The 57,671-nt window shown below is 46.8% G+C and carries 50 protein-coding genes and 1 tRNA gene (2 of these 51 only partly in view); 6 read left to right on the forward strand and 45 right to left on the reverse strand.

The genetic code is table 11. The annotated features are described in order from the left end of the window. The 22 genes from SAR116_RS01960 to ssb all read right to left on the reverse strand — a co-directional run. On the reverse strand, positions 1 to 1,421 hold the 5' portion of the coding sequence (locus SAR116_RS01960; RefSeq protein WP_013045255.1) for a hypothetical protein. It extends 202 nt beyond the left edge of the window; 1,421 of the gene's 1,623 nt are visible here — the first part of the coding sequence; its start codon is at positions 1,419 to 1,421; its stop codon lies off the left edge, out of view. A gap of 199 nt (positions 1,422 to 1,620) precedes the next feature. Further along, entirely contained in the window at positions 1,621 to 2,574 is a 954-nt protein-coding gene (locus SAR116_RS13115) for a phage tail protein (RefSeq protein ID WP_049757466.1), read from the reverse strand. A gap of 794 nt (positions 2,575 to 3,368) precedes the next feature. Continuing rightward, complete coding sequence (locus SAR116_RS01975) at positions 3,369 to 5,498, reverse strand: hypothetical protein (protein WP_013045258.1); 2,130 nt, start codon at positions 5,496 to 5,498, stop codon at positions 3,369 to 3,371. A gap of 119 nt (positions 5,499 to 5,617) precedes the next feature. Further along, positions 5,618 to 6,247 carry an FAD-dependent thymidylate synthase gene (gene thyX, locus SAR116_RS01980; RefSeq protein ID WP_013045259.1) on the reverse strand — a complete coding sequence of 210 codons (630 nt, stop codon included), beginning with the start codon at positions 6,245 to 6,247 and terminating at the stop codon, positions 5,618 to 5,620. 195 nt (positions 6,248 to 6,442) lie between these two features. Beyond that, on the reverse strand, positions 6,443 to 8,164 hold the full coding sequence (locus SAR116_RS01985) for an adenosylcobalamin-dependent ribonucleoside-diphosphate reductase (protein WP_013045260.1): 1,722 nt from the start codon (positions 8,162 to 8,164) through the stop codon (positions 6,443 to 6,445). Continuing rightward, positions 8,157 to 9,380, reverse strand: coding sequence for a DNA cytosine methyltransferase (locus tag SAR116_RS13120; protein WP_013045261.1), 1,224 nt, complete (start codon positions 9,378 to 9,380; stop codon positions 8,157 to 8,159). The genes SAR116_RS01985 and SAR116_RS13120 overlap by 8 nt, the downstream gene beginning before the upstream one ends. Before the next feature lie 316 nt (positions 9,381 to 9,696). Beyond that, entirely contained in the window at positions 9,697 to 10,425 is a 729-nt protein-coding gene (locus SAR116_RS02000; RefSeq protein WP_013045263.1) for a phage exonuclease, read from the reverse strand. After that, a complete protein-coding gene (locus SAR116_RS13850; RefSeq protein ID WP_274378518.1) occupies positions 10,409 to 10,537 on the reverse strand; it encodes a hypothetical protein in 129 nt (42 codons plus the stop codon). The genes SAR116_RS02000 and SAR116_RS13850 overlap by 17 nt, the downstream gene beginning before the upstream one ends. A gap of 106 nt (positions 10,538 to 10,643) precedes the next feature. Beyond that, positions 10,644 to 12,407, reverse strand: a complete 1,764-nt coding sequence (locus SAR116_RS02005; protein ID WP_013045264.1) for a DNA polymerase — start codon at positions 12,405 to 12,407, stop codon at positions 10,644 to 10,646. Beyond that, the gene (locus SAR116_RS02010) at positions 12,407 to 12,823 is read right to left on the reverse strand and encodes a nucleoside triphosphate pyrophosphohydrolase family protein (protein WP_013045265.1); all 417 of its coding nucleotides are present in this window, start codon (positions 12,821 to 12,823) and stop codon (positions 12,407 to 12,409) included. Before SAR116_RS02010 ends, SAR116_RS02005 begins: the two co-directional genes overlap by 1 nt. Beyond that, on the reverse strand, positions 12,820 to 14,520 hold the full coding sequence (locus SAR116_RS02015; protein ID WP_013045266.1) for a DnaB-like helicase C-terminal domain-containing protein: 1,701 nt from the start codon (positions 14,518 to 14,520) through the stop codon (positions 12,820 to 12,822). The genes SAR116_RS02010 and SAR116_RS02015 overlap by 4 nt, the downstream gene beginning before the upstream one ends. Before the next feature lie 22 nt (positions 14,521 to 14,542). Further along, positions 14,543 to 14,755, reverse strand: coding sequence for a helix-turn-helix domain-containing protein (locus SAR116_RS13930; RefSeq protein ID WP_083775244.1), 213 nt, complete (start codon positions 14,753 to 14,755; stop codon positions 14,543 to 14,545). Next, the gene (locus SAR116_RS02025) at positions 14,727 to 15,200 is read right to left on the reverse strand and encodes an endonuclease I (RefSeq protein WP_320410294.1); all 474 of its coding nucleotides are present in this window, start codon (positions 15,198 to 15,200) and stop codon (positions 14,727 to 14,729) included. Before SAR116_RS02025 ends, SAR116_RS13930 begins: the two co-directional genes overlap by 29 nt. Beyond that, a complete protein-coding gene (locus SAR116_RS02030) occupies positions 15,148 to 15,714 on the reverse strand; it encodes an ssDNA-binding protein (protein ID WP_013045267.1) in 567 nt (188 codons plus the stop codon). Before SAR116_RS02030 ends, SAR116_RS02025 begins: the two co-directional genes overlap by 53 nt. A 275-nt stretch (positions 15,715 to 15,989) precedes the next feature. Then, positions 15,990 to 18,587, reverse strand: a complete 2,598-nt coding sequence (locus SAR116_RS02040) for a DNA-directed RNA polymerase (protein ID WP_190275460.1) — start codon at positions 18,585 to 18,587, stop codon at positions 15,990 to 15,992. A 208-nt stretch (positions 18,588 to 18,795) separates the two neighbouring features. Then, entirely contained in the window at positions 18,796 to 19,116 is a 321-nt protein-coding gene (locus tag SAR116_RS02045) for a hypothetical protein (protein ID WP_013045269.1), read from the reverse strand. A gap of 15 nt (positions 19,117 to 19,131) precedes the next feature. Continuing rightward, on the reverse strand, positions 19,132 to 19,341 hold the full coding sequence (locus SAR116_RS02050) for a hypothetical protein (protein WP_041860715.1): 210 nt from the start codon (positions 19,339 to 19,341) through the stop codon (positions 19,132 to 19,134). 428 nt (positions 19,342 to 19,769) lie between these two features. Then, positions 19,770 to 20,732, reverse strand: a complete 963-nt coding sequence (locus SAR116_RS02055; RefSeq protein WP_013045270.1) for a tyrosine-type recombinase/integrase — start codon at positions 20,730 to 20,732, stop codon at positions 19,770 to 19,772. Further along, positions 20,685 to 20,854, reverse strand: a tRNA-Lys gene (locus SAR116_RS13570). Before SAR116_RS13570 ends, SAR116_RS02055 begins: the two co-directional genes overlap by 48 nt. 179 nt (positions 20,855 to 21,033) lie before the next feature. After that, positions 21,034 to 21,543, reverse strand: a complete 510-nt coding sequence (gene coaD, locus SAR116_RS02060) for a pantetheine-phosphate adenylyltransferase (RefSeq protein ID WP_013045271.1) — start codon at positions 21,541 to 21,543, stop codon at positions 21,034 to 21,036. Further along, a complete protein-coding gene (gyrA, locus tag SAR116_RS02065) occupies positions 21,544 to 24,171 on the reverse strand; it encodes a DNA gyrase subunit A (protein ID WP_148212334.1) in 2,628 nt (875 codons plus the stop codon). A gap of 210 nt (positions 24,172 to 24,381) precedes the next feature. Continuing rightward, a complete protein-coding gene (ssb, locus tag SAR116_RS02070; RefSeq protein ID WP_013045273.1) occupies positions 24,382 to 24,888 on the reverse strand; it encodes a single-stranded DNA-binding protein in 507 nt (168 codons plus the stop codon). Positions 24,889 to 25,123: 235 nt separating this feature from the next. On the opposite strand from ssb, the gene uvrA reads away from it, so the two are divergent. Then, complete coding sequence (uvrA, locus tag SAR116_RS02075; protein WP_041861050.1) at positions 25,124 to 28,009, forward strand: excinuclease ABC subunit UvrA; 2,886 nt, start codon at positions 25,124 to 25,126, stop codon at positions 28,007 to 28,009. Positions 28,010 to 28,027: 18 nt separating this feature from the next. Then, positions 28,028 to 29,389: a methylenetetrahydrofolate--tRNA-(uracil(54)-C(5))-methyltransferase (FADH(2)-oxidizing) TrmFO gene (trmFO, locus tag SAR116_RS02080; RefSeq protein WP_013045275.1), complete on the forward strand. Its 1,362-nt coding sequence runs from the start codon at positions 28,028 to 28,030 to the stop codon at positions 29,387 to 29,389. Here trmFO and SAR116_RS02085 read toward each other — a convergent pair. The 5 genes from SAR116_RS02085 to yajC all read right to left on the reverse strand — a co-directional run bounded on the left by SAR116_RS02085 (position 29,386) and on the right by yajC (position 33,431). Continuing rightward, positions 29,386 to 30,078: a hypothetical protein gene (locus SAR116_RS02085; protein WP_041860716.1), complete on the reverse strand. Its 693-nt coding sequence runs from the start codon at positions 30,076 to 30,078 to the stop codon at positions 29,386 to 29,388. The genes trmFO and SAR116_RS02085 overlap by 4 nt on opposite strands. Then, complete coding sequence (locus SAR116_RS02090; RefSeq protein ID WP_013045277.1) at positions 30,071 to 30,454, reverse strand: Mth938-like domain-containing protein; 384 nt, start codon at positions 30,452 to 30,454, stop codon at positions 30,071 to 30,073. The genes SAR116_RS02085 and SAR116_RS02090 overlap by 8 nt, the downstream gene beginning before the upstream one ends. A 2-nt stretch (positions 30,455 to 30,456) precedes the next feature. Next, on the reverse strand, positions 30,457 to 31,392 hold the full coding sequence (gene secF / locus SAR116_RS02095; protein ID WP_013045278.1) for a protein translocase subunit SecF: 936 nt from the start codon (positions 31,390 to 31,392) through the stop codon (positions 30,457 to 30,459). A gap of 51 nt (positions 31,393 to 31,443) precedes the next feature. Beyond that, positions 31,444 to 33,027: a protein translocase subunit SecD gene (gene secD, locus SAR116_RS02100; protein ID WP_013045279.1), complete on the reverse strand. Its 1,584-nt coding sequence runs from the start codon at positions 33,025 to 33,027 to the stop codon at positions 31,444 to 31,446. 74 nt (positions 33,028 to 33,101) lie between these two features. Further along, positions 33,102 to 33,431, reverse strand: coding sequence for a preprotein translocase subunit YajC (gene yajC / locus SAR116_RS02105; protein WP_013045280.1), 330 nt, complete (start codon positions 33,429 to 33,431; stop codon positions 33,102 to 33,104). A 138-nt stretch (positions 33,432 to 33,569) separates the two neighbouring features. Here yajC and SAR116_RS02110 point away from each other — a divergent pair, with 138 nt between their 5' ends. Further along, the gene (locus SAR116_RS02110; protein ID WP_013045281.1) at positions 33,570 to 34,436 is read left to right on the forward strand and encodes an ATP-binding protein; all 867 of its coding nucleotides are present in this window, start codon (positions 33,570 to 33,572) and stop codon (positions 34,434 to 34,436) included. A 27-nt stretch (positions 34,437 to 34,463) separates the two neighbouring features. Here SAR116_RS02110 and SAR116_RS02115 read toward each other — a convergent pair whose 3' ends face one another. The 13 genes from SAR116_RS02115 to SAR116_RS02175 form a co-directional block, all read right to left on the reverse strand. Beyond that, a complete protein-coding gene (locus tag SAR116_RS02115; protein WP_013045282.1) occupies positions 34,464 to 35,450 on the reverse strand; it encodes a LysM peptidoglycan-binding domain-containing M23 family metallopeptidase in 987 nt (328 codons plus the stop codon). Further along, the gene (locus SAR116_RS02120; protein WP_013045283.1) at positions 35,443 to 36,081 is read right to left on the reverse strand and encodes a protein-L-isoaspartate(D-aspartate) O-methyltransferase; all 639 of its coding nucleotides are present in this window, start codon (positions 36,079 to 36,081) and stop codon (positions 35,443 to 35,445) included. The genes SAR116_RS02115 and SAR116_RS02120 overlap by 8 nt, the downstream gene beginning before the upstream one ends. A 15-nt stretch (positions 36,082 to 36,096) precedes the next feature. Beyond that, on the reverse strand, positions 36,097 to 36,885 hold the full coding sequence (surE, locus tag SAR116_RS02125; protein ID WP_013045284.1) for a 5'/3'-nucleotidase SurE: 789 nt from the start codon (positions 36,883 to 36,885) through the stop codon (positions 36,097 to 36,099). Beyond that, a complete protein-coding gene (gene serS / locus SAR116_RS02130) occupies positions 36,882 to 38,168 on the reverse strand; it encodes a serine--tRNA ligase (RefSeq protein ID WP_013045285.1) in 1,287 nt (428 codons plus the stop codon). Before serS ends, surE begins: the two co-directional genes overlap by 4 nt. Positions 38,169 to 38,268: 100 nt before the next feature. Beyond that, complete coding sequence (tatC, locus tag SAR116_RS02135) at positions 38,269 to 39,219, reverse strand: twin-arginine translocase subunit TatC (RefSeq protein WP_013045286.1); 951 nt, start codon at positions 39,217 to 39,219, stop codon at positions 38,269 to 38,271. A 3-nt stretch (positions 39,220 to 39,222) separates the two neighbouring features. Next, the gene (gene tatB / locus SAR116_RS02140) at positions 39,223 to 39,717 is read right to left on the reverse strand and encodes a Sec-independent protein translocase protein TatB (RefSeq protein ID WP_013045287.1); all 495 of its coding nucleotides are present in this window, start codon (positions 39,715 to 39,717) and stop codon (positions 39,223 to 39,225) included. 16 nt (positions 39,718 to 39,733) lie between these two features. Further along, complete coding sequence (gene tatA / locus SAR116_RS13435; protein ID WP_013045288.1) at positions 39,734 to 40,099, reverse strand: twin-arginine translocase TatA/TatE family subunit; 366 nt, start codon at positions 40,097 to 40,099, stop codon at positions 39,734 to 39,736. Positions 40,100 to 40,239: 140 nt separating this feature from the next. After that, on the reverse strand, positions 40,240 to 41,331 hold the full coding sequence (locus tag SAR116_RS02150; RefSeq protein WP_013045290.1) for an ABC transporter ATP-binding protein: 1,092 nt from the start codon (positions 41,329 to 41,331) through the stop codon (positions 40,240 to 40,242). Beyond that, complete coding sequence (gene scpB, locus SAR116_RS02155) at positions 41,324 to 42,040, reverse strand: SMC-Scp complex subunit ScpB (RefSeq protein WP_013045291.1); 717 nt, start codon at positions 42,038 to 42,040, stop codon at positions 41,324 to 41,326. Before scpB ends, SAR116_RS02150 begins: the two co-directional genes overlap by 8 nt. Continuing rightward, a complete protein-coding gene (locus tag SAR116_RS02160; RefSeq protein ID WP_013045292.1) occupies positions 42,037 to 42,840 on the reverse strand; it encodes a segregation and condensation protein A in 804 nt (267 codons plus the stop codon). Before SAR116_RS02160 ends, scpB begins: the two co-directional genes overlap by 4 nt. Continuing rightward, entirely contained in the window at positions 42,841 to 43,683 is an 843-nt protein-coding gene (locus tag SAR116_RS02165; RefSeq protein WP_013045293.1) for an SPOR domain-containing protein, read from the reverse strand. A 10-nt stretch (positions 43,684 to 43,693) separates the two neighbouring features. Then, positions 43,694 to 45,412: an arginine--tRNA ligase gene (gene argS, locus SAR116_RS02170; RefSeq protein ID WP_013045294.1), complete on the reverse strand. Its 1,719-nt coding sequence runs from the start codon at positions 45,410 to 45,412 to the stop codon at positions 43,694 to 43,696. Between the two features lie 44 nt (positions 45,413 to 45,456). Beyond that, on the reverse strand, positions 45,457 to 46,668 hold the full coding sequence (locus SAR116_RS02175) for a deoxyguanosinetriphosphate triphosphohydrolase (protein WP_013045295.1): 1,212 nt from the start codon (positions 46,666 to 46,668) through the stop codon (positions 45,457 to 45,459). A gap of 152 nt (positions 46,669 to 46,820) precedes the next feature. Between SAR116_RS02175 and SAR116_RS02180 the strand changes: the two genes are divergently transcribed. From SAR116_RS02180 to SAR116_RS13130, 3 genes are all read left to right on the forward strand, one after another. Continuing rightward, positions 46,821 to 47,204, forward strand: a complete 384-nt coding sequence (locus SAR116_RS02180) for a HesB/IscA family protein (protein WP_238531165.1) — start codon at positions 46,821 to 46,823, stop codon at positions 47,202 to 47,204. Between the two features lie 2 nt (positions 47,205 to 47,206). Then, the gene (gene xth / locus SAR116_RS02185) at positions 47,207 to 47,977 is read left to right on the forward strand and encodes an exodeoxyribonuclease III (RefSeq protein WP_013045297.1); all 771 of its coding nucleotides are present in this window, start codon (positions 47,207 to 47,209) and stop codon (positions 47,975 to 47,977) included. 92 nt (positions 47,978 to 48,069) lie between these two features. Continuing rightward, on the forward strand, positions 48,070 to 48,513 hold the full coding sequence (locus tag SAR116_RS13130) for a GNAT family N-acetyltransferase (RefSeq protein WP_013045298.1): 444 nt from the start codon (positions 48,070 to 48,072) through the stop codon (positions 48,511 to 48,513). Between the two features lie 59 nt (positions 48,514 to 48,572). Here the strand turns inward: SAR116_RS13130 and ilvD are convergent, their stop codons facing one another. From ilvD to SAR116_RS02215, 5 genes are all read right to left on the reverse strand, one after another. After that, on the reverse strand, positions 48,573 to 50,303 hold the full coding sequence (gene ilvD / locus SAR116_RS02195) for a dihydroxy-acid dehydratase (RefSeq protein WP_013045299.1): 1,731 nt from the start codon (positions 50,301 to 50,303) through the stop codon (positions 48,573 to 48,575). Between the two features lie 34 nt (positions 50,304 to 50,337). Next, the gene (locus SAR116_RS02200) at positions 50,338 to 53,016 is read right to left on the reverse strand and encodes a valine--tRNA ligase (protein WP_013045300.1); all 2,679 of its coding nucleotides are present in this window, start codon (positions 53,014 to 53,016) and stop codon (positions 50,338 to 50,340) included. A gap of 139 nt (positions 53,017 to 53,155) precedes the next feature. Further along, the gene (locus SAR116_RS02205) at positions 53,156 to 54,517 is read right to left on the reverse strand and encodes a TolC family protein (protein WP_013045301.1); all 1,362 of its coding nucleotides are present in this window, start codon (positions 54,515 to 54,517) and stop codon (positions 53,156 to 53,158) included. A 42-nt stretch (positions 54,518 to 54,559) separates the two neighbouring features. After that, positions 54,560 to 55,225 (reverse strand): protein-L-isoaspartate O-methyltransferase family protein, encoded by a 666-nt coding sequence (locus tag SAR116_RS02210; RefSeq protein WP_041860718.1) that lies wholly within the window; start codon positions 55,223 to 55,225, stop codon positions 54,560 to 54,562. A 102-nt stretch (positions 55,226 to 55,327) separates the two neighbouring features. Beyond that, positions 55,328 to 57,671, reverse strand: the 3' portion of a protein-coding gene (locus tag SAR116_RS02215; RefSeq protein ID WP_013045303.1) for a LamG-like jellyroll fold domain-containing protein. Its footprint extends 71 nt past the window's final position; 2,344 of the gene's 2,415 nt are visible here — the last part of the coding sequence; its start codon lies beyond the right edge, outside the window — the gene reads right to left on this strand; it ends in the stop codon at positions 55,328 to 55,330.

The following is a 57,671-nucleotide window of genomic DNA, read 5'->3' on the forward strand; positions in this document are numbered from 1 at the left end:
AATGTCAGTGTGGTGTCTGATGTATTCGTCGTGTCAGCCTGTGGGAAGAGCCTTGTCACAACGACATAATTTGATGCGGCTGATCCAGCCTCGTCCAGATCAATGCCAGTGCGTTCTAGCAATGGAGCTTTGGTGGCTTCGGTATCTAGTTGGAAAGTAAGACGCCCAGCATCAGATAGATCGACACCATATAGCTTGTCGCTAGTGATACCGTCTGTTGTGTCGTCCTCGCCTACCATTAAGGTGTGGCGATCAAAGTTATCTTCCTGATCGTAGTATGAGCCGCCGACAAGGGCATAAGTCAGCCCAGTGGCGTTAGCATACGTCGTTACAGAATTGACATTCGCTGTCGTGCCACCCGATACATTAGGCAAGTCCATGAATGACCATGTGCTGTTCTTATAATTAAAGACAGCCGCACGATTACATCTGTCGGCATTTGGAAAAGCGACATATTGATCACCACTTTGATAGCAGAAGTAGATTTCGTTCAGCGTTTCGTTGTGCTGGACAAAGAACCTATTAGCGTTCTGATGGTTCAAACCTTGGTAAATGAAGTTTTTCACCCGCTCATCGCATATGGATTGCTTGGATGTTCCATCGTGGACATAGATGTCCCGATTGCCGAAACAGAAATGCTTCCCTTCGACTTCGACAACACAGTTTTGATTAATTAGTCCGGCGTCGGAAAACAAAGGTCTGAAGTTGAATATGAATGTGCCGCCAACGAACTCCATAAGGAATACTTCAGACTGGCTGTAGATTATGAAGTTGGAGCCTAATGGTTGTCCGTCAACGATTTCAGTTTGCATCTGCACCAGATCGTTGAAACCAGCAGATTTCGTTGTATCGGTAGCATCCCAGCTATCCGGGATCGTGTTGGCTGTGACTATGTTCGACCACCTCACCCGATTTGGGTAATTGGTTGAACCTTCAGTCATGTTCAGACCAAGTAGGAAATCACCAAAGCTTCTTAGGCTAGCTGTACGCCAGTTGGCATCCCAGTTCGTAAGGTCAGCAAAGTTTGTACCGCCGCTGTCTCTATATACAGGAACGCGATCTAGTCGATTGAGATAGACGACATCAGCAAGAGAGGTGCCAGTGAATGGGCGTGGGTCGCTCGATGCTGATATGGAACCAGATCGATTGTTGGTTGAACCGTTTGCATATTCGTGGATCGCAAATGCGTCAGATATAAGTAAGACGGTATCGTAGCCAGTGGCTGACGTGACTCCGTATGTGAAACGTGGGTCAAAACCTAGACTGGCTTTGACTGTTCTGAATACAGGTGCCCGACTGGCTTTAGCTTCATCGAACCTGACATTGATGCCAGTTGAATAAGCGTTAATCGGCAAATTATATGGGGCAAGGTCAGTGATGACGCCAGATGAACCTAGATCACGGATGGGGATAATGCTCATATTTCAAAGCCCCCGATGACTGTACATCTGTAATCGATGCTGTCCCAGTCTCCGTCCTTGGGCATTGAGTCATAGAACATCTGCATTTTCACACATTCTTTTTCTGTGCGGAAAAATTCGACTTCCTGATTTACGCAAACATCTGCGGAACAGACAGTCAGGAGTAGAGTCCAGACAATTGTCATAGGATACTCCTTTGTTATGTCTTGATGATGTAGTTTAGAATAATGGTTGGCTGTACGTTGTTATGGGCTGTGCCTGAACCGACAGAGCCTGAAGTTCCTGAGACTGTATATGTTGCTGGGTTTCCTGATGAAGTAACAGAAACAAGTCCAGATACATTGTTTGGCTGTGTGTTGTTCTCTCCAACAGGAATACTGATAGTACCACCACCGCCATGCGTGTGTGCTGGTAGTTCAGCTTCAGATAGCGTGTGGCTCTCTGAGCCGCCTGTCGCACCTAAAGTATCGCCGTTGATTGGTGATGTAAGTCGGTTGGCTGAACCACCTCCGCCCATGTCATCTTGACCAGCGATTGTTCTTCCGCGTAGGTCGGGGACGTTGAACGAATTGGTTCCATCACCAGCACCGTATGTTGTGCCAATTGCTTGGAATAGGTCAGCGTAGGTTGTTCTTGATATGGCTTGACCATACATCATCAGCCACCCAGTTGGGGCGGTGTTGCCGCCATATGGCATAACCATACCAGCGAAGAAACCAGTGCCGCCTACAGCCCCTGAAGCCAGCTTTGCGGCTGTTATGGAACCATCCGCGATAGCGGCAGTATCTACCGCATTGTCTGCTAGTTCACTGGCGGTGACAGCATTGGTAGCAATGTTGGAAGCAGTGATATTCAGATTGCTTTCCATGTAGGTTTTTACGTCAGACATCGCGGTCTGAACCATTGTTCCGTTGTCGTTTACTACAACCCTGTCAGCATCAACCAGAGTGGTTGAAGTGGCTGAAGTTGATCCGTCACAAGCCGTATTAATTTCCGTGTGCGTCGCATTGACTGCGCCAGCTACTGATGGGAATGAGGATTTGACGGTAGATTTGATTAAGCGCAAATGGTCATCTGCTTGACTGATGCCATCAGTTGCCACTGGGTTATTGGCGTTGAGGCTATCTATATAGACTCCGGTTTCTAGTGCCATGAGGATAGGTTCCTTTGGGTTTCGTGGGCGGGACTCTGCGTTGAAAGGTCAGACAACAACAACAACAAGACCAACCCTTTAACCACTTTTTGAAATTGGATTAGATTTTGACCCACTGGGGGTCGTTTTTGGCCGTATGGAACCAAAATTCTTGGGTCAAATAACGTAAGTGACTGATATGTATGGATATCGATGCTGGCAAAAGGGCAAGTGATATGAGATCACGATGCCAAACATGGGCAGCATTAGATGACATTAGCCAGTCGTCAGAAATTTATTGGAATGAGGTCGGATTTCTTCGTTACAAATCGGGACATGCTTGAAAAGACTTTTGCGGCACATGTCCAAGATACTTCGTTACAAATCTGGACGTGTATGTAAGCATCGAACCTTGAGTTAACCTTTCCTCGTCAACAAAGGCATAAGACATGAATGATCAATCTTTCGACCCAAGTAGACTAGCGATCACTAACGGCCTGTCGTCCGGCTATCGGAAAAAGACACGCAATGTACAAGTGAAAATCTTGGTGTCACTTATGTCTTTAGTGACTTTGGTCTACCTTATTTCAAGTCATATATTATAGTCATCGAAATCGGTATTCAGGGTGTCCATAGTTCCCTTAGGTAGGCAGTCGTGGAAATCGTATGTTTACCGACTATTGATTAATATGAATAAAAAACATATGTTCAGGATGTAAGTCCACCGATGTGCACGTTGAGTGGAAAACGCTTAAATGAGGGCGAAAGCCCTTAGAGGGTGAGAGTAACAGTCTATAGTGACTGTTTTCTCGCCCTCACTTATTTCCAGCTAGATTTTCCCTATCTTCCTGTCTGACCAATTCCATTGCACGTTTGTGTAAATCTAGGAAATAACTTATCGGATACTTCTTACTGTTTCTTTGCTCACTTTTATAACCAAGTTTCTTTAGTTTTGATAACAGTCTGCTGTCACCGATGTCCCATGCAGTCGGAATAAAGATTTCACCATTATAAGTTTCGTAATCACTCAAGCCTAACGCGACAGTCATTTCAAAACCATGTTCATCCTTTGCATTGCGGTACACTGTGGCCTCAACCATGTTTCTGAGTGGCTTACCGTTTTTATAATGCTGGTCGTGGACGGCCATAATAAGCTTTGAACTTTTACTCATGTTGATGCCGCAACGTACAGCTAGTGTCGCATCTGTGTGGGTTGGGATGTGCTTATATCTACTTTCAATCACAGCCATGCCAACAACCAGATATGAACGTTTTCCAGCGTTGATTAATTCATCAATTCTGTCTGAAACCATTTCCGCCCATTCTTCTTGTTGTAAGCGTTTGTCTTCTGGTATTCCGGCATTGTATCTTTCGGTCTCTTCATACTTCTCCTCAAGATCAGCTAACTCTTGGTTCTTGCCCATAGCAAATCTTCTGATCTTGTTGTCTAAAATAGACTTTGGTTCTGTATCTTCATAATTGACTAATGGATTAAGCTCACCAGCTTCAAGAGAACCGTCGTTCAAAGTAACTTCAACGAATTCGCCATCATCATTTGCAAACATATAGATAGGCAAATTCCCAAACGTCATCAGCTTGCGGTTCATACTTCTATTTAAGACATCTTTTGCTTTTACGCCCGACACTGTTGGCCTAGAAGCATTGGCGTTGTACTTCCAACGTCGGACGTCCCCTTTAGGATAGAAGACAACAAGGTCATCATCTTCTTCGTTCCAATCAAGTTCAAAACCAGCGGGTAATTCTATCCAATTGTAGTTTTCAACATCTTTGATTGGATGCTCTGTAAGAAACAAGGTCTCATTATTACCATTAGCGGCTTCGCGTCTTACCTTATAATGATCATACATTCTTTTGAATTCTGGGTCTGCCTTACGTCCTTCTATGTAGGCATCCCTCCCTTCAGGTCTCCAAGGTCTGATTTCGTTGTTGAAAAATAGAACAAGTTCATCATCAGTCGGTGTCAGTAACTGAATTTCCATTGCTTGTTCGCTTACCACACCATCAAGGAGAGTCAGCCTTTCAGCTCTGGCACTTAATTTTGCCGCTAGTTCTGGTTGTGTCTCTATTTCGATCAGACTTTTGTATGAAATCAAAAAGTCCAAGTCTTCTTGGTCGTGAATTGTGATGTCGATGAAACGGATATCTTTTGTATGATCTTCGTCGTTGATTAATGCCCAAACAGGCTGTCTCAGCATCAAGTCCAACTTGTCAGCTATGAGCTTGCGGTAATAGATATGCTTTGGAAATGCAAAGTAGATGGTGGCTTCAGAAGTGACAACCTTGATTGTTCCGTTGTCATCTTCAACAAATGACTGAAGTGTACCCAAGACACGCCATTCGAACCCTTGTTCAATCAGTGGCGGGAGGCTTTCAAAATCCTTTTTGTCCTGTGGGTACGTTTCACGCTCTTGAGGCGTTCTGCCACGTTCGTTTTTCCACAAGACATAACGTCTATATGAGTCAGTGAAATCTTTGTCCGTGTTCAGCATCTTACGAAATTGCGTGTATCCCATGTCTTCAATACGCTTTTCGAAATTCAACTGCGTCTTCATAACTTCCAGTTCAGCGGCGTCGGCTTCGGCTTTTTGCTTTGCTCTTCTTAGAGCAAGCCTAGCGTCCATCAATGACTCAACTGCTTGATCATCGCCTTCTTTAGGCCATCCGGCTGATAAGCCATCATCAAGGAATACGTCTGTGAACCAATCTTTTCGTGAATATACGCCATCGCTGAAATTACCAACGCTGGAACGGTAGACAACATCGTGACCAACCAGCTCCTGAAGTTTTGTTAGAAACTCTGGGCTTCGCATGTATTTGACGTGATTGATCGATACGGAGTCGCCGTCTTCATTGATGATGTTGTAGTAGTTGCCGACAACTTGAACTTCGACAAGCTTACCAAAGGGCGTATATGTGAACTGCATGAAAAGCCTTCTTTGATTGAACTGGCATCATCATAATAGTTAGCAACCAAATGCGTAAGAGCAAAACTACAGAAAAAAAAGCCCTACCAGATACTATCGATCCAGTAGGGCTTGAGTATTCAAACAGACATCAATGCTCTCCAAGACACTGGGAACAATCGTTCACAATGCTCGTTGATACCGTTTGCTATGATTTGGGTTTCTTCTTGTGTATGCGGGTCAAGGCGTTGCTTGCATATTCTGCCGAAGGCATGAAGCGAACCTGACCAGAACCATTCAGTCATCATGGTTTGTGGCAGAATTACACGAGCCATCTCTGGGGCTACACCCGCATCGATAAGCGATTTGTAATTCTTGAAGGCCAGTAGGTTGGTTTGTTCCAAGATCATCTTGGCTGTATTCTGGTCATCTATTTCACCAGAAGAGCCTTGCTTGCTGTCTTGGGGTCTTCCTCGCCAGACAGTCGGATTGTAGAATTCAGGATCACTATCGACATATCGACGTGATACTTCGTTCCAAGACAATCCAACCTGATGTTTGACGAGCTGTCGCGCAACAAAGATTGGGGCTTTGATGCGGAACTGAAGAAAAGCATGGGCGAATGGTGACCAGTGGTTGTGCTTGGCCAGATATCCGATCAGCTTTTCGTCTTTGTCATCGAGGTCTTCGCTTTCCTTTGCGAAAGACACACGAGCGGCATTCACAACGGTGAGGTCGGAACCCATGTGTTCGATCAGATTAACGTCCATATCTCAACAGCTCCTCCCTGTCATCACCCTCTTCATCGGGGTCAAAATACGTATGGTGAGGTGTATTAGCACCGCAACAAGTGCACTCCGTCCAATCGGTCTGTTTGATCAATGTGCTGTTTTTGACCGCTGTAAATATTTGTTCTCGGCACATAAGTGATTTCTGATCGCCGCAATCGGGGCAAGGATACGTCATCAGCCGCACTCCTTCTGCCCACTTTCTGGGTCGATGAAGCAAGCTTCAGCCTTTGGTTGATTGTCGTTGTCGGCTGGTTTCACCTCATTCAGAATGCCGTATCTTAATCCGGCAGCCCTAAAGGTTGTGATGCCTTTGCACCCTGACAGCCACGCTTTCATGTATAGGTTTTTGAAATCGTCGTAGGAAACATCATCGCCAACATTGCATGTCTTTGAACATGCGCTGTCCACATATTGCTGTGCCATAGCCAAGACAGACAGATGCTCTTCAGCCGATATTTCGTTGGCTGTCCGGCCTGATACACCTTGTGTGAAGGCATAGTCTTCCACACGTTCAATCTGGTGACCGTCGAACTGTTGGATTGTCCGGTCATAGTAAAGACTGAATGGTGGCTCAATCCCAGAGCTGACGTTGTCAGCCGTAAGCGAGATCGTTCCAGTTGGAGCTATCGAAGTCAGGTGTGAGTTTCTAATGCCATAGGCACCAATCTTTTCCTGAATGTCTTTTGGTAGCTGTTGGATGAATTCGCCTTGAGGATACTTCACTGGGTCGAAAAGCGGGAAAGCCCCCTTCTCATGTGCCAGATCAGCCGATGTATCATAAGCATAATCGCGCAGAGCCTTCAGTGTGGTTTCGGTAAAATCCATGAACTCTGGTGATCCATATGGAAGACCAAGCATCTCGCCAGCATTGGCTAGTGCAGTCACACCAAGACCCATGCGTCTTTTGGCTTTTGCTTCTGCTTCCTGTTCTGGAAGCGGGTATATGGTGCGGTCAATGACGTTGTCCATTGCACGAACCACTGTGCGGATGTCAGCCTCAAACTGGTCAAGGTTGAACATCTTTTCTTCCATGTTGACGTATTTGACTAGGTTGAAAGACCCAAGCAAACATGCGCCATAGGCTGGCAATGGTTGTTCACCGCATGGATTGGTAGCTTCAATTGTCTCGCAATACCAAAGATTGTTCAGTCGGTTGATTTGATCGATGAACAGAACCCCTGGTTCAGCCCAATCCCATGTAGAACGCATGACCATGTCCCATAATGCTTCTGGATCGACTTCCTTGTAGGTTCGACCATCGTACTTGAGTGGGAATGGTTTGCCTTGCTGTAGGTGCATCATGAATTCATCAGTCACACCTATGCTGATGTTGAAACCAGTCAGCTTGTCAGAGTTGTGCTTTGCAGTCAGGAACTGCTCGATGTCTGGATGGTCAATTCTGAGGACACCCATCTGTGCCCCACGTCTGTGACCGGAGCTGGCTATGGTCTGACATACGCTGTCAAAGATACCCATGAAGCTGACTGGTCCTGATGACTTGCTTTCAAGGCTTTTGATCCTGTCGCCTCGTGGCCGTAAACGTGAGAAATCGTATCCTATGCCGCCGCCGCGCCGCATGGTTTCTGCGGCTTCCGTTGCTCGTTGCATGATACTTTCCATTGAGTCACCAATGACACCGCTGACAAAGCAGTTAAAAGCTGTTGTCTGTCTTGCGGCTCCCATTGCATTCTGTACTCGTCCGGCTGGTAAAAAGCGCATATTCCGAAGGACATCCTTGAAGTCTTCGAAATGCTCTGAACTATCCTTCAGGCTGTCCGCTATACGCACGATTTTTGAATAGAAGTCTTCGCCAGTCTGACGATATTTGATGGTGTCTATCTCTTCCGATAATGGAAGCGAAGGACCGTAGTGTTGATTGTGCTTTTTGCTACTCATTGATTTCCTTCTCTATGGTCAGTTTGATTGCTATGCCAATGCGCTGTGCAATCTGGGGCAATATCGAATTGCCCAGACCCTTCAGTCGATTGGTTCTGTCTTTAACGCCCACAGCTATGCGGGGAATGTCTAAAGGCTCGTCCATCCACGCGGATACCCCATCAGATAGTGTTCCACCCAGTCTGGGTTCAGTTGACCCTGACCCTTCATAGGGTTGTCCGTGTGCTGTACAGCTACGTCCAGCGTGTCCATTGAGACCTTGCCATTCCGTATCCGTCCGCCCCTGTAGCCGCCTTTGTGGTCTCTGGTTGTCGGTGTTGGCCACGTCTGTGACTTGGCTACCTGAACCCTCAAGCTGTCTCTCGTAGGCTGATGATCCGTTGTCATTTCCCATTCGGTCACTGTCGCGTGTTTCGCTTCCTGTGCCAGTGGGGTTGGCCACATTCGTGCCTGATCCGCTAGGTTGGCTCCATAGGTCTGTGTGGGATCGGTCTTGCTGATCCGACGTCCATCCGCCCCCAGTTGTCTGGGACCGCCTGTTCCGTCCGTAGTCCGTGGCGTTGCCCAAAGCTCCGGTTCCTTTGCTTTCTGCCAATTCTGGACTGTCTGTTCGTCCACTTGCTCCCGAAGGTTCGATGGTCGTGTTCGACCCTTCCGTGTTGTCGTTGCTTGGCGTTTCAGGGCTTCTTCTGATCTCTGTGGAAGATGATCCATTGTGTTTGGCGTCGCCCACATATCTTGCGACAATCCAGACTCGTCGTCTTTGGTGGGGGGCACCGACGCCTTCAGCTCCAATAACAAACGGTTTTGTGGCGTAGCCTTGAGACTCCAGATCAAGTAAGACCTCGTCGAGACCCAGTGCAATGTGGCCATAAACGTTTTCGCAAACCACCCAAGAGGGTCTTTTGAGTGCAATAATTTGGCTGATGTACGGCCAGATGTGGCGGTCATCTTCTTTGCCTTTTTGGCGTCCAGCAACTGAGAATGGCTGGCAGGGATATCCGGCTGACAGGATGTCGTGGTCGGGGATTTGGCTTGGCTCATTAGCTAGCTCCTTTACGTCGTTGACAATTGGCACATCAGGCCAATGCTTGTTCAAAACCTTTCGACACCATTCGTCAGTGTCGCAAAACATAATGGGCTGAGATAACCCAGCCCATTCGAAGCCTAAACTGAAGCCACCTATCCCGCTTGCGAGGTCGAGGTGTTTCAGCATGATCGCTCCTTCTCTATCTGTTTCTGAAGGTTCGCCAATGCTCGCCAAGCAACTTGACCCCAATCTTCATCAATGACGTGGCGCATCATTGCGTCCAGCTCGTCACCAGATTTGGATCGATCCCAGTGAAGTGTGTCAGGCGTCTGTCCGTGTTGGATGCCGCCTGTCAGTGATACTTTCGCTACAGCCGCTATTGCGTCTGGGAAATATCGAATAAACCCTGTGTATATTGGTATGGATTTTCGTTCTTTTGCGTCTGATGGTAGACGACTGCCTACCTCTGCCTTTGCCTTTCGTTTCATGAATTCTTCATGTCTCATGGTGTCCAAAGTTTGACTTCTCCTTTTTGTTCATCCCAGTCCGACCATCGCAGTATGCGAGCCAGTCTGGCTTGTTGAATTGCATCATCTTTTGTCATCCCAGCTTTCAGGAATGCCTGTTCGACAGCACCCCAACTTGGGTGACTGCCAAGAATAGCTTCAGCTTTTTTGGGACCTATGCCGTGGATGCCTTTGTATCCATCGACTGTGTCGCCAACCATTGTCTGGGTAAGGAAAAACCTATCGGCATCCTGTTCAGTGATTGTCATCCGTTCATCTTTGGTTGGACGATAGAGCTGCCCCGGAATTGTCATCAGGTCTTTGTCATCGCTTACGACGATACACTTGCCGACGTTGTCCGGCATCGTTGATAGAATGCCAAGACAGTCATCTGCCTCAAGCGTACTTTTCTTGAAGGTGCGATATGATTGTTCGACCCATTCGACCAGTGCTTTGTAGCCGACTGGCTTTCGGGTCTTCTTCCTGTTGCTCTTGTATGATGGATCAACGTCTTTGCGGAAGTTTGCGTCTGGGTCTGATAGACAGAAGACGCAATCTTTGACGCCAGTTTGTTCCATGATGCTATCGAGCTGGTGCTTGAAGTTTGCTTTTGCATCGTTCAGGTCAGTCCATAGGCTCCATAAGTCAGAACCCCAGTCCACTTCTACTTCTGCGGACGTGGCTGATTTGAATAGAACGATGTCGGTATCAATCGCCAAAAACATCTTCTATCTCCCTCATCCATGCAAGACCATCTTCAGTGACCAGCCACGCATTGATATGCCGCTGATCATCAAGTCTGGTGGTGAGCAAGCCTTCGCTAGCGGCTATTGCCACGAAGTTGGCTTGTTCCCTTGCTATTGTACTTTTGGTTGTGAAAGGTGATGTCCGTGCGCTTAAAAGCACGTTATAGACAGCCCCGATCTCAACCAGTTGTTCGTCATCAGTGGGTTTCTGCCCAGTTTCGTCCGATGTTGAATTCTGACTCAATTGGGATTTTGAACTTGAAGAACTTTCCCGCTTCTTCCGCCATTCTTCCAGTGATGTGACCGACATTTTCCTCGTCTCCTTTCCTAACTTTGATTTGCACTTCATCGTGCACCCACGCGATAATTTCAGCGTCGATACCTTGAGTTGCTATTTCTGTGTCTATGAGTTCGACCCACTTTTTCGAAAGTAGGGCAGCTGCGGACTGCAAAAGTACATTGAGTTGTGCATGTCCTCTGACAGCCAGTTTTCTACCGTCCAAGCCAACTAGGTGACCACGTTTGGTCACGACTTGCTTGAGCTGGCGAACCAAATCAGCGAATGCTGGGTTAGCTTTCATGAAGTTGTTTCGCAGTGTCCGGCCTTCAGCCGCACCTTTGCCAACCACCTCACCCAAGCGAGCGTCACCACCGCCATAGATCATGCAGTAGATTGCCGTCTTTGCTTGGTCTCTACTGGTCAAACCCATGCTGTGCATGTTCGCCAGATGGATATCAGCATTCAGGATGATGTTGGCATATTTGCCTTGATCCTGAAGCACGTTGGCTAGACACCTCAATTCAACGCCAGACAAGTCTGATCCAACTAGCGAATAGCCTTCTGGGACGCCAAATAGCTCACGGCATTCTTTACCGTAAGGCGCACGAACTGATGGCACTTGGGCGGTATTGAAGTTGAAGTGCGTTGCACGACCAGTCACGGCACCATTTGGATTGATGACGTGACAGAGCGTATTGCCTTCAACTAGACGCAACCATGCGTTATTGCCTTCGGCTAACATGCCTATGCGTTTCTGTAGTAGAAATGACCTAGCCAGCTTCTTGGCTTCTGGATATGGCAATCGGCTTAGAACGCCTTCATCAATTTTGGCGTCGCCTGAATATGTGAATTGCCTTGGTTTCCAATCATACTTGTCCATGAGACAGCGTTGGATATGCTTGCGTGAATTTGGATTGAATGTGATTTCCTTGCACTTGATAAAAGGTTCATCAGCAACATATCCCAGCGTCTTATTGTTACGCTTTGGAATGAAGATTTCCTCTTTTGTCCAAGGTGGAAACAATTCCTTCAGTTCAGACTCTAGCTGTGCTTTTTCACCAGCTAGCTGTCCATATAGTATTCCGGCCTTTTCGACATTGAAATGCCATCCGGCTTTACCTATTCGATGGCAGATTTCAGCCATCTTGTGTTCAAAGTCGATTGCTCTTTGGGAATAGCTATCTGGGTCTAGATGTTTCCAGACAGCATAATTCACGACCACGTCCTGTTCGCAGTAATCCTGCATCCCTTGAGTCCATTCTGACCAATCGGTTTGTTCACCGAAGTCACCTTTGTACTCACCCAGACGATAGCCCCACGCTTTCAGGCTGTGGGAGCCGTAATATTTGCGGGGGAAATCGTCGATGGATAGGATGCGTTCATAATCGTCATTCCGAAGATCAGCCGTGATAAGGCGTGACAGGACTAGAGTGTCTGTCAGTTTGACCCCATCAAGGCTGAAATTTGGATAGACTTTCATGAGTGCTGGAACGTCATGACCAAGAATGTTGTGCCCAATGATTTCAGTAGCTTCAGCCAGCTTCTTCATGCCAGCTTTGATATCATTAGGACCGAAGACCCATGTCTCTTTCGGGTCGTCAGCATTCATCATGGCGATACAGTGGATTTTGGTAAGGTCTTCAAGAAAGCCATTGCTTTCCAAATCCCATACATAACGCACTAGCGGTGGTCGCCGCTGCCCTGAAGTGTTCCACGTTCACTTCGGCTTTTCAGTTTCTGAATATTCATTTCAGCCACTTCAGACAGGCTGTATCCGATTTCGTCTATAAATTGAGACAAGAACCAAAGGATGTCACCGCATTCATACGCAAGGTCAGCCCTTTCTTCTTCAGTCAGATACTGATCGTACATTGAAAAATCGTGATTTCCGGGCATCTGCTTGTCACGCATAAGCTTCTGGAGCTTATTCGCGCACTCACCCGCTTCCCCAAGCATACCCAACAATGGATATATGGAACCGTCGTATCTTGCGGTCTCATTGGCTTCTTCTTGGTATTCATCCATGCTTTTGTCAGGAAAGCCGTCGAAAAACTCGTCAGCGTCAAAGTCGTCGTCTATGTCTAGTAGTGTTCTCATGCACTATCTCCTGTTTGTTGTGCTTCTTCAGTTTCTTCGTCGTCTTCTTCCTGTTCGAACAAATGTGCCAGCTCTTCTTCAACAAGACGTGAAGTGTCCCTGTCATATCTGAGTGTGCCGCTATAGCCAGTAGCACCACAGAAACGGTTCTTGAGGATGTGAAGGTGACGGATGTCAGAGTCTGGTTCATCTGAGTCAACATTCAGGGCAATTACGCCATCTGATAGCTGACCAAGACTTGATGAACCCCTGAGGTGGTTCAGACGTACTGGCTGTCCACCACTTTCGTGCCCAGAGTTTCCATCTGGACGTTTGACATGGCTGACCAAGATCAAGCCAATGTCTAATTCTTGCACCATAGTGCGAAGCTTGGTCATGGCATAATCGATGATCAGGCGTTCTGATCCAAAGCCACTGCTTCCGCCCATTTGGGTGCAAAGCATACTGATGTGATCAAGGAATACCCATTTGATACCCAAGACCTTCGCCATATAGGTGATGCGCTGGCATATCAAATCGACATCAGAACTGCCCCAGTGGTCATAAAGATACACTGGGTTCCGTCCTTCACCGAATAAATCATCGAATGCTTCTATGATTTCGTCGTCGGTAACCTCGCTCCGGTCAACCAGCACATTCTTATTCATGTGCGTTCCGACCAAAGATAAGAGGCTACGCTTGTTTGACTCTTCAAGCATGATAAGACCAACACGCTCACCTTGTTGATGAAGGTGATATGCTATCTCCTTGACGAAGGTGGTTTTTCCAGTCCCGCTTCCGGCAGCAACTAGAAGAATTTCCTTCAGTCTCAAACCACGAAATATTTCGTTCAGATTTGAATATGGATAGGTCACTGATGACGCTTGGTCATCCTCACTGATGACGTCACGATAATCTGTTGCCACCACAATCCCATCAGGACGGTATTCTCGCGCCTGATAGATAGCTTGGATGATTTCGGCTGACTTGCCTTGCAGTAGACATTCATTTGCATCTTTGCACGGTAGATAGGCGATTTTCGCCTTACCTACTGGAAGAGTTGCCGCCGCTTCTTGGGCGGCTTTCTGCCCAACTGAGTCCATATCAAACATGAGGATAACTTCCTCAAACTTGGTTATGAATTCCCAGTTGTTTTTCATGGTCTTAACAGCCGAACTGCATCCTTGAGTTAAGGATACAGTCGCCCACTTATGGCCTTGAACCTGTGATACGGTCATTGCGTCGATTTCGCCTTCGCATATGACCAGCTTCTTGCCAGTCTTATATAAGTGGCTTCCATACAGGGTTGCGGCTTTCGCATCTCCTAGCATGGTGAACTTCTTGGATTTCGTCCGTACTTTCTGTGCTACAGGACGTCCGTTTTCATCTAGATAGGTCGCAACTTGGACAGGCTCACCATTGTGGATAGCTGTCGTATAGTTGAACTTTCGGCATGTCTCTTCCGTCAGTCCACGCGATTTGATCTCGTTGTATTCGCCATCTAGTAGATTTGCGCTAGATGAATTCCGCTTTGGCGTATTCGTATATGATCCGTCCACGTTGTCTCCTTTCTGAAAAGTCTGACAAGAGAAGCACCATCCATGATGTACTTCTTGAGTGGCACTATCGCCATAGACTGCAAGCGCATCCGACGACCCACATTTGGGGCAACTTTCATGTCGGATGAATTCCGTTTGTTCGTCATTTGTGATCTGCATGAATGCTCCTCTTGTTCTGACACTAATTCGCTAACGAGTAGCGAGTGTATTTCTGACCCAGACGGTCACGACGCCATTCACTGATGATGTCGTGTCCTTGTTGTCTGAGGTCAGCAATGCGCCGTGACAGCGACCTGACTCGATACAGATCGTTTGCTTCGACCCATGTCAGCGATCCCACGGACTTGAGGTGGGCTAGTATTTGGCTATTCTGACTCATCTTCGTCTCCTTCATGTTCTTTCAGCCATTCATCTGGAATGACCCGATTGGCATATTGGAAACCGTGCTTTTCGCAGAATTGTGCGTAAGTCGTCGGTGACCCTTTGTACAAACGAGCATTCTGGTTCGAAAATACGAACCTGATATCTATGTCTGGATGTTGTTCCCGGATCAGGATGTGCTTGTGCCTACTGGCTACATCCCACAGTCCTTTTCCTTCGATAAAGAAAAAGCCCCCCGATTTGGGGAGCTTGAAGTCTGGCGTATAGGTGGCTTCTCGCGCTGGTACAACGTAGCGTATTTTGTCCTCTTCATAGCTGACGACGAGGCCAGCTTCTTCGATTTGACGTGACAATGACACTTCGAGACCAGAGCGATAACCATGCTTGATGCCTCTTCGATAGGCTCTAGAAATTGTATGCCTCTCCTTCTGTAGCCTCGCCGCTACCATCGTTGTCATTGGAAGCTGGCATATTGTCATTTGCTTCAGAGACGTATCCGCCATCTTCAGCTTCGAATTCGAATGACGATCCAACAGGATCAGCCAGCGATACAATCTGGACGCCAGCTAGCTGAAGGGACACGCCCTTGTTTCCACCAGCGGTGTAAGGAAAGATGGTTCCGGCTAGCTTGAGTGTTGAGCCAGCATAGATAGTCGGCGCGGATGGTTCTGCAATCATCGCACCTGTTGAGTCGATCAGCTTTGGCTTGAACTTGGATTTTGCCAAGACCAGCAAATCGCCTGTTTCGTCGTCAACGGTATATGGCATTCTTGCTGATGTCGCAGATTTGCCGAATTCGTCGGATGCTATTTTCTTCACGGTCTCAACCAAACCACTTGCGGCTTCGGCTGGCATTCGTAGCTTCACGCTAAAGATACCGTCCGTGTTGAATGCGAAGTCAGGTTTGTTCAAATGTGGATACATTGCCACGCCCTTAGAGGTCGTGAATGTCGTCTTCTGTGCTTTTGCCATGTATGGTTTCTCCTTCATGGTTGTTTTGATGTGGCTCTCCTAAGTCAGTTAGAAGTAAGCCTATGTCGTCAGCTTGCGCCAACGTGTCTAATGGGACTGGTTCGCCGTGTTCAAGACACAGCTCTGCTGCCCCAAGAATTTGATTTCTTGAGTGCATATTGCCTCTAATGTGATTGGAATTTTGAACCCAGTTGCTGCGAATTCGTGATGGGTTCTATTATGAAATCTGGCTGATTTGCTACCAGTTCCATAGGTTGGCAGTCGTGGATTGAATGCTAGGCGAAAGCGTAATCGCAGTCCAATATCGCCCTAACATCAAGGGCGTTGTCGCCCTCACCCTTCTCTGGGACTTCAGGCCATTCTATATAGTCTGGATCGTCGGGGTTGTCGGAATACTCGACAAGGCTTTTGCAGTCTTCAAGAAGATTGCTGTAGTGACAAACTTCTTCGTAAAGCTCAATAAGTGTGACTTTGATGCAATCCAGCATCACGCTTGCGCTTTCTATGTCTGTAGAAAAGCTGTCATGGACGCACATAAGATTGCTCGCGCCATATTCATTCGATTTGTTGACAGACATCATCAAGTGGGTGCTGTCCATGTGGTGGACGAAGTTTGGCGCAATGCCATTCTTTGAGCCTTTTGTTTCACAAGTCGGTTGTTTTGCCCTCAACGTACCTCTGTAGCGAACCTTCCGTGTGGTTTTGCGATCTATATATTCTGTATTGATCGTGACCTTTTTCATATCGCGATAATCTTGACCAACAGGGAACCCTAGAATGCTTGTCCATTCTGCATGTACGTTTCTTGAAGCTAATATCCCAGCTAAGTCACGAAGAAATTCCATGCCTCTAGCCCCACTTGCAACGACTGCTTTGATAGAGTCTGAATTGAGTTTGGCCAATGTCATACTGGCAGAAGACCCTCTATCTTCGCCAAAGGGATGTGGTGCATCTTCTTCTTCAGCTTTGTCGGTAATGATTTCCATATCATCACGGTTTTGGTCAGCCATACCAATCAGCGTGACTGAATATGGCCATGTCATGATGTTCTTTTTGGTCTGCTTTCGTGTGATGCCGTGTTTTAGCCAGTTATGACAATCGTCCATAATGGCATTGGTGATTTCATTTTCGTTCAATTCATCGCATTCACCATCAACTATGCGCTGTGCAAGGTTCATGTCTGCTTCGGCAATAAACGAATAGCAATCTTGTGGTGGGTGATTGGGCACTAAGTTCACTTTGAAAGCGTCTTCTTTCCATTTCATCAACATAGAGTAGTGTTGGAGACCAGAATTCGATCCATCGAATCCAATCGGTAAACCACACAGATACCCTTCACCATGCTGATCAGCCAGATACAGCTCGCGACAAGCGGCTAGATGTTGGATAGGCGCATCAGCCTTTGACCAATGCTCAAAGCCAGCCACATAGTCTTTGCCAGCTAGAAGTATAGCCTCATAGTTGTCTTCAACCCATTTGTAACGTTCATCAAGTGTGATCTTATCCGTCTTGCGTTCATCAGTTTCGCTGACTTGGTTGCCCCAAGTGGTGGCAATTTGGAAATATAGATGCTTCAGGTTGTCTTTCGTGATTGGTTTCTTGTCGGCAAACATGAACAAACCACGGATATGGTCTTGTCTATGATGCCCGAATGCTGGGATATGATACACACGCCCCCGGAAATCAAAGTTGTGTGGTAGCCAAAACCGTCGATCATCTTTGTCGCAAAGGCTTTCAGCTTCGTTCAGGTCAGTTTGGAACTGAACTAGGTTTGCATTCGCAATGCTTTTCTTCCTCTGTGCGCGGTAGTATCTCTTCACCTGACTTGGTGTTCCGTCTTTGTCATTTTCATCTATAATAGGTGGCGTCACTGGAACAAATTCTTCAATTTCCACGTCCAGTTTTGACTCAACAACCCACTTGATGGCGGCTAGAGTATATCGGTTGATGGTGTAAGGCACTTGTTGAAGCGTATTGACAGCATCGAGGCATTCTTTCATCGACCCAGTCTTCAAAGCTTTGACTATCTTTTTCCTTTGGTTTGGGTTCACGTTTTTGACTAACGGCGCACGTATTGCGGTTTCAGTGTCGTAATAAGGTCCCACATGATTTGCTGTGCCCCAGTTAATTGGTGGGACAACCATAGGTCTGAATGCTGGTGAACTGAGGTCAAATTCTAAGTCAGCCTCGTCAATTCTATTCTGTATTTCTGCTGTGTAACGAAATCGGTGGCTCATGTCCTTGATCTTATTTGTATCCCAGTAATCGTAGACTTCGACCACTTCGGTGCTTTGAGTCACACATTTGATCAAATGGAAGCCAACTTCCATACATTGCTTTTCAGTCCAATCAAGGAAATCCATCGTGATTTCTTCTTTAGCAACCTGATTTTTGACGTAATGCAAACGCCTTTCGAAGTCGTCGCTTCTTTTTACAGCGCGGTTGTAAATGGACTTGTATTCTTTTTTGCCTCGTGGGTGAAAATCCTTGAACGCTTGTCTTATAACTTCGCCCATTACATTGGCTTCAACCATCCGACCAATTAGTTTGCCAACGGCTGGTCGTGAATGACGAGAACCCACAGCTTTCACGCATTGACGGATGGCAATGTTTGCCAGCATTTCTGTATCTAGTTCATAGATGAATGGATACCAGTTCGTCGGGTTCTTGGGTTTGTGATTGTCTATGGTCGCTTGGATTTCTTCAGCTATCAAAGGAACAGCGTCAGAAATAATCGATTGAGCTGACTGGCGTGTCGAAAAGTCTTGCCTCTTACGCTGTTTGACACTTCTTTCGACGCCATAGCTTCTTCCAGCTTCAGCACGTTCTTGCTCAAGTTTGTAGTCATCTGCGGTTGGAATGTATTTCTTCAAGTCGATCCTCGCTCTCATCTGTATCAAAATATCTGACGACACCCCAAAAGCACAATAGGTAAACGTGCTGATGGGGGCATTTCAGTTCATATGAGTCACTGTCAGACTAATAGTGACAGCCGTTCAAAGCAGTGTCGTCCCTACTCATCGAAAAAGTTAGATGATGAATAGGGGAATGATTGGGGAAGCATCAGTGAACGGTAGGAATTCATTCGGCAGCCTCCAGTTTCATGGTGAACATGCCGTGGTCTTCAGGCACTGGATATGGCTCACTGGGTCGCGCTACTTCTTCAAGACCGAACCTATCCTCAAGGATGCTTCGAACTTGCTCACGGTCAAAGCTGTCGCCTTCAAATGACTGTTCTCTGTCCGGAGACGAAATATACATCATCGTCGCCGTGCATAGATGCGTATGGGTAGCACCCATGTCATAAATGCCCCCTGCACCATAGAATTCATGCAGATAATCCAAGAACGCTGGCATCATCTTCATGATTTCGTCAAATTCCGTCATTGATGTCTTTTCCATATCTATATCTCCTATCTATCGTGTCAAAGGTGTGTCAGGAAACAGCTCAAGCTGAACTGGTTCAGGCGTAGGCGTATTGTCATTTGAACGTGTTTTCATGATGTCACTCATGTTCGTGCGAGGCGTTTGCCATTGCCATGCGTCAACGCCGTACATGACTTGGTGCATCATTTCAGCAACGTCGTCGCAGTATTGGTCGGCACTTTGGTTGTTCGTAGATTTCATGTGGCTATCTCCTGTGTTGTTGACGGAAAACGTAGTCGGAACCTCAAGTTCCTTAGGTTGGCAGTCGTGGATTTTGGTATCAGTAGGATAGGTTGGCAGTCGTGGAATTTGGTCACGACAGGCCACAGTACCCAACTGGTCTGTAACTACATGGAGATGTCATTTGTCTGCGTTTGTAAGCCGTGGCTTTAGCAGTGAACGTACCGAAGTGCGTTAAAGCGACCTTGATGTCGCTGGTGCTGAACGTACCGTGTTGAAACACCGTGCGTCAGTTTGTTCTACTTTTGTTCTCATATGCAGTCAAGTGGGTTTTTCTATCAGTAGGATAGGTTGGCAGTCGTGGAATATGGTTCGTATGGCTATAGGTGAAGGTTAGAAAAAAAAGGGGCTACCGAAATCAATCGATAGCCCCTTGTGGGTATACTTGTCTAAACGTACTTAGCCATGTCGGCTTGTGCTTCAGCTAACGCTTCGACTTTACTGTGGACATATTTCATCGTCGTTGTCGGACTAATATGACCCAGTTGCTTAGATATTAGGATCGTTGGCAACTTGACGTCATTAGCTAGCACAGAAGCCGCTGTGTGGCGTGTGACGTGGAAGACAAAGTGTGGGTCGTTAGGAGCGAAATGCTCTTTGGCGAGTCCCCAGCGACGATAGAATGTACGGTGTGTGTACTTCTCTGGGATACTGATGCACAAGCGTCTGACTGCATCTTTGCAATGCTTAAGAGGCACTGTCCGCTCATGGCCATTCTTGGCATGGGTACATGGGATGATGACCCAATTCACGTCTTCATCGATGATAAGATTGCCCATTGCCATTTTGACAATTTCGGTCTTTCTCATGCCTGTCATACACGCAACTGTGACCATATCAGCCATATACTGATCGCCATTATCGACGAAGAATTCCCTGATGGCGTCTATCTCGTCTTTTGAGTATGTGCGAGGGCGTCCACCAGTTTCTTTACCGAATGTGAAACTAGGTGCCATTTTGATGATCCGCTTCTTCTGAGCAGTCCTCATTACCTTCGAAACAGTAGCCACATATCGGTTGCAAGTTGCCACCGAATTACCCTCTTCTGAGAGGTAAATAACGAAGTCATCGACGTCCATAGGAAGTATCGAACTGATACTTAGGTTACGGTTGTCAGAGAAGTCTAAGAAGCGTTTCAGTTGGTTCATGCTACGATAGCGGTGTGTCTCCGCTGGCCACATTTCGTGTCCATATCGTTGAGCAAAGTCCCATAGACCACCCTCGTCCCACTGTTCCGGTGTGCGCCTTAATATAGGCTGTGCAACGGTTACAGAGGGTTCTTGGACAGTCGGTGTGACTGGCTCTGGTGTAGACGGTGTGAAGTCGAAAAGATCGTGTTGTTCAAAAGTCATATCAGTCTCCAACGTTAAGTTAAAGACTTTGGGACATCCAAGTATCACATGACAACTATCGTATCGTGACTAAATCTGCATCCGCAGTGATTAAAAGTCACTTGCTCTACCAACTGAGCTACGCGCCCGATAAATCGGATAATTTGAAACAGACTTAGGCGCTTTGATAAATAAAACAAAGCAATATCTAATGGATCAAATATGGTGTCACATCGTATAAAGAATGACCGAATTACTGTAAAGCCCAAAATGGAACGATTGCTGGGTTTTCGTACAAATAAGAGCTGGTGTTTATAAGTCTTTATTTACCACGCAATTTTGCTTTCAGCGCAACCGCAATATCATTAGGCACAAAGCTGGAAATGTCGCCACCATAACGCGCAACTTCTTTGACAAAACGAGACGCGACAAAATGTTGTTGTTCGGCCGCCATCATAAATATGGTTTCAAGCTCGCCATGTAGCCTTTTATTGATGCTGGCCATCTGAAATTCATATTCAAAATCGGAAACGGCGCGTAATCCGCGAACAACTGCGGTTACGCCTTCACTAGCGGCAAAATCGGTTAAAAGGGTTGAAAACCGTTTTACCGAAACGGTATTTGGAAGTTTATCAGTATCCATCAGCAGTTTTAGATGTGATGCCACCAGTTCGCATCTTTCATCACCTGATAAAACAGGATTTTTTCCGGCATTTTCCGCCACCGCCACGATCAGATGATCGCCAAGGCGCGCCGCACGTTGGATGATGTCGATATGGCCAAAGGTAAGTGGATCAAAAGTGCCAGGATACATGACAATGCGCTGACCCATTTAAGCCTCTTCGTCTGGCGCGTCACTATTGTCGGGTTTGACGGCCTCAGTCTCGGTTTGGGTTTCAGAATTGGGTGACGTTAAGGCGTCATCTCTGCCCTCTCCGTCAGCAACAACATCATGATCATCGTCATCATCATCACTTTCATGAATGAGGCCTGCTGAGACAACCTTTTCGTCATTATCATCAGCAACATCGAATAACCGCACGCCAAGCGTCTTACGGCTGGCAATGCGGATTGAGTCCCCTTCGCCACCATGAACCCTTATACGGATGATTTGGCCCTGATTGGTGACCAACATGAGCTGATCCTCCTCAACAACGGTAAAGGAAGCCATCACCTGACCATTGCGCGGTGAAATTTCTATATTGGCAACGCCCTGCCCGCCGCGGCCAGATTGTCGATAATCTTTTATAGGGGTGCGTTTGCCATAGCCATTTTCAGTCACTGACAGAATATATTCATTTTCAGGGTCAGCAATAATAGACATCGACACAACGCGATCTTTACCAAGTAGCTTGATACCGCGTACACCTGTCGAGTCACGGCCACGGAAAACACGTACCGCATTGGCCGCAAAGCGGATGGCCTTACCATTGCGGGTGGCCATCAACACGTCATCGTCATCATTGCAGGGGATCACCCCAACCAGCTCGTCACCATCCTGCATTTTCATGGCGATTTTACCATTGCGCTTGATATTGGTGAAATCACTCAGGTTATTACGCCGTACATTGCCTGATGCGGTTGCGAACATGACATTCAGGTCACCCCATGAACTTTCATCATCAGGCATAGGCATCACGGTGTTAATAGTCTCTTCTGGCTCAATAGGTAGTAAATTCACCATAGCTTTACCAAGCGATTGCGGTGCCGATTCGGGTAATTTGTAGCATTTAAGCTGGTAAACCATACCTTTTGAGGTAAAGAACAGAATTGGCGTATGCGTATTGGTGACAAATAGACGCGTTACAAAGTCCTCATCACGCGTTTTCATGCCTGCACGGCCTTTACCACCACGACGCTGGGCACGATAGATTGATAATGGCACGCGCTTGATATAGCCACGATGAGACACCGTCACCACCATATCTTCTTGCTGGATCAGGTCTTCATCATCCTGATCGGCCAATTGATCGGTGATTTCGGTGCGCCGATCATCCGACAGGCGTTCACGCGTGGCTGCAAGCTCATCAAGTATCACCTGACTAACGCGCGTATCCGAACCAAGTATATCCAGATAATCGGCAATTTTATCAGCAAGTTCCTGAGTTTCAGCAGCCAGTTTATCGCGTTCCATACCGGTCAAGCGCTGTAATCGCAATTCGAGGATAGCGCGGGCTTGCACCTCAGACAGAGTATAGTGATCATCGACAACCGCATGACCAGGATCATCAATCAGCGCTATAAACGCACCAACCTCATGCGCTGGCCAGGCTGTGGCACAAAGCTCATTACGCGCAGTTTCGGTATCTGGCGCTTTTTTGATAAGCTCTATGATCTCATCAATAGACGCAAGCGCAACCATCAGACCAGCCAGAATATGCGCCCTGTCACGCGATTTGTTGAGCAAAAATGTTGTCCGTTTAATAACAACATCTTTACGAAACTCACAAAAAGCCTCGATAACGTCTTTTAGCCCCATCTGGATTGGCCGACCGGCATTCATGGCCAGCATATTAACGGGAAAGCTCGTTTGCAGTCGTGTATGGCGGTACAGCTTGTTCAGCACCACATCACCCGCAGCATCACGCTTGACCTCAATGACAATGCGCATACCGGTACGATCGGATTCATCGCGAATGTCAGAAATTCCTTCCAGAACCTTATCGCGCACCATTTCACCGATACGTTCTAGTAGCTGTGCTTTGTTAACCTGATAGGGAATTTCATGAACAATGATTGACTCGCGGTCTTTGGCGTTGGTTTGCACCTCGGCACGGGCGCGCATGATGATAGACCCGCGCCCTGTTCGATAAGCCTCGCGGATGCCATGGCGACCCATAATAAGCGCACCAGTCGGGAAATCTGGCCCCGGTACGATCTCGGTCAGTTCTTCGGTGGTTATTTCGGGATTATTTACATAGGCCTCACAAGCGGCAATCACCTCCCCTGGATTGTGGGGGGGGATGTTGGTTGCCATACCAACAGCGATGCCATTAGCGCCATTGACCAGCAGGTTCGGATATTCAGCAGGCAGAACAGTAGGTTCCAGCTGGGTTTCGTCATAATTCTGCGCGAATTCAACGGTATTCTTGTCAATGTCGCGCAACAAGCTCTCAGCCGCGCGGGCAAGCCTTGACTCAGTATAGCGCATAGCTGCCGCAGGGTCGCCATCAACCGAACCAAAATTTCCCTGACCATCGACAAGCGGAAGACGCATTGAAAAGTCCTGCGCCATTCGCACCATTGCTTCATAAATAGAGCTATCACCATGTGGATGGTAATTACCCATGACATCACCGACAATACGGGCTGATTTGCGAGGGGGCTTTGTCCAGTCATAATTGCCTTCCATCATCGCGTATAGAATACGTCTATGGACTGGCTTCAACCCATCACGAACGTCAGGCAATGCACGTGAAACGATAACGCTCATCGCATAATCAAGATAGGATTTCCGCATTTCATCAGAGATGGAAATGGTTGGACTTTTTGGGCTAGTGGTCTCGGTCACATGTGTCTCGCTTATGGCGCACAAAAAGCGTGCTTATATAACTATATATATAGCATGAAACAAAACTGTAACACCATATATTGTTGCGCAAAGCAAAAAAAAGCGATGCTGATGTAAAGCCAAAAGCATCGCATTATAAATGTAATTTAACTTACTGATTTAAAATGGAATATCGTCATCAAGATCATTGCTGTCACGCATTGGAGGGGGGCTTGTAGACGTGCCCGTGCCGCCGCCATAACTGTCATCAGTTCCTGAACTTGATCCCGCACCGCTATCACCGCCGCCATAGCTACCGCCACCGCCGCCATCACCACGCCCACCAAGCAAGGTCAGCTCGCCACGATAACGTTGTAAAACGACTTCAGTTGTATATTTCTCGACACCTTGATTGTCTGTCCATTTGCGCGTTTGTAATTGCCCTTCAATATAGCATGTAGAGCCTTTGCGCAGATACTGTTCGGCAATTCGGCCCAAATTTTCATTAAAGATGACCACGCGATGCCATTCGGTACGTTCACGTTGTTCACCAGTGTTGCGGTCTTTCCAGCGTTCAGACGTTGCCAATGATAATTGTACGATCTTGGCACCATCCTGTGTAGAGCGCACTTCCGGGTCACGTCCCAAATTGCCGACCAAAGTCACTTTGTTTACACTGCCAGCCATGATCGATTTTCTCCTTAATTTGTTTTACGTTCGCAGATTACGCATCCCACCCCCCTGCTGACAAGATAATTCGGGTTATTTATTTTTTACATAAAAGACTTTTCCACATCAAAAGCACTAGCAAAATCTATCAGGAAATGGCTATATTCGCGCCATGCCAAATGATACAAAAAATACGTCGCTATCGCAGCGGGTCAAAGATATTTCTTCTCTTGATAAAACCTATGAACCACGGATGATTTCTGTTCGTGGTGCACGGGAGCATAACCTAGCAAATGTAGATATTGATTTGCCCAGAGACAGACTGGTTGTGCTAACAGGATTATCAGGATCCGGTAAATCTTCGTTAGCATTTGATACAATATACGCCGAGGGACAGCGTCGTTATGTCGAATCGCTGTCCGCTTATGCGCGCCAGTTTCTTGAGATGATGCAGAAGCCTGATGTTGATTTGATTGAGGGTCTGTCACCTGCCATTTCCATTGAACAGAAAACCACGTCGCGCAATCCGCGTTCGACCGTTGGTACAGTCACGGAAATATATGATTATATGCGGTTGTTATGGGCACGTGTCGGTATTCCCTATTCACCGGCTACCGGTTTGCCTATTCGAAGCCAGACTGTCAGCCAGATGGTTGATATCCTGCTGGCGATGGAGCAAGGCACCAGATTATACTTGCTGGCTCCGATCGTTCGTGGCCGCAAGGGTGAATATCGTAAAGAACTTGGGGAACTTAATCGTAAAGGCTTTAGCCGTGTCCGCATTGATGGGGCGCTGTATGATATCGATGACACGCCTGAGTTGGATAAAAAACGCAAGCATGACATTGAAGTTGTTGTTGACCGGGTCATCATCAAGGGTGATTTGGATGAACTGGCCACGCGTCTGGCTGACTCGTTAGAAACAGCACTGGCGCTTGCTGACGGTCTTGCCTATGCCGATACGGCCGAAAGCCTTGATAATACATCAGATGAACAGGATGACGATATAGCTGGTCGTCATGCGGGGCGGACAGTATTTTCAGCACGCTTTGCCTGCCCTGAGTCAGGCTTCAGCATTGATGAAATCGAACCGCGGCTATTTTCGTTTAACAATCCCTTTGGAGCATGCCCTGCCTGTGACGGATTGGGTGTCAGCAGTCATTTTGATGAACAACTTGTTGTTCCAGACCAGCAAACAACGCTTCGTGGTGGCGCGTTGGCGCCTTGGGCATCCAGCACCGCAAGATATTATATGCAGACGCTAGAATCGCTTGCCAAACAGTTTAATTTTTCTCTTGATGTGCCGTTCTATGATTTGGATGACGATACCAAATCAATCATCCTGCATGGTTCAGGCAAGATGCCTGTGACGATGGAATTTGATGACGGTATGCGGTCTTATCGGACAACCAAGCCATTTGAAGGTATTATGCCGAATTTGGCTCGTCGATATCGCGAAACTGACTCGTCATGGGTGCGTGAAGAACTGGAGAAATTCAGAGCCAATCATGCTTGTGATTCATGTGCTGGTAAACGATTGAAAGCCGAATCGCTGGCTGTGAAAATCGATAAATATGATATTTCAGATATTGCCCGTCTGTCGATTGGAGATGCGCGGGACTGGTTCTCTGATTTGGGCTCAAGGCTTGAAGGTCAGCAATCTGAAATTGCAGCGCGCATTCTAAAGGAAATCAACGAACGCCTCGGCTTTCTGGTCAATGTCGGCTTGAACTATCTGTCAATGGCGCGTAATTCAGGCACATTGTCTGGCGGCGAATCACAGCGTATTCGGTTGGCATCACAAATTGGATCTGGCCTGACGGGTGTTCTCTATGTTCTGGATGAGCCTTCGATTGGTCTGCATCAGCGTGATAATGACCGGCTACTGTCAACCTTGATACGCTTGCGCGACCTTGGCAATACGGTGCTGGTCGTTGAACATGATGAAGATGCGATCCGGTTGGCAGATTATGTCGTCGATATGGGGCCTGGTGCGGGTGTGCATGGTGGTTTTGTCGTTGCCGAAGGAACCCCCGAAGATGTAATGACAAATGAGGCGTCATTAACTGGTCAGTATCTCTCGGGTGTGCGTGAGATAGCGATACCCGAAAAACGGCGAAAAGGTACAAAAGGCCGTGTCATTCGTGTCGAAGGCGCAAATGGTAATAACCTGCAGGATGTGAGTGTTGGGTTTCCGCTTGGGGTGTTGACCTGTGTAACGGGTGTATCTGGTGGTGGCAAATCAACATTGGTTCTGGAAACGCTATGGAAATCACTTGCACGGCGCTTGCACAAAGCCCGTGAAATGCCTGCCCCACATAAAACAATCATAGGTGCCGACTATCTGGATAAGGTTGTTGATATTGATCAGTCCCCTATTGGCCGAACTCCACGTTCGAATCCGGCAACATATACTGGTGCCTTTACACCAATCCGTGAATGGTTCGCAGGATTGCCAGAAGCTAAAGCGCGTGGTTATGCGCCTGGGCGCTTTTCTTTTAACGTTAAAGGTGGCCGTTGTGAGGCTTGTCAGGGCGATGGACTTATCAAGATTGAAATGCATTTTCTGCCTGATGTTTATGTCACTTGTGATAGCTGCAAAGGCCGAAGATATAATCGTGAAACATTAGAAATTACATGGCGTAGCAAGTCGATAGCTGATGTTCTTGATATGACAGTTGAAGAAGGTGTTGAGTATTTTAAAGCTGTGCCGGCCATCCGGGAAAAGCTTGAAACGATGCTACGTGTGGGGTTGGGCTACGTCCGGATCGGACAGCAAGCTACCACCTTGTCCGGCGGCGAAGCCCAGCGTGTAAAGCTTTCAAAAGAATTGTCGCGGCGTGCCACAGGACGCACGATCTATATTCTTGATGAACCTACAACGGGACTTCATTTCCATGACATTGCCAAATTACTGGACGTCTTGCAGGAACTTGTTGATCAGGGCAATACCGTGATTGTTATCGAACATAATATGGATGTTATCAAGACTGCCGACTGGGTGATCGATCTTGGTCCTGAAGGCGGAGATGGCGGCGGTCTTGTTGTTGCCGAAGGTACACCAGAAGATGTTGCAAAAGTTGCTGGATCGCATACCGGGCATTATCTAAGCCGTATTTTTGACCCGTCAAAGACTTAAATTTCAAGGATGTGATCTATGCAAGATAATGATGGAGTCATTCACGTAATTGGGGGTGGGCTTGCTGGAAGCGAGGCAGCCTTTCAAATTGCTAGGCAGAATATTCCGGTAGTTTTGCATGAAATGCGCCCAAAACGCATGACTGATGCACATCATACACACGGTTTAGCCGAGTTGGTTTGCTCTAACTCTTTTCGCTCGGATGACGCAACGGCAAACGCTGTTGGGGTTCTGCATGAAGAAATGCGGATCTTGAATTCGGTTATATTGCGTGAGGCTGACAAGCATAAAGTACCGGCTGGTGGTGCCTTGGCAGTTGATCGTGATGGTTTTTCTCAAGCTGTTGAAGCGGCATTAACCGCTGACCCCCTAATCACAATTGAACGTGAAGAAGTGAATGACATACCTGATAGCTGGAAACAGGTTATTATTGCTACAGGTCCCCTCACCTCACCAGCTCTGGCCGAGATGATTCGCAAGTGGGGCGGCGAAGAAGACCTTGCCTTTTTTGATGCGATTGCGCCAATAGCGCATTTTGATAGTGTCAATATGGATGTGGCTTGGTTCCAGTCGCGATATGACAAATCTACCGATGGCGGTGATGGCAAAGATTATATCAACTGCCCGATGACAAAATCGCAGTATGAAGATTTTATCGATGCGCTGATTGATGGCGAAAAAATGTCATTTAAGGAATGGGAAGAAAATACCCCGTATTTTGAGGGATGTATGCCCATTGAAGTGATGGCATCACGTGGTCGTGAAACGCTTCGTTTTGGCCCTATGAAGCCCGTTGGGCTGACCAATGCACATGATGGATCACGACCCTATGCGGTGATACAGCTTCGTCAGGATAATGCTCTTGGTACGCTGTATAATATGGTTGGCTTTCAAACGAAATTGAAACATGCAGAACAGGTGCGCATTTTCCAAACCATTCCGGGTCTTGAAGATGCGCAATTTGCCCGTCTAGGTGGCTTGCACCGGAACACCTTCATCAATTCACCGCGCTTGCTTGATCCACAACTTCGGATGAAATCGATGCCGCGTATCCGTTTTGCGGGTCAGATCACAGGCGTTGAGGGTTATGTTGAGTCAGCCGCTATTGGCTTGATGGCTGGGCAGATGGCCGCGCTAGAATTGAAAGGTCAGGATTGGACAGCGCCACCGCTGGATACGGCACATGGCGCATTGCTGTCGCATATCACTGGCGGTGCGATGGCAGATAGTTTTCAACCGATGAATGTCAATTTTGGTCTGTTTCCGGAAATTGAAACGCCAGCTGGAACAAAAAGGCTAAAAGGGCGTGATCGCAAGGCCGCCTATGCTGGGCGTGCGCTTGATTCTATTCGCGCATGGAAAGATGTGACGGCCAGCTAGTCGGCAATCTTGAAGCCAAATAACCGCCACCGAAGCAGTCGCCAGACCAGCAAATGATCATGATCCATAGCATCATGCCCATACATATGCTTATGATACCCTATGATGGCGGCAAAATAGAGCCACCATTGACGACTTTCCTGCACCTGTTTTCGCAAGTTACCAAAAAACGCATTGTCCAGTGATGGTATTGTCGCTGGATCTGTTGTTGGCGTAGCGTGCAAGACAGGGGCAATTTTTTGCGCACTATCGCCAGTATCATGGCCACCCAGATAATGACCAACCAATTGCCAGCATATACTCCAGGCCTGTGTTGTCGAGGCCGTCTCGTCCATTGTACAAGCCTGCCATGCTTCAATTAATTTCAGAATATCATCACGTTCAATATCATCATTCTGTATATGTTTTTGCAAACGAACTACCAGAGGCGCAATATTGCCTTTATAGCTACTGGGAGCTACGGCCAATGTGTCGTACCACCATTGAACACGAATGGCAGCCAGCATTGGCTCCTTGGGAATGCGAAGGGCATTTTGTAGCTCACCAGATAAGCAAATTAAATTAGCGGCAAGAGAGCGACGCTGGGTGTTCTCAAATCCGAACACCAACGCCATTGCTGGATCCTGTATTTTAAGCGCCATTATCGCGTCTTTATGGAACTTATTGTCTATAAATGGCGTATCATTCATCAACAGCGATCAAACCTGCGGCGGCATCCCGCCCTTCACTCATCAACACATTCCATGTCCGGCAGGCAGCCGCAGTTGACATGACTTCAAGGTTGATATTGTTCGGTTTTAACTGGGCGGCAAGTTCAGGGTAAAGCTGCATGGGTGCTGGCCCAACCCCCAAAATGAATAAAGGTGGTGGTATATCGCCAAGCAAGGGGCCTAAATCGTCAAATGTCAAATTTTCCAAATTGGAAAGTGACCATGCCATTGTCATGCGTGGCAGAACTATTACATTTCCGGCGTATCTTGAACCGCTTATGCGAAATCCGTTATCACCATAGCCATGAATAAGCTGTAAGTCGCCTTTTTCAGAAAAGGTGCTTATATCGACCATGCCTAACGCTCATACTCCGGCACCTCAATGCCATTTTCATCATCATCAACACGCTTCAGATCAAAGCGTGACAGCATACCAACGGCAATAAACACTGACGAATAGGTGCCAATGATAACACCCCATATCATAGCCAGCGCAAAGTCTCGTAAAACAGCGCCACCAAAAATCACAATCGCGGTCAATGCAAGCAATGTTGTGACCGACGTCATAACAGTCCGTGACAAGGTCTCATTTAGTGACCGGTTCAAGATATCACGCTGTTCATAGGATTTGTAGCGCCGTAGATTTTCGCGGACGCGGTCAAATACAACAACCGTGTCATTGATCGAATATCCGGCAATTGTCAAAATCGCCGCCACTGTTGCTAGATTAAATTCAAAAGATGTTAATGAAAACAGGCCAATCGTTGACAATACGTCATGTGCCAGTGCCACAATCGCCGCGATGGAAAACTGCCATTCAAAGCGGAACCAGATATAAACAAGAATGGCCATCAGCGCGCACATGACAGCCAGAATACCTTTTTCTGCCAACTCGGCACCAACCGTCGGGCCAACAAATTCTGTGCGGCGGATATCGTAATCGCTACCAAGCATGTCAGTTACTGCTTTAATGGCAGCAATTTGGGCTTTTTCGTCACCTTCTTGACGCTGAATACGGATCAGAACATCCGTCTCAGTGCCAAAACCTTGCAAGCTGACATCGCCCAAATTCAAAGTGCCAAGGTCATTACGGACTTTGGATATGTCCGCAGGGCCGGTCATATTGCGTGCTTCCAGCAAGATACCACCTTTGAAATCAATGCCCAGATTAAGACCAACCGTTGCAAACATCCCAATTGATGCCAGAACTAGAAATGTTGACAAAACCATGGTGATTTTTTGCAATTTCAGAAAATCAAAATTGGTATCGCTTGGTACTAGTTTTAAACGCATTTTATATTTCCCTGATAGTCTTTATGGGGGGCATAACAACTGGATATAACGTTAAAGCACCAGTTCGTTTGGTTTCTTACGCTCAAGCCACAGCACAATGAACAGGCGCGTGACCATTACGGCGGTGAACATGGATGTGGCAATGCCAATACCAAGCGTTACAGCAAACCCCTTAATGGGCCCTGAACCAAAAATATACAGGAACGAGGCAGCAAATAATGTGGTCAGATTCGAATCAACAATCGTCGAGATGGCACGCTGATAGCCCCCATCAATGGCGGCCATTACTGACCGACCACGTTTTAATTCTTCCCGTATTCGTTCAAATATCAACACATTGGCGTCCACTGCCATACCCATGGTCAGAACAATACCAGCAATGCCGGGCAAGGTCAGCGTAGCCTGCAAGGCAGACAAAGCGGCAACAATCAAAATGACATTCACCAGTAACGCCATGTCAGCAAGGATGCCAAATGTGCCGTAGCTAAGGAACATATAGACTATAACAAGGCATAGCCCAACGATAGCGGCTATTTTACCAGCCTCAATAGAGTCCGCACCAAGGCCTGGGCCGATTGAGCGTTCTTCCATCACAATCAAAGGCGCTGGCAAGGCACCTGCCCGCAGAACAAGCGATAATTCGTTGGTTTCTGCAACTGTGAAATTACCAGTAATCTGGCCACTGCCAAAAATCTGGCTTTGTATCGTTGGCGCGGATACGACCTTACCATCCAAAACAATGGCAAAAGGCCGACCGATATTGGCACCTGTTACACGGCCAAAACGTTTGGCGCCCGCGGAATCAAGCTGAAAACTGACAGCTGGCTGATTATTCTGATCAAAGCTGGCTGTTGCATTTTCCAGCATTTCACCACTGACCATCACACGTTTTTCGATCACAAAATTGCGACCATCTTCGCTATCACTTGGCAATAAAATACTGCCAGGTGGTACACGACCGCGCTCAACCGCTTCTTGTGGTGTAATCCGCATATCGACAAGCTGGAAGGTCAGCTTGGCAGTACGGCCTAGCAAGCGTTTTACCGCTTCAGGGTCGTCAACGCCAGGCAGTTGAACAAGAACCCGATCCAAACCCTGTCTTTGAATGACAGGCTCTTTTGTACCTTCGGGATCCAGCCGTCGGCGGATGATTTCGATAGATTGCGCAATTGTGTTTGATTGTAATTCCGTCAGTCCGGTTTCGGAAAATGAAATGACATAGACTAACGCGTTGCTGGCAACATTTAAGCCCGTTGCAAGTTCATTAAGTATCGCCTCGGCTTTGTCAGCATCATCAGCATCCCGAATGGTGACGTGTACAGCTTTGCCATCAACCTTCAGGTCAGCAAAGCGGATCTTATCATTGCGGAACTCCTGACGTATGGTCTCACCAATACTGTCCAAGCGTTCTTGTTCAACAATATCCATATCAACACGTAACAACAGATGGGATCCGCCTTGAAGGTCAAGACCCAGATTGATGTGCTTGCCAGGAAGAAAACCAAAGACAGACTCAACTGTACTGTCTGACTGATTGTCATTTTGCGTAGGCGCCAGATTAGGCAACGCAAAAAAGACGCCTAACAAAATGACAAAAAGAACGAGTAATTTTTTCCAGCCTTCAAATTGCAACATTCGGTGCAAACCTTTTTATAAAACAGTCAGTATAAAGTTTCCGTTATATGATTAGATTTATCAGATAACGAACATTACTTCTTTTTGACCGGCTCGGTTTTGTTCTGGATATCAGCAATCATAGAGCGGACAATATGAACCTTTACGTCTTTGGCGATTTCCACCTCGACAGTCTCACTATCATCAACGACTTTAACGATTGATCCGGTTAATCCGCCTGATGTGATGATCTTATCACCACGCCGAAGTGCACCAAGCATTTCTTTATGCTGCTTAGCACGTTTTTGCTGAGGGCGGATCAACAGAAAATAAAATATCACCATTACAAAAATGATTGGTAACAGGCCAAAACCACCTTCGGCTAGGCCGCCAGACGCTTGTGCAAATGCAGGTGAAATAAACATGTTAAGAATGCTCCGTTATATTAATTAAATCTGGCAAGAACATAGCGACACTAGCCAAAACCTGCAATGACCCATATTAAACTAAGTGGTTTAATTTTTTGGATGTTTAAATCAATCAAGACAGGATATAGGTAACGAATGACCGATAATGACTCAAAATTTGTTTTAATTGAACAGGTGATCCGGATTGCTGAGGCTCTTGAGCGCATGTCTCCGCCTGCCCCAAAGCCCGATAATCTTGAATATGCCAACGCTTATGTATGGCATGCAGCTATGCGCCGTCTTGATCCTGTTCATGCCATTAATTGCGTCAGGCTTGATCTTTTACGTGGTATCGATCATCAACGTGACAATTTACTTGCCAATTCGATTGCCTTTGGACGTGGTCTGCCAGCAAATAACGCTTTGTTATGGGGCGCACGCGGTACCGGCAAATCGTCTTTGGTAAAAGCCGTACATGCAAGCATGATGGAAAGTGGTTTGGACTGTGCGCTTGTTGAGATTCACCGTGAAGATATTGTCGATTTGCCTTTTTTGATGAGCTTTCTTGCGCAAATACCTCGTCAATTTATCTTGTTTTGTGACGATCTGGCGTTTGATTCGGGGGAAACCAGCTATAAATCTTTGAAAGCTGCTTTGGAAGGCGGTATCGAAGGCCGGCCAAAGAACATCGTATTTTACGCCACATCAAACCGACGCCATCTCATGCCACGTCAAATGATGGAAAATGAACGCTCAACGATGATCAACCCATCTGAAACGACTGAAGAATCTGTTTCGCTGTCTGATCGCTTTGGTTTGTGGATCGGATTTCATTCAATCGATCAAGATGCATATCTAGAGATGATCGAAGGCTATATTTCACATTTTGGGATTAATGCCCAAAATATTGATGTCCGGCATGAAGCGCTAAGCTGGTCTGTGGGTCGGGGCGCCCGTTCTGGACGTGTTGCCTGGCAATTCATAGTTGACTTGGCCGCTAGAACTGAAACAAATATTTATTAAACAAATAGTTAAGGTGTTTTTTTAAACTTAAATTATAACCAACCTTGGGTCGATAGGTTGCCGGGCTTTACGAATTTCAAAATGCAATTGCGGTGAATCAACGCGACCAGTTTGTCCCACAGTACCAATCGACTGTCCGGTCTCGACAATATCGCCTTCCTTGACAGTGACTGAGTCAAGATGCGCATAGGCTGAAATCATCCCACCATCATGTTTGACCAGAACCAAAGTCCCGAAACTCTTTACCTCGGTGCCAACAAAGGCAACGCGCCCTTTTGAGGCCGCCGACACAATATCACCCTGCGCGGCGGCGATATTAACACCATCATTGCGAACGCCGCGCGCCGCGGGGCCAAACTCGGCAATAACCTCGCCTTTGACCGGCCAGATAAAAGCGCCATCACCTGTTGGTGCAACAAATTTCTTACGTGGCGCCGATGCAACCGCCGTTTGTGTCGTATTTTCTGGTGCTGGGCTGGCGGCAGGTTGTGATGCGCCGGTGGATGCTATTCCCTTAGGAAGCCCCGTATCCAGAATGGAAAAATCCTGACTAAAGGGAAGCTGTAACCTTTGTCCAATCGTCAGGCTATAGGGTTCCTGCAAATTATTGAGTTCTGCGAGCTGAAATTGGCCAACAGCATAGCGTTGTGAAATCGTTAATAGTGAGTCACCTGGCTTTACAATGTGAAATCGTGTTGGGTTAAGCTTTAATTGTTGTCCGGGACGTAACGTAAATGGCGCTATTAAATTATTTTGCAATATTATAGAGCGCGGCGTCACACGATAGCGCGTTGCAATGGTATAAAGATTGTCATTGTCACGCACTGTAATAACGCCACTTGCAGGCAGGATTTCAACAGCCACACGCAATGGGGCTGTCACTACAGGTGCTGGTTCTGCGCGGCTTAGTGACAGATTAGGTTTTTTACAACCACTCAACATAGCAAAGGACATGATGCCGATAATTAAGGCTGTCATAGTTGTGCGTGTAATGTTTTGATCTGCTTTATTCATCCTGTTTGCCCTCAATCAGTGGTACAAAGGTCACAGCCATGAGATGTTTCCGTTCAAAACCAGCCTCTTGACGTTTCACCACCACGAGTTGTTGATTTTTTCCTAACCCCTCAGGTGCCACCATGATGCCGCCAATTTTTAATTGGTTCAACAGTTTGTCGGGAATTTTATGGCAACCGCATGTAAGAATGATGCGGTCAAAGGGTGCTGCTTCAGGCCAACCCAGACTTCCATCACCTAATCTGAAGCTGATGTTAGAAATGCGCAAGCTTCGCAATTTATTCTCAGCAGTCACCAAAAGCGGCTTAAGACGTTCCAGTGTATAAACGCGACGACATAATAAGGTTAAGATTGCCGCCTGATATCCACTTCCTGTTCCTATTTCGAGCACGCGTTCGCGTCCCGTCAATTCAAGTGCCTCGGTCATGCGAGCGACCACATAAGGCTGGCTTATTGTCTGATCAAGCGCTATCGGCAAAGATGCATTTTCATAGGCATGCTGATGAAGTGATTCGGGGACAAAAAGTTCCCGCGGTATATTTTCCAGAGCTGATAATACAGTTGCGCTAAGAATCCCCTGCCCTCGCAGTGCCATAATTAACTGCGCCTTATGTTGGGTGAAATCCTCCAATGTTCGCGACTCCTGCTAAAAACTTAGCGGCTCAAATTCAAAAATTTGTTGATGGGCTGTTAAATCCATTCCCAATGGTGTCATCGCAATCCATCCATCCCTGATTGCCGCGCGGTCACTTCCCGGACTAGCATCAGGCTTGGAAATGAGTGGGCCAAGGCGGAAATGACCAGCTTTGGCACCATCTTCGATTATATCACCAAATTTGTGCTGATCGGTTGTGGATACCATCATCCCCTTGATTGTATCCGGATCACCTTTAGGAAAATTCACATTCGGAACTAGGCGATCCGGCCAGCCACTATTCCATAGATGCTGGACAAGGCTTGCGCCATGCGCTTCGGCTACCTGATATTCTTCCCGGTTTTCGCGGCCTCCTTGCTGCGACAGGGCAATGGCAGGAATGCCAGCAAGTGTGGCTTCCATGGCTGCCGCCACAGTCCCAGAATACAGCACGTCATCGCCAACATTCATACCATGATTCACACCGCTCAAAACCAGATCGGGACGTTTATCAAGGATCTTATTCACGGCAAAGATAATGCAATCGGCAGGCGTGCCCGAAACGGAAAATTCCTGATGCGCCACGTCTTTGATTTCCACATCACGACGCAAGGTAATTGACCGTGATGCGCCAGAATGATTTTGCACGGGAGCAACTACCCATACATCATCGCTTAAACTATGGGCAATGGCGCGCAAAACCCGAAGGCCAACAGCATCAATACCATCATCATTACATAATAATATGCGACCAAAAGATCGGTTTACGCCAGAATTGACGTCACGTTGATTTTTGGTCATGCGCTTTGCTTAATCAGGCGATCAGTCCCCATATATGGATGCAAGGCCGCCGGCAGACATACTGTGCCATCTTCTTGTTGCCCATTTTCCAGAATGGCAATCATTGTACGACCAACCGCAAGACCCGACCCATTGAGCGTATGCAAGAATTGTGTTTCACCAGTGTCCTTGTCACGATAGCGGGCTTTCATGCGGCGCGCCTGAAATGGTCCACAATTTGAACAAGATGAAATTTCGCGATACATACCGCGCCCCTCATCCTGACCTGGAAGCCATACTTCAAGATCATAGGTTTGTTCAGCTGAAAAGCCAGTATCACCGCTACATAATTTAAGTACACGGTATGGCAATTCTAATTTTTGCAAAATAGCTTCAGCACATCCGGTCATGCGCTCCAGCTCAGCTGCCGAGTCATCGGGGTGACTGATCGATACCATTTCAACTTTTGAAAACTGGTGTTGACGGATCATGCCGCGCGTATCACGCCCAGCTGACCCCGCTTCGGAACGGAAACAATTAGTATAAGCTGTCATCCGTATTGGCAGAATATCAGGCGTCAGAATGTCACCAGCAACAATGTTTGTAAGCGGCACTTCAGCCGTTGGTATCAACCATTTATCATCGGTTTTATAAAGATCTTCTGCAAATTTTGGCAGTTGTCCAGTACCTGTCATCGTCTGGCTATTTACCAAAGATGGGGGCACTGTCTCAATATAGCCAAATTCGCTTGTGTGTGTATCAAGCATTAATGCAGCAAGTGCCCGTTCAAGGCGTGCTAACTGGCCTTGTAATACCACAAAGCGTGCGCCAGCAAGCTTAGCACCAAGGGCAAAATCCATTTGCCCCAGACCTTCGCCAAGTGCCACATGGTCAATCGGCGTAAAGCTAAAGGACGGAATGTCACCATATGAATGTATTAGCTCATTATCATGTTCATCATCACCATCTGGTACTGATACATCCAGAATATTTGGAATTTCCATTAAAACGGAATCTAATTTATGCGCCAGATCAGCTTCGCGGGTCTCAATATCGGGCAGTGCCGTTTTGATATCATTGACCTCGGCAATAAGCGCATCGGCATCGCCACCATTGGCTTTAAGCTTTCCAATCTCCTTGGACGCAATATTCCTGCGTGACTGCATGTCCTGAAGTTCGCTTTGCAAGGCACGGCGGGCGCTGTCTATTTCCAGAATGGAAGACGCCGACATATCAACCTTACGCCGTTTCATGGCAGCGTCAAATTGATCGGGATGTTCACGGATGAAACGGATATCATGCATTGGTCAGGCTCAGTCTTGCATCAATGGTAACAATTTAACAATTCGTGTTTCGAATATATCAACTTTGGGTGTTTATACCATCGAATGGTGTCATCACAACCTAATCATCAAATTCGTCATATTGGCGTTTATTCATAATCTTTGCGCCAAATATTGATAATTCATACAGTATAATAATAGGAGTCGCCAGCAACACTTGTGAAATTATATCAGGTGGTGTCAGAATTGCCGCGGCCACAAAAGCGATAACAATCGCTATTTTACGTTTTTCCGCCAGCCCTTCAGGCGTCACAAGTCCTGCACGTGCCAGCAAAAGCAACACAACTGGTAATTCGAAAGCCAATCCGAATGCAAAGATCAAACGCATTACAAGTGAAAGATATTCGCTGATCCGCGGCTCAACTTCAATCGCCAACGCGCCTTCAGAAGCAGCCATTTCAAAAGAGATGAAAAAGTTCCAGGCCAGCGGTGTCACGACGTAATAAACCATGGCTGCACCCATCAAAAACAGAACGGGCGTGGCAATGAGAAACGGCAAAAACGCCTGTTTTTCGTTTTTATACAGGCCGGGGGCTATGAACCGCCAGATTTGCATACTCATAATAGGAAACGTCACACATAAAGCGGTGAAAAAACCGACCTTGATTTGGGTAAAGAATCCTTCATGAAGGGCGGTAAATATCATCCGCCCTCCGCCTCTGGCTTCCATAACATCAGCAAGCGGCGCTTGCAGGAAAATGAAAACATGATAGGCGATCGAGCTATTATCGGTACCGGGAATGGGCGCGACACAGATCAGGAACAGAATAATAAAGGCAGCAATCGCGATGCCAAGACGGTTTCGCAATTCGGTAAGATGTGCGACCAGTGACATCTTTACCTCACCATCATCATATGTCTGTGTGTCGTCATCGATGTTGGTTTCATAATCATCATGTGATGATGCGTCGTCATTTTGCACATCGTCATCCATTTCGACATCTGCGGTTGTTTCGTCGATTATTTCAGGCTTTTGATTATCTGCCTTATTTTTTTTAGGAGGCTTAGCCATTATTTACCCAGCAGATTTCTTCGACTTTTTGGTAGCCGAGGGACGCGTTGTTTTCTTTGGCGCCGGTTTCTTAACCACAGTTTTCTTTGGGGTCGTTTTCTTTGCGGCAGGTGACTTTGTGCCAGCTTGTTGCAGGTCATCACCGATCATGGCTTTAGCATCACCCACAAGTGATTTTACTTCTTCCAGATCAGTATTCCCAGCGATTGAACGTTTGGTTTCATCAACCGTATCTGCAAGATCACCAGAGGGGTCAATCGTATCCACAAGGTTTGAATAATCACCCTGTTTGATATCGGCTATGGTGTTTTTCAGATCGCTAACCTCGGATTGCGAGGCAATATCTTCCATACCACGCGTAAATTCGCTAGCCATGGCGCGCATCTGCCTCGTGAAGCGGGTAAATCCGCGTAACATCTTTGGCAGTTCCTTTGGGCCAACCACCATGAGTAGCACAAAAGCAACGACCAAAAATTCCCAGCCACCAATATCAAGCATAGCTTCGACCTACCACCTATGTCTTGGCGGCAGATTTTTTAGTCGCTTTTTTCTTTACTGCGGCTTTTTTCGGCGCGGCTTTCTTGGTGGCCTTTTTAGCGACTTTCTTTTTCGGCGCGGCTTTCTTGGCAGCCTTTTTCGGGGCGGCCTTCTTTACCGCTGGCTTTTTCGCGGCCTTGCGTGCAGGCGCAACCTCTATGACTTCGGCTTCATCCGTTTCGTCTGCATCAGCGTTATCTTCGGGGCCTTTTAGACCAGATTTGAAATTACGAAGACCTTTACCGAAATCGCCCATAAGAGATGAAACTTTGCCTCTGCCACCAAAAAGCAACAAAACCACAGCCAGAACAACAAGCCAATGCCATATGCTAGTGAAACCCATGATTTATCCTTACCTAAATTATTGTCATCGGAGTTTCCGAATATTGCGACACTATAGACAGGGTGTCTATACGGCACAAGAATTCCTTGTTCCGAAACTTATGAAATTAACGATTAGAATTGATATTCAAAATAGTGATTTCAGATAGTTGACCCTTGTTTGGTTGCAAAAACAAAAGCCTGTGATGGATCTACCTGAACACGCACTTGACTTCCCGCTTCAAACGAATTCAATCCGGGAATGCGCGCATGTAAATGCACTTCGTCGCGTCCCGTTGGCACTGATAGATGTATCAATGACGCCCTACCCAGCAAACGAGCTTCCATAACCTCGGCGGCGGCACCATTTTCATTTGATAGGATCTGCGTTTGCTGTAGGGCATGATCACTGTCAGGAACGATCTGAAGTGCTTCATGCCGTATGACAACACTAGCGGCCTGTCCGTCATCCATAGTATCGGACGCATCAAACACACCCAATGGCGTTTGAATTTTACGATCTTTGACTACACCTTCAAGCCTGTTCACCTCACCAAAGAACTCTGCCACAAAGGCACTTTTGGGTTGGCAATATAGATTAACGGGACGACCAGCTTGTTCAATCTCGCCTTCCCGAAGCACAACGATACGGTCAGACATAAACATGGCTTCTTCGGCGTCATGCGTAACCATGAGCGCGGCTGTCCCGGCTGCTTTCAACACATGCAGCATCTGATCACGAATACGCTCTCGCAAGCGGCTATCAAGACCTGCATAGGGTTCATCAAGCAATATGACTTTTGGATTGGGTGCCAATGCCCGCGCTAATGCAACGCGCTGTTGCTGTCCCCCTGATAATTCATGCGGGTAAACGTCAGCCAGGTCTTCGATGCCTGTTTGTGCCAACGTATCCATGGCACGGGCGATCGCCGCACTACCTCGGGTTTTCAACCCAAACAGAACATTCTGAATGACTGATAAATGCGGAAATAATGCGTAATCCTGAAACATGAAGCCAATACCACGTTTTTCGGGGGGAAGGCTGTGGTCTGGCGATGAGACGATCTGATTTTGTAATAGGATTTGGCCTTTACTGGGGGTTTCCAGTCCGGCTGCTAGACGCAATAAAGTGGTCTTGCCACACCCAGATGGGCCTAACAGGGACACCACCTCCCCCTCGTCAACTGTAAAGCTTACATCGCTAACTGATGGGGTGCCATTATAGGCATGACCGACATTTCGGAAATCAAGCATCTTGCTCTCCAGCATCGCTTATCTTGTCTTCGACTGCATCTTCATTTTCAGCAAAATCATTATCTAGCCATGCTTCGGCAAGCAGATCATCATTGTCAATATCATCATCTTCGGCATCGTCATCACCATTGTCCATAAGATGACCTAGAACTTGTCCCTTACGCAATAATCCGGCCGCTTTAAGATCCGCCATTCCGGGCAAATCAGACGTATCACCAAGGCCAAAATGATCGAGAAATCCGGGACTGGTGCCCCAGGTTAATGGACGACCAGGCGTGCGCCGCCGCCCTCTTGGCTTAATCCAGCTCAATTCAAGCAGAATATCCATCGTGCCTTTGGATAGTGAAATGCCCCTGATTTCCTCGATTTCAGCACGGGTAATCGGCTGATGATAGGCAATAATAGCCAGCACTTCTAGGGCGGCGCGTGACAAGGGGCGCTCAACAGCTTTATGCTGACTTAAGCGTTCGGCAATTTCCGGTCTTGTGCGAAATGCCCACGCGTCACCAACTTTGCATAACTCGATACCACTTGTTGCATCATAGCGTTTGGCAACAACCGCCATAACATCGGCAATTTCAACGCCCTCAGGTATATGCGCGGCCAGATCGCGCACACGCACAGGCTTATCAGACGCAAAAACAAGTGCTTCCAGCGTTGCCGCCCAAGTTTTGGGATCATTATCAGTTAATGTGGTTGCGTCGGTCACGATACATCCTTTGATTTAAGATAAAGTGGCGCATAGTTTGAGTCTTGGCGGAGTCTTATCAGCCCGTCACGTGCCAGCTCAAGCGACGCAACAAAATGGGAAGCGGTTGCAGACCGTCTATCCATAGGCTTTTCAAGGCCGGGTGGCAAAAATTGCTGTAATACTGTCCATTCTGGGCTACGACCAATCAGATTGCGCAACCGCTTGGCAGCTTCCTGAACTGAATAAAGATAGGTGGCAGCGATCGTCAGGGTTTCACTCTCACCTTGTGAACGAATATCACCGTAACAAGCCAGCAGATCGTATAGGCTGGCAGTCCAGATAGCCTCTGTGGTCGTGCTAAAGCTTTCAGACTGGCCACGAACAAACCTTTGGTGCCCTAGTCGGGGTAAAGAGATAAGACGCTTGGATGCTTGTTGCATCGATTCAAGCCGCATCAGCTGATATTTTAGGGCATCAGCCATATCAACAATTTCTTCATGTTGTTCCGGCTCGGGTTCGGGCAGTAAAAGCCGCGATTTTAGATATGCCAGCCACGCCGCCATAACCAGATAGTCAGCAGCAATTTCAAGATCTAGCGTGCGGGCGTTATTGATGAATTCAAGATATTGTTCGGCAAGTGGCAAAATCGATATACGCGTTAGATCAACCTTTTGTTCACGCGATAATGACAGCAACAGGTCGATTGGGCCTTCAAAACCGTCAAGATTGACAAACAGTGATAATTGATCTGCCCCGGCACTGTTTTCCTCTAACGGTTCTGCATTTGCATTTTTATCTTCAAAGGTTGTTTCCGACATCTACTGACCTGCCGTTTTAACTTTGCGTAAAATACAATCTTGTCCGGCACGCTTTAATAACGTGCATAGATTATCAGCTTCAACGCGAACCAATGCTTCCGTTACAATGCGCCAGAAAACCCCATTATCCTTGGTTTCGATTTTTGTTGTTTCCAGAATAACATCATTTAATCTTGTTCTGTGCTTTTGTGTCAAAAGACTGGCAACTTCTGCCGCTTTATCGTCATTGCGAAAGGCCGCAAGCTGAACGCGATAAAGTGGTTCATCGGTCTTGGGGGTTTTCGTCTGTCTAGTTATGGCAGGTTTTTGCGGTTTTCCTGCGGGCTTGGCTTTTGGTATCAGTGATTTTGGTGCCTTTTCGGCCTCTGGGCTTTCATTTGATACTGTTTCATTATCTGATGTTAAGGGGGGGCTTGTTTCCTCTGTATCAGATGGTTTTACATTCGCCGCCGCAACTTCCATTGTTGTTTCATTGTCGGTTTCGATTTGCGTATCTGGCTCTGCTTCGGCTTCTTTTGTTTCTTCTGTCAATGTCACGGGGGGTAGTTCGGGATCACTGGACAAAGGACGCAGATTTTCCACATCGACATCAGATTTACTGTTATTGGCAATCATGCTCATAACCGCCGAATCCTGATTTTTAATGGCTTTTCCACCAACATCATCAGGCTTGACCTTTATGGGGCCATCTGGGGCAGAGATGATCTGGACGTCATTCTGATCGGCTGGCAGAAAAATAGGCATCAAAAAATAGGTAACAACGCCGGCCGCTAGAGTGATGAACACCAGCACCAAAAGACTGCGCCATTTTTTCTCGCTATTTGTGTCACCTTTTACTGCCATTACGACTCCATTACATTTCGTCTAAAGCTTTAATGGATAACACATTTAGGCCTGTTGCAATAACTAAACTTGTGGCTTTGACAAGCTGCAAACGCGCGGCTGTGATAGTCTGGTTATCATCAAGAATAAAGCGTAATTCTGGGTTTTCACGGCCAGCATTCCATAATGAATGAAATGAGCTTGCCAGATCGACAAGGAAGAAAGCGATTCGATGTGCTTCATGCGCACGGGCGGCTGACTCGACAAGTTTAGGCCAACTTGCCAGCATTTTAAGAACCGCTAATTCGGCCGGATCTTTAAGAACAGATAAATCAGCTTCATGTGGCACTTTCCCAATCTGACGCAAAACCGAACAAGCCCTTGCATGGGCGTATTGCACATAGAAAACCGGATTGTCACGTGATTGTTCTGTCACCTTGGCATAATCAAAATCAAGCGTTTGATCATTACGGCGGGTTAACATGATAAAGCGGATAACATCGGATCCTACAGCATCAATCACATCACGCACGGTAACAAAATTTCCGGCGCGTTTTGACATTTTAACCGGCTTGCCATTTTCCATCAGATTGACCAGCTGGCAGAACCGGATATCAAGCATATTTTTCTGCCCAGATATAGCTTCGACAGCAGCAGTCATCCGTTTTAAATAGCCGCCATGGTCAACGCCCAAAATGTCAATTAACGGCCCTTTGGTGCGTTCCAGCTTATCAAAGTGATAAGACACATCCGAGGCAAAATACGTCCAGCTTCCATTGGATTTCTGTAATGGGCGATCAGTGTCATCACCAAATTCTGTGGATCTGAACAAAAGCTGTTCACGTGGTTCCCAATCCTCTGGCTCTTTGCCCTTTGGTGGTTGCAATACGCCCGTATAAACATGCCCGTTGGCTTTTAATTTATCGATCGCCTTTTGCACAGCGCCACTTTCAACAAGTTCACGCTCGGATGAAAAGCGATCCATCTGAATGCCAAGTGCCTGTAAATCGTCTTTGATGCCTTCCATAATGTCACTGACCGAAAACAGACGAAAGGTAGATAACCATTCTGCTTCAGGGCGCTTGTGAAATTTATCACCATATTTGGCGGCAAGTTTGGTTCCAACATCCTTTAGATATGCCCCCGGATACAGACCAGCTTCAATTTCGATGGTATCGCCTAAGGCCTCGCAATAGCGCAGATATACAGACCGTGCCAGAATATCAACCTGACCACCGGCATCATTAACGTAATATTCCTTTGTCACCTGCCACCCGCTAAACGCCATTAACCCCGCAAGCGCATCGCCAATGACGGCACCGCGTGCATGCGCTGCATGTAAAGGTCCTGTTGGATTAGCTGATACATATTCGATATTCACATTGGCACCCTGCCCGGCATTATTGCGTCCATAATCATAACCAGCTGTCAGAATGTCACTGATTTCGCGCGCCCACAGCAATGGGTTGATCTGTAAATTAATAAAGCCGGGTCCGGCAATTTCAACAGCGTCAACACCATCAATTTTCTTGAGTTCTTCAGATAACAGAACAGCAAGCTCACGCGGTTTCATGGCGGCAGATTTAGCCAAAACCATAGCTGCATTAGTGGCAAGATCACCATGATCAGGATCACGCGGCAGTTCGAATACGACCCGGCTTATATCCAGTTCTTTTGTGATATGCCCCGACGCACCTAATTGTGTAATCAACGCGGCAAACTGGGTCTCGAAATAGGTAAAAATATTCATCTAATGTGGCTTCGCTTATGTTCGATGGGATTGGATATTAAAATCTAGCGCAGAATTGGGCCAAGATCGAAAAGGCGCTCATGCTCCAAAATAGCATAACGATCAGTCATCGAGGCAATGTAATCTGCAATCACACGCGCAATAATTTCGGGTTTCTGATCGGTTAACGCCCCTTGTTTGGTTTCCTGCCATTCATTCGGTAATGTGTTAGGCTCCGACATAAACAGATTAAACAGATCTGTCACCACCCGTTTTGCTTTGCTGGTCATACGATTGACCTTGTAATGTCGCCACATATTGGTGAACAGAAAGTCGCGTAAAATTTCAAGGTCGCGTGCCATTGGTTCGGAAAAGGCAATAACAGCAGATGAGGCGGTTCTGATATCGTCTGAATGTTTGGCATCGATAGCGGCTAGATTGACAGATGATGTCGCCAGCAAGTCTTCGACAAAAACAGATATCAGTCGTCTGACTAATTCATGTGTTGTGCGTGTCATATCAAGCTGGCCATGTTTGAAATCAATATCACGCAAGGCTTTACCGACCTGAGGCAAATCGCGAATGGCATCAAGTCGGAATAAATCAGCGCGAAGCGCATCATCAAAATCATGCGACAGATAGGCAATGTCATCTGATAGATTGGCAAGCTGGGCTTCGGCTGACGGATAGCTGGTCAGATCAAGCGACATATTGGCATCAAGCTCTTTGAAATTATCCGGAATGTTATCATTTTTTGTCAGTGGCCCGTTATGCTTAACAACCCCTTCCAAAGTTTCCCATGTCAGGTTTAATCCATTAAAACCGGCATAACGTCTTTCAAGGCTGGTCAGTACGCGAACGGTTTGTTCATTATGATCAAAGCCACCAAACGGCTGCATTAATCGGTCAAGTGCGTCTTCGCCAGCATGGCCGAAAGGTGTATGACCTAAATCATGCGCCAGCGCGACAGCTTCAGCCAGATCGTCATTCAATCTGAGGCTTCTGGACATTGAACGGGCAATTTGCGCGACCTCAAGCGAATGTGTAAGGCGGGTGCGGAAATAATCACCTTCATGATAGACAAAAACCTGTGTTTTATGTTTCAGACGTCGAAAGGCACCTGAATGCAAAATCCGGTCTCGGTCACGTTGATAGGCCGTGCGTGCGCCCCATGAGGTTGTGCCTTCGGATAATGCGGCGTCACCCTCATCCACAAACCGGCCACGACTTTGCGGCGCGTGACAGGCATAACACGCCAAAGCGCGATCTTCAGTCATCTTTGTCACCTGATAAAACCTGACAGCTTGTTTAATTATGAGGTTTTCACTTTACGCTCAATCAATTCAAACCGCAAATGTTGGGTGGCTTGATTTAACCGTTGCAAACGCCCATATTCATATCAATCCTATATAGCATGGTATTGAACAAAATGTCCGAGATTATAAGCAAAACAGCAAATAGTGAGACAGTCACCCCCTCCTCAATGGCTGGTATTTTTAGCCTGACTGAAGCTGCGGCTGACAGGATCACCTCCATGCTTGCCGCCGAACCTGATGGCAGTTTTTTCCGTGTTGCCGTTCTAGGTGGCGGTTGTTCAGGTTTTCAATATCAATTCAGCATAGACACTAACCGCGATGATGAAGATCAAGTTTTCACCAGCCATAATGTTGACGTTATTATTGATGAAATGTCACTTGAACTCGTTGATCATGCCGAACTTGATTATGTTCAGGATCTAATGGGATCATATTTTGCCGTAAACAATCCCAATGCAACCGCTTCTTGCGGCTGCGGCACTTCATTTTCGGTCTGACAATGCGTATTGCAAGCTGGAACGTCAATTCTGCCAAGGCTCGGCTTGACCATATCACGGGCTGGCTAAAGGCTGATAATGCTGACATTTTAATGATGCAGGAAATCAAGTCTCAGGACGAAAACTTTCCGCATGATGCTTTTACCGATTTAGGTTGGCATATCGCTGTTCATGGGCAGAAAAGCTATAACGGCGTTGCCATTGCCAGCCGGTTCCCCATAGATGACGTGATGAATGGCTTGCCGGGTGATGATGCAGACGAACAGGCGCGCTATATTGAAGCCACCATTAACGGTGTTCGCATTGGCAATATATATCTGCCCAATGGTAATCCGGCACCAGGTCCTAAATTTGACTATAAATTATCATGGATGGCACGGCTTTATGATCGTGCGGTCGAATTGCTAGCTACCGAAATGCCTGTCGTTCTGGGCGGTGATTATAATGTTCTCCCACAGGATGTTGATTGTTATGATCCGGCAGCTTGGGTTGGTGATGCCCTCACACATGATGATAGCCGTGCCGCTTTCTTTAAAATCCTGCATGCTGGCTATATGGATGCTTTGCGAGCATTACATCCATCTGGCGTGCATTATACCTATTGGGATTATCAGGCAGGTGCATGGCAACGCGACAATGGGTTACGGATTGACCATCTCCTGCTGTCACCAGAGGCTGGTGATCGGCTGACTGATGTCGGCATTGACCGGGCGCCCCGTGGGCTTGAAAAGCCATCGGATCATACACCGATCTGGTGTCAATTGCGTGACTGACACTGTGTTTCAGACAAGTCTCACCTATATGTGATTTAACCAAAGCGATAATTATCTGTAATTTCAATATCTCCTGATTAAAGGAGAAAATCATGACGATTGAATTACAGCATTTTTATGATGTGCCAGAGCACGTACTGAACCCGCTTAGAGATAAACTCAGAACCTTCAATGAAGCGGCCCTAAATTCGGGAATCAACAAGCAATTCTTCGTTACTGCGACCAATGCAGACAATCTAGAGATAGGGTCAATTTATGCGCGTATCCGTTATGACTGGCTCTATATACACATGTTGTGGGTAGATGAAACCTGTCGCGGTCAAGGCGTGGGTACATTGCTTATAAATGCAGTAGAAGATGAAGCCCGCGCGCTCGGCATACGTCGAAGCAGGCTATCAACAGCTGATTTCAGTCCGGGTTTAACATTATACCAGAAACTTGGTTATCAGATATTTGCCGAAATACCCATATCGTCATTTGATTGCATCGAAAGCGATAATCATTCCGAATATCTTATGTGGAAGCTGTCTTTGTGACCCATAGAAAAAGGCAGAGAAACCCCTGCCTTTTATTCTAGGTAAACTAAAGACAAACACTAGATATCGGCGTAAACGTGGCTTTCAGCCCGCGCGCCCGGATGCGTAAGCGCACCCTTTTCAGCCGAACCAACAGTCTGGGCGTATTTCCAAATGGCACCAGCGTTATAATCGGTCTCGCGAGGTGCCCATTTGGCTTTACGAGCGGCCAGCTCTTCATCACTCAGATCAACATCAATTGTTCCTGCTTCGGCATCAATCGTGATCTGGTCACCATCCTGCAAAAGACCGATAGGGCCACCAACGGCGGCTTCGGGGCCAACATGACCAATGCAGAAACCACGGGTCGCGCCCGAAAAACGGCCATCAGTGATCAAAGCCACCTGATCACCCGCGCCTTGTCCATAAAGCGCAGCCGTTGTGGCCAACATTTCACGCATACCCGGTCCACCTTTTGGCCCTTCATAGCGGATCACCAACACATCACCTGGCTTATAGTCACGGCGCTCTACCGCGGCAAAGGCGTCTTCTTCACAATCAAAACAACGTGCGGTGCCGGTAAATTTCAAAACAGACATGCCTGCGACTTTCACCAAGGCACCTTCAGGGGCAAGATTACCTGTCAAACCAACAACGCCGCCAGTTGGCGATAATGGTGCATCGGTTGTACGCACAATCACCTGATCAGTTGGAAATTTCATATCGCCAATATTCTCGGCGATAGTTTTTCCGGTTACCGTCATGCAGTCACCATGAATGAACCCACCATCAAGCAAAGCCTTGACCAAAACAGGAACGCCGCCAATTTCATACATGTCACGTGCCACATATTTACCGCCAGGCTTCAAGTCAGCAATATAAGGCGTGCGCCGGAAGATTTCAGCCACATCATGCAAATCAAATTCAATGCCGCATTCGGATGCCAAAGCTGGTAGATGCAGACCGGCATTTGTTGACCCGCCAGATGCCGCCACAACAGTCGCTGCATTTTCAAAAGCCTTACGCGTCAAAATATCACGTGGCCGCAGATTGGCTCGCACAAGGTCCATAACGATACGACCTGAATGATAGGCATATTCATCTCGTGATTCATAAGGTGCAGGCGCCCCAGCTGACCCCGGAATAGCAAGGCCAATGGCCTCGGACACACAGGCCATCGTGTTGGCTGTAAACTGGCCACCACATGATCCGGCACTTGGACAGGCAACACATTCAAGCTCATGCAGATCTTCGTCTGACATATTGCCAGCCGCATGCGCGCCAACCGCTTCAAAAACATCCTGAACGGTAACGTCTCTATCCTTAAAACGGCCAGGCAAAATTGAACCCCCATACATGAAGACCGACGGCACATTGAGACGAGCCATGGCCATCATCACGCCAGGTAAAGATTTATCGCAACCTGCAAGGCCAACAATCGCGTCATAGCAATGACCCCGAACCGTCAGTTCGATCGAGTCGGCAATCACCTCACGGCTTACCAAAGATGATTTCATGCCAGCATGACCCATGGCGATACCATCAGTAACAGTGATCGTGGTGAATTCACGGGGCGTACCCGCATGTTCACGAACGCCGCGTTTGGCTGCCTGGGCTTGGCGTGCCAGCGCGATATTGCATGGCGCTGCTTCATTCCATGTCGAAACCACACCGACCAGGGGTTGTGCGATTTCTTCTTCAGTCAAGCCCATCGCGTAATAATATGAACGATGCGGTGCCTTTTCGGGGCCAACCGATACATGACGACTTGGCAAATTCGACTTGTCGATTGGCTTTACACTATCTGGCATTATCTCACTCCTTGGTCTTGTTTTTGACTGCCGGTTAACCCAACCGGCTAAGCGCTACATGTAAACCGTCACGCTTTACATTTTCTTCTTCTAGACGTCGTCTGTTTTCGACAATTACATCATCGGGTGCTTTGGCAATAAAGCCAGGATTGTCGAGTTTACGGGCAATCTTTTCAATTTCTGCGCTAACAGCGGTTATTTCCTTATTTAGACGCGCGGCTTCAGCATCCAGATCAAGAATATCTGCCAATGGTAGCGCAATATCCAGCCCGTCAACAAGCCCCTGCGCGCACCCACTGCCGAATTCTGCAGTTTCTGTAACTGTTTCAAGCCGGGCAATCCGCAGTAACGCGGCTTGTTGATTCGTAATGGCACGCGATTGCAGCTCTGTTGCACCATTAATCAGCAACGCTGGCTTGGCTGACAACGGTACGTTCATTTCGGTGCGTATATAACGAATTTCACTAATCAGAGATGTGATAAAACGCACTTCTTCAACGGCATCATCTGCGGCAATATCAAACGCTTTCGGCCATGAAGCACCAATCAGCATATCATTGCTGTTGAAGATCTTTTCATTCAACTCTTCGGTCAGATACGGCATAAATGGATGCAACAGACGTAATGTGCCAGCCAGAATGGCGCTGGCAGTGGCTTTGGTTTCCAAAGTCGCCTGATCATCTCCAGCGTCAGCATTATCTTTACTGTTCATCAAAGTCGGTTTGATAAGTTCAACATACCAATCGCAATATGAATGCCACATGAACTGATACAGAACATCCGCCGCTTCATTGAAGCGGTAAGCCTCAATCGCCTTAGATGTTTTTTCTATCGTATTATTAAATTCGCTTATTATCCATTTATTTATGGATTGTTTTGCATCTTCAACTTTAATGTCTTTATCAATGATACAGCCATTCATTTCAAGAAAACGACAGGCATTCCATATCTTGGTGGCAAAGTTGCGATAGCCTTCCAGACGCGGTATCGACATCTTTATATCACGGCCCTGCGCGGCCATGGCTGCCAAGGTGAAACGAAGTGGATCAGCACCATATTGATCGATAATGCCAAGAGGGTCGATGACGTTACCCTTTGACTTTGACATTTTCTGGCCTTTTTCATCACGCACAAGGGCATGAATATAGACCTCGCGGAATGGCACTTCACCATCCATGAAATGCATCGACATCATCATCATGCGGGCAACCCAGAAAAAGATAATATCAAAACCGGTGACCAGAACATCACCCGGATAATAACGTTTCACCAGATCATTATCTTCAGGCCAGCCAAGCGTTGAAAATGGCCATAATCCACTGGAAAACCAGGTATCAAGCACATCTTCATCACGGTTGAGTTCAACATCCTTGCCATAATGCGCTTTTGCAGACGCAAAGGCATCAGCTTCATTTTCCTCGACAAATGGATGCCCGTCTGGCCCATACCATGCTGGAATACGATGCCCCCACCATAATTGCCGCGAAATACACCATGGCTGGATATTGCGCATCCATTCAAAATAGGTTTTGTCCCAGCGTTCAGGTACAAATTTGGTGCGTCCCTCTTCCACAGCCTTGATCGCGGGTTTAGCTAATTCTTCGGCGTTCACATACCATTGATCCATCAGCCATGGCTCTATAACAACGCCAGATCTATCGCCATGGGGTACTGAATTAGCTACGGTTTCAACGCCAACAACCATGCCTTCAGCATCCAGATCGGCGAGAATTTGTTTACGGGCATCATAGCGGTCTAAACCATGATATTTTTCAGGAATTTCTGGAATACTTTCCATCTTGGCTTCGGCGGTCATTAGATTGATCAATGGCAGATCATGACGTCGTCCAACTTCAAAGTCATTAAAGTCATGTGCTGGTGTTATTTTGACCGCGCCAGAGCCTTTTTCCATGTCCGGATATTCATCGGCGATGATAGGTATCGGTCGATTGGATAAAGGCAGTATGCACATTTTTCCGACCAGATGCCTATAACGTTCATCATCCGGATGAACAGCAACAGCACCGTCACCAAGCATGGTTTCGGGACGTGTTGTGGCAATTGAAATATACTCGTCCTCGGTACCTTCAATGCGGTATCGGAGATGCCACATCGGGTTTTCGCCATCACGCTGTTCAACTTCAAGATCCGAAATTGCCGTCATCAGCTTTGGATCCCAATTGACCAACCGCTTGTCACGATAGATCAATCCATCACGATGAAGGCTGACAAAGGTTTTGATGACAGCTTCCGATAAGCCATCATCCATTGTAAACCGTTCACGCGACCAGTCGGGCGACGCCCCAAGACGCTTTAACTGGTTCTGGATCATGCCTCCGGATTCGGCTTTCCATTCCCAAACCTTTTCAATGAACGCATCACGTCCCAGATCACGGCGGTTAACATTTTCGGCAGCCAGTTTGCGCTCAACAACCATCTGCGTGGCAATACCGGCATGATCTGTTCCCGGTTGCCATAATGTATCGCGGCCAATCATGCGATGATAGCGGATCAGCAAATCCTGCAACGTGAATGTCAGTGCATGCCCCATATGCAAACTGCCTGTCACATTTGGCGGTGGCATCATGATTGTATATGGCGTACTAGATGAAGATGGATCACAGGCAAAATGATTGCTTTGATCCCACATGTCATACCAGCGCTCTTCGATAGCCTGAGGGTTATAATTTTTTGGAAGTGTGGGTTCAGTCATGACACGTATGTAAGTTGTGAAAACAATCGAGAAATAAATATATACGGTGTTCTAAATGAGCCGCAAAAAAATTGCTATCTTTTTGATATGAGACCGCAGGTTAGCAAGCCCCACTCATTTCATATTTATAGCTGAACACCTATTTTGTGATAGGAATCGTGCCGGTAAACATGTCATCAGGTGACGGCAAATTGGTCAAAGATGGCAAAACATCGCCAAGTCCTAGATTAACCGCAGATAACCGACCCATAGCCGCCTTAAATCTATAGGAAGCTAGGATGATATCATGTTCTGCATTGACAAGTCGTAACTCAGCGGCATTTACATCCTGCTCGGCATCAAGCTGATCAAGGATTGTTTTCTGTCCAAAGGTTACTTCGCTGACAATACCACGCGCAACCAGCCTCGTAGCTTCTAATTCGCTGGTTACAGCATCAAGGCGTATTTTCGTTGTGTTCATATTACGAAACGCACTTCGTAAATCTACATCTACAGCACGAATGGCTTCATCGCGGGCAAATTTGCTTTGGGCATGGCTTGCAGACACACTACGAGACTTTGCCCGTGTCGCATTCGTCGTCAGAAACGGTGAAGAAAATACAATCTGGGCTGACATATCATCTAGATCACCTGCAGTGCCGGTCTTATCTTTTGAACTGGCTGACAAAGAAAGACTCACTGTTGGTTTAACCGCCGCCGCCAATGTATTGAATTGCTGACTTGCACTCAATTCATTCGCAATGGCTTTGCGGATATTTGGATGTTCAGCGCGGGCGATATTCTCGGCTTCAATCAATGTGGCCGGTAGCGAAGATAACGCCGCAGGCAGAGACAGATCGCGTAATTCGATACCCGTTAATGAATGGAGTTTATCATCTGCATTTTGCAAATCTGCGGCAGCTGCGATAGCATCTGATTGTGCGCGTGCATAGCGTGCTTTTGACTCAGCTATACGTGTTGGAGTGGCGGCGCCTGCTCTAACACGGGCTTCTGCGGCTTTTACATGAGACTCGAGTCGCGCCAGATTATCTGCATGTAAAGACACTTCGCGTTGTGCCTTTACAACATCAAGATATGCCTCGATTGTTTTCAATATCAAAGCTTGTTCGGAATTGCTGTAGCTGGCGGTAGCCGCATCTAGTTTGTATTCCGCTAGCTTTGCGTTTTCGGCCGATTGCCCCCCATCATAGAGATTCTTACTCAAGGTAATGGCTGCTGACGCATATTGTGATTGTTTAAAACCACTCGTAGTGCTGGAATCGCTATGTGATTGATTGCCAGTGATTTTGACAGTACCTGTTAGATCACTTGTGGATGTAGATACCCCAATTTGTTCGCGCGCCGACACCCAGCTTTGCCGCGCGGCGGCCAGTTCAGCACTATTGACAAGACTAGCGCGCAATGCCTCGTCAAGCGTAGCTGAAAACGTGGTTGTTGGTCCCAGCATAACAGTGGCAAAAAGCGCAACGGCATAAGCGAATGATCGGGAAACATAAGTCATCAATTTCATAGTCTCCATAATGCAGTGGCATCATCAAACAAATTAAAAGACAAACTCAACTTTAGTGTTGAACTCGTCTAGGTTGGGCACCTGAGCGTTAAAAAGGGGCGTATATGAAAAGTTATCTCCAGCCCGCGTCCACAGGCAGGCTACACCAACAGCTTCATTTTTAGCCCGTTTAACTGCCACTAGACGCCCCTTTGGGGTCAGTTGCTTGAGTAAACTATCAGGTACTGTTTCAACACCCCCCTCAATGATGATACGGTCATAAGGACCTTCTTCAGGATAACCATCAGCGAGGCGAGACTTAATAAAGGCCGCATTATCAATACCAATGTTAGCCAGCGTTTCTTGGGCTTTATCTACAAGTTGCGTGCGGGTTTCAATGGCAATGACCGAACCCGCTATTTGTGCCATTATAGCCGTGCCATAGCCCGAACCAGCACCAACAACCAGAACATTATCATCGCTCCGGATTTCAAGAGCTTGAGTCAGCCGTGAAAGAACCATTGGTTCCATCAAACATCTACCATTCGTCAGCATTAGATCTTCGTCAATATAGGCAATTGAGCGCTGGTGCTTCGCCACAAAGGCTTCACGGGGTATCGTCGAAAAGGCGTCAAGCACACGTTCATCGGTAACCTTGTTTGGCCTAATTTGGCAATTAACCATCATTTCACGGGCATTTGCAAACTGCGTGTCATTCATTTCAGGCATCTCATCATCAAGATATTAAGCTAATCATGAACTTATAGGCTTTGTGTCAGACAACTTCAATGCTGGTGAACCAAACAGGTCAAAAAAATCAGACTAGGGTGTTGCCTTGCAATACTTATTATGAATTTCCATGTCGATGGTGACGCTGTTCGCCGATTGAATATTTGGATCTGTTGCCATGCCACCCCATTCACGATAATGACCACATATTCTCTCAAGATCGGGTGTCGGCGTTTGACAATATGCTGCATTCGCAGGCGCTGAGCGCCACAACCCAGCCCCTCTTGAACTGCGATTAATGATCAAGTGCTTAGCAGGGCTTGTGGAATATGAAACGCTTCTCTTGGGTTGAAACTCGTTTACATTTTTCCCCGTTTGCCCAAGTGAAAAATTTGAAAATCGTATTTTCCGCGTATCGGTATTCTTTATCCACAAAGGTGCCAGGTCATTATCAAAAACGCTTAGCATATTATCCACTGGATTTCGGTACATAAGTAAATTGGTTGCCACCCCATTATCTGTGCTGTCATCGATAATCGGAATACCGCTACCATGCCCTGACCAAAACCTTGTGCCATTATCGGGGCCATTGATCCAACGCCAGTTGCCTGGTTCGGTTTCACTGGCCCCAATCCAACCATGATAGGGTCTGCCCATAAACGTTTGATCTATAAAATAGCTTTCTTCGGGGCTTGTTATTGTCATCAAATAGGGCTGAAGACCACACATCTTTGGTTCAATTTGATGCGCTCTGGCTAAAGCTGTATTAAAACTATAAGGTTGCCCATTGTGATATACAAAATCATAAAAATGGAATTTTCCATTAATTTCCATGGCGTGTTCACCCAAACTAAAAACAATTTTCTTTTCTATGCTGTAATTTGTTGCCAATGACTCAAGTCTTACAGACCGCATTGCCCGATTCCATATTTGTGTGGGCAGATTTTTATTGTCATTCGAGTAAAAGCGCAAAATACCATCTAACTGATTCCACGTTGCGTTCACCGATGGTGGTAAATTATTAATGCCAGAATATTGCGTAAACATTGCCATCGTTTGTTTCGATTGTGCAGGGACAGTTAAGACATCATGTTCTGGATCAAAACCTTCAACAATGGCCGCAAAGGCTTGATTAACACTGCACCCGGGCGCTATAAAAACATCACTAGGGGTAATTGAACATAACGCTTGTTCTGGCGCGATAATATTTTTGGAAAAGCTAGTGGTTACATTTTTTTGCGCCACGGTGACATTGGAACCAGAGGCTAGCCCTATGGCAAAATTTGCAGTAACGGTCTCCGGACTTGTTCCAACATTGTTAAAAAATCCGTCATTACCCGGAACAAAAACATCTTTACTTTTCGCCGCCCACCCATTCTGACCAGTTGGGTTTTGGGGGGTATCGCCTTCACCTTGCCAGAGTTCGTAAAAGCTATCTGCATCAAGATCAAAAAAACAGAATTTCTGTGAGTTAACGTTTTTCATATTACCAAATGAAATTAAGTCACCACTATCAAAATTCTGCAACATTCCATGATTGTTGCGGCCACTGAAATCAGATATCTGCGACTGTTGTGTTGAACCTAAGTCAAACATCGCCCAGTTCAAAATCTGTGCTGACGTTTTTACGGTATTCACACCAGCCTCTTCATTAAGTAGTCTAGATATATCTTGTACCTCAAGTTCATCGTCCCAAATCCGTAAGTCTGATATACCACCTTTAAAAGAATGAGTTCCTTTTTTATCACGGGCGCCAACCAGCAACTTTGACGCTGTTGTTCTCATCCGGTCGATGAACGGAACGCCGTATGTGCCTTCACGTCTATTTCCATTTTGTCGAACACCATCAACATATTGTTTGAGAATACTCCCATTGATTACCGTACTGGTTGTCGAATGTGGAAAGGTTATGACAACGTGGTGCCATGAATTATCTAAAAAATTAATGCCCCCATAGGTCCCGAAAAGAGAACCTTCCAATTCGACAAACAGCTCACCGTTCCGCAACAAAATTGCAAATTGACGACCGCTTGTTTCTCCCCATCTCAGAATAACATTTTCTTGTACTTGTCCATTTTCAGCTTTAACCCAGAACGAAATACTTCTGGCCATGGCATCGGTAATATTGACTGTCTGCAGACTTTCAATGGTTCGTCCGGCACCATTGAATTTTATTCCGACACGTTGAGACGAGACTTCATTATTTAGTTGCAGGCAAGCCGAGTCATTTAATTTAACATCACTTATACCAATGCTTTTGGCATTTCTTAGATTTACCCTTAGCAGTTTTTGCGCCAAATCCTTTTGGCCTTCATATTCTCCAAGTTGATTTACCTCAACATGATGTTTCTGTAGTGTTAAGAAAATTGACGATATGCCTATCGACGCCACGGCGAAAACTGTGATGTAAACCAACAATTCGACAAGTGAAAAACCA

It is taken from the genome of Candidatus Puniceispirillum marinum IMCC1322 (assembly GCF_000024465.1).
Classification (GTDB): domain Bacteria; phylum Pseudomonadota; class Alphaproteobacteria; order Puniceispirillales; family Puniceispirillaceae; genus Puniceispirillum; species Puniceispirillum marinum.

Bases quoted from the DNA above. Each gene is read 5' to 3' on its own strand.
- SAR116_RS02165 (WP_013045293.1), bottom strand. From the start codon at position 43,683: ATGGCAGTAAAAGGTGACACAAATAGCGAGAAAAAATGGCGCAGTCTT.
- SAR116_RS13130 (WP_013045298.1), top strand. From the start codon at position 48,070: ATGACGATTGAATTACAGCATTTTTATGATGTGCCAGAGCACGTACTG.
- SAR116_RS13115 (WP_049757466.1), bottom strand. From the start codon at position 2,574: ATGGCACTAGAAACCGGAGTCTATATAGATAGCCTCAACGCCAATAAC.
- gyrA (WP_148212334.1), bottom strand. From the start codon at position 24,171: ATGCGGAAATCCTATCTTGATTATGCGATGAGCGTTATCGTTTCACGT.
- tatB (WP_013045287.1), bottom strand. From the start codon at position 39,717: ATGCTTGATATTGGTGGCTGGGAATTTTTGGTCGTTGCTTTTGTGCTA.
- trmFO (WP_013045275.1), top strand. From the start codon at position 28,028: ATGCAAGATAATGATGGAGTCATTCACGTAATTGGGGGTGGGCTTGCT.
- SAR116_RS13120 (WP_013045261.1), bottom strand. From the start codon at position 9,380: ATGCTGAAACACCTCGACCTCGCAAGCGGGATAGGTGGCTTCAGTTTA.
- SAR116_RS02115 (WP_013045282.1), bottom strand. From the start codon at position 35,450: ATGAATAAAGCAGATCAAAACATTACACGCACAACTATGACAGCCTTA.
- SAR116_RS02045 (WP_013045269.1), bottom strand. From the start codon at position 19,116: ATGGAAAAGACATCAATGACGGAATTTGACGAAATCATGAAGATGATG.
- SAR116_RS13930 (WP_083775244.1), bottom strand. From the start codon at position 14,755: ATGAAGGAGACGAAGATGAGTCAGAATAGCCAAATACTAGCCCACCTC.
- uvrA (WP_041861050.1), top strand. From the start codon at position 25,124: ATGATTTCTGTTCGTGGTGCACGGGAGCATAACCTAGCAAATGTAGAT.
- SAR116_RS02175 (WP_013045295.1), bottom strand. From the start codon at position 46,668: ATGACTGAAGATCGCGCTTTGGCGTGTTATGCCTGTCACGCGCCGCAA.
- yajC (WP_013045280.1), bottom strand. From the start codon at position 33,431: ATGTTTATTTCACCTGCATTTGCACAAGCGTCTGGCGGCCTAGCCGAA.
- coaD (WP_013045271.1), bottom strand. From the start codon at position 21,543: ATGGGTCAGCGCATTGTCATGTATCCTGGCACTTTTGATCCACTTACC.
- SAR116_RS01975 (WP_013045258.1), bottom strand. From the start codon at position 5,498: ATGCAGTTCACATATACGCCCTTTGGTAAGCTTGTCGAAGTTCAAGTT.
- secF (WP_013045278.1), bottom strand. From the start codon at position 31,392: ATGCGTTTAAAACTAGTACCAAGCGATACCAATTTTGATTTTCTGAAA.
- ssb (WP_013045273.1), bottom strand. From the start codon at position 24,888: ATGGCTGGCAGTGTAAACAAAGTGACTTTGGTCGGCAATTTGGGACGT.
- SAR116_RS02015 (WP_013045266.1), bottom strand. From the start codon at position 14,520: ATGCAGATCACAAATGACGAACAAACGGAATTCATCCGACATGAAAGT.
- SAR116_RS02205 (WP_013045301.1), bottom strand. From the start codon at position 54,517: ATGACTTATGTTTCCCGATCATTCGCTTATGCCGTTGCGCTTTTTGCC.
- SAR116_RS02090 (WP_013045277.1), bottom strand. From the start codon at position 30,454: ATGGTCGATATAAGCACCTTTTCTGAAAAAGGCGACTTACAGCTTATT.
- SAR116_RS02030 (WP_013045267.1), bottom strand. From the start codon at position 15,714: ATGGCAAAAGCACAGAAGACGACATTCACGACCTCTAAGGGCGTGGCA.
- SAR116_RS02000 (WP_013045263.1), bottom strand. From the start codon at position 10,425: ATGTTTTTGGCGATTGATACCGACATCGTTCTATTCAAATCAGCCACG.
- SAR116_RS02160 (WP_013045292.1), bottom strand. From the start codon at position 42,840: ATGTCGGAAACAACCTTTGAAGATAAAAATGCAAATGCAGAACCGTTA.
- surE (WP_013045284.1), bottom strand. From the start codon at position 36,885: ATGACCAAAAATCAACGTGACGTCAATTCTGGCGTAAACCGATCTTTT.
- serS (WP_013045285.1), bottom strand. From the start codon at position 38,168: ATGCATGATATCCGTTTCATCCGTGAACATCCCGATCAATTTGACGCT.
- SAR116_RS02210 (WP_041860718.1), bottom strand. From the start codon at position 55,225: ATGAATGACACGCAGTTTGCAAATGCCCGTGAAATGATGGTTAATTGC.
- argS (WP_013045294.1), bottom strand. From the start codon at position 45,412: ATGAATATTTTTACCTATTTCGAGACCCAGTTTGCCGCGTTGATTACA.
- SAR116_RS02055 (WP_013045270.1), bottom strand. From the start codon at position 20,732: ATGACTTTTGAACAACACGATCTTTTCGACTTCACACCGTCTACACCA.
- SAR116_RS02150 (WP_013045290.1), bottom strand. From the start codon at position 41,331: ATGCTTGATTTCCGAAATGTCGGTCATGCCTATAATGGCACCCCATCA.
- SAR116_RS02180 (WP_238531165.1), top strand. From the start codon at position 46,821: ATGTCCGAGATTATAAGCAAAACAGCAAATAGTGAGACAGTCACCCCC.
- SAR116_RS01985 (WP_013045260.1), bottom strand. From the start codon at position 8,164: ATGAGTAGCAAAAAGCACAATCAACACTACGGTCCTTCGCTTCCATTA.
- thyX (WP_013045259.1), bottom strand. From the start codon at position 6,247: ATGGACGTTAATCTGATCGAACACATGGGTTCCGACCTCACCGTTGTG.
- ilvD (WP_013045299.1), bottom strand. From the start codon at position 50,303: ATGCCAGATAGTGTAAAGCCAATCGACAAGTCGAATTTGCCAAGTCGT.
- SAR116_RS02050 (WP_041860715.1), bottom strand. From the start codon at position 19,341: ATGAAATCTACGAACAACCAAAGTGCCGACCAATACTGCGACGACGTT.
- SAR116_RS02085 (WP_041860716.1), bottom strand. From the start codon at position 30,078: ATGAATGATACGCCATTTATAGACAATAAGTTCCATAAAGACGCGATA.
- SAR116_RS02025 (WP_320410294.1), bottom strand. From the start codon at position 15,200: ATGACAACGATGGTAGCGGCGAGGCTACAGAAGGAGAGGCATACAATT.
- secD (WP_013045279.1), bottom strand. From the start codon at position 33,027: ATGTTGCAATTTGAAGGCTGGAAAAAATTACTCGTTCTTTTTGTCATT.
- tatA (WP_013045288.1), bottom strand. From the start codon at position 40,099: ATGGGTTTCACTAGCATATGGCATTGGCTTGTTGTTCTGGCTGTGGTT.
- SAR116_RS02110 (WP_013045281.1), top strand. From the start codon at position 33,570: ATGACCGATAATGACTCAAAATTTGTTTTAATTGAACAGGTGATCCGG.
- SAR116_RS02010 (WP_013045265.1), bottom strand. From the start codon at position 12,823: ATGAGAACACTACTAGACATAGACGACGACTTTGACGCTGACGAGTTT.
- xth (WP_013045297.1), top strand. From the start codon at position 47,207: ATGCGTATTGCAAGCTGGAACGTCAATTCTGCCAAGGCTCGGCTTGAC.
- tatC (WP_013045286.1), bottom strand. From the start codon at position 39,219: ATGGCTAAGCCTCCTAAAAAAAATAAGGCAGATAATCAAAAGCCTGAA.
- SAR116_RS02200 (WP_013045300.1), bottom strand. From the start codon at position 53,016: ATGACTGAACCCACACTTCCAAAAAATTATAACCCTCAGGCTATCGAA.